The organism is Phyllobacterium sp. SL163 (assembly GCF_049896885.1).
Taxonomy (GTDB): domain Bacteria; phylum Pseudomonadota; class Alphaproteobacteria; order Rhizobiales; family Rhizobiaceae; genus Phyllobacterium; species Phyllobacterium calauticae.
On the sequence record NZ_JAFCVE010000002.1, the window covers coordinates 338217 to 393027 of the forward strand.

Sequence of the window (54811 nt, forward strand, 5' to 3'; positions counted from 1 at the left end):
GAGAAGGTAGAGCGTGGGTACCGAAGACCAGATTTCGATGAAGCGCTGCGCCAGAAGATCGAGCCAGCCGCCGAAATAGCCCTGCATGGCGCCGGCCGTCACCCCGATAACGGCAGACGCTGCCGTCAGGATCAGTCCGAACAGCACGGAAATGCGGAAACCATAGAGCGCCCGGGCAAACACGTCGCGCGCCTGATCATCCGTGCCCAGAATGTTCATGTTGCCGAACGTGCAGTTGGCGTCGTTCACACCCTGCGGATAGCGGGCGCAACGCTGCTCTGCCGAATAGAGCCAGAAGGGTTTTGATGGCGCCGTATCGGGAAGCTCGTTGTTGACGGTGCGGTAGGAATAGCGGATCGGCGGCCAGATGGCCCAGCCATTGGCATTGATCTCGTCCTGGATCACGGGATCGCGATAGTCGGTCACCGCATAAAAGCCGTTGAACTTCTCCTCGGGATAATCGACGAGAACGGGAAAGAGAATCTCGCCCTTGTAGGAAACAAGGATCGGCCGGTCATTGGCAATGAACTCGCCGAACAGCGAGCCAATGAACAGGAACAGGAACAGCCACAGGGCCCACCAGCCGCGGCGGTTGGCCTTGAAGTTCTGCCAGCGCCGGGCATTAAGCGGCGACAGCCGCGGGCGCCGAACGGCAACGGGTGAGGGCTGGGTGCCAATGCTTGTATCGGTCATCAGACGTCCCTCCGCTCGAAGTCGATGCGCGGGTCGATCCATGTATAGAGAAGATCGGACAGGAGACTGACGACGACGCCGACAAGGGCGAAAATATAGACCGTGGCGATCACCACCGGATAGTCGCGGTTGATGATCGATTCATAGCCAAGCAACCCCAGTCCATCCAGCGAGAAAATCGCCTCGATCAGCAACTGACCGGTGAAGAAGATCGAAATGAAGGCGCTGGGAAAACCGGCAATGACGATGAGCATGGCATTGCGGAACACATGTCCATAGAGAATCTTGCGCTCGGTCAGGCCCTTGGCTCGCGCCGTGGTGACATATTGCTTGCGGATTTCATCGAGGAACGAATTCTTGGTCAGAAGGGTTGTCGTGGCGAAGGCCGACAGCAGCATGGCCGTCAGCGGCAGGGCAATGTGCCAGGCATAATCGACGATCTTGCCGAAGAACGAGAGCTCGGCGAAATTGTTGGACGTCAAACCGCGCAGCGGGAACCAGTCGAAGAACGAACCGCCGGCAAAAAACACGATCAGCATGATGCCGAAGAGGAATCCCGGTATCGCATAGCCAACCACGACAACGGCGCTGGTCCACACGTCGAAGGCAGAACCGTCCTTGATGGCCTTGCGAATGCCGAGCGGAATGGAAATGGCATAGGATATCAGTGTCATCCATAGGCCCAGCGATATCGAGACCGGCAGTTTCTCCTTGATGAGTTGCACGACGCTGATATCGCGGAAATAGCTGTTGCCGAAATCGAAGCGCAGGTAGTTCCATACCAGGATACGGAACCGCTCGAGCGGCGGCTTGTCCAGGCCAAACTGCTTTTCGAGGCTGGCTATGAAAGCGGGATCGAGGCCTTGAGCGCCGCGATATTTCGAGTTGGCCGTACCAAGGCCGAGCGATTCATGGCTCTGACCAAAATCAGCACCGCCGCCACCGATGCGGTCAAGCGCGTTGCCGCCCTGTCCGGTGAGCTGGCCGATAATGCGCTGGACCGGACCGCCGGGGACGAACTGTACAATCACGAAGCAGACAAGCAGGACTCCGAACAGGGTCGGTATCATCAGAAGCAAACGCCGTAGAATATAGGCTCCCATTAAGACGGTGCTCCAGGAGATATCATTTTAAATCTTGCCAATTGCCTTTGCCTTTGCTTCGTCAAGCCACCAGAGCGTTTCAACCGGAAAGCCATAATCGGGTTTGGGCTCCTTGAAGCCGAACATATCCCAATAGGCGATGAGGTGATTCGCACTGTACCAATTTGGAATCCAGTCACGCCTTATACGCAAGAGCCGATCCAGAACACGCATAATCGTGACCAGTTCTGCCCGTGACTTCACGTCACCGACTTTCTGGATCAGCGCATCGATCACCGGATCCGCAATGCCTGCAAAATTGGTCGATCCGGGCATGGCAGCCGATTTGGAGCCAAAGATGGACTGCAGGCTCTCCTGTGTCGGCGTGGAACCAAGGGAGTAGGCAGCGCCCATCATATCGAAATCAAAGTCCTGCAGCCTGACCTGATACTGCGCCGGATCGACCAGTCGCAGGGTGGCATTGATGCCGATGGCGTTCAGATTGTTGATGAAAGGTGCCGAGGAGCGCGTGAAGACTTCCGCCTGGATCAACATTTCCAGGTTGAGCGGTCTGCCGCCGGCATCGACGAATTTGCCGTTCTGCCGCGTATAACCCGCTGCGGTGATCAATTCGATCGCGCGGCGCAGATTGTTTCTGTCGCGCCCCGAACCATCCGATACGGGTTGCAGGACCGCATCGCCGAAAATCTCCGGCGGCAGCCTGTCGCGCAGCGGCTCGATAATGGCCAGCTCTTCGGCGGAGGGTTTGCCTTCAGCGCGAAATTCCGATTTCTCAAACAGTGATTGCGAGCGTTTGTAGACATCATAAAACAGGTTCTTGCTGGTCCACTCGAAATCAAAACACAGGGCGATGGCTTCGCGTATCCGAGGATCGCGGAACTGTTGCCGGCGCTGGTTTAGCGCCCAGGCCTGCATCACCGGCCGCTTTTCACTGGAGAATTCGCGTTTGACGACACGCTTCTGCTGAATGGCCGGGAAATTGTATTCGGTCGCCCATGTCTTCGCGACGGATTCGGAGCGCCAGTAAATATCGCCCTTCTTGAAGGATTCGAAATCCGGTTGCCGGTCGCGAAAGAACTCGATGCGGATGCGGTCAAAATGGTTGGAGCCGCGTTGCACCGGCAAATCCTTTGCCCAGTAATCGGCAACGCGCTCGTATTCAATCGTTTGACCGGCAAGGATCATGCCCGCGCGATAGGCTCCCGAGCCGAGAGGCGCTTCCAGCGTCGATGCGCCGAAATCGCGCGTGGCGTACCATGCCTTGGAAAAGACCGGTATCCCTGCTGCAATGTCGAGAATGGCGCGGCCGGAATGCTTGCCGGAAAAGGTCAGCCGCAACGTGTGGTCATCCTCGGCGATAATTTCGGTGAGTTCCGCCATCATCACCACGAGATCGGGATGCCCCTTTGTCTTGAGCGTCTCATAGCTGAACACCGCATCGTGGGCCGTCAGGGGGGAACCGTCATGAAAACGCGCTTGCGGGCGCAACTTGAAAATGAACGTCCGCTTGTCCGGGGAAACCGTAACGCTTTCAGCAACCAGCCCATAAATGGAATCGGGCTCGTCCAGCGCCGATGTCATCAAGGAATCAAAGCACAATTCCACACGTGGCGGTGCATCGCCGCGTGCACCGAAACCATTCAGTGTGTTGAATGTCTGCGTCGACTGGTTGAAATACCATGTCGGCGGCGAGAAGCAGAACGTACCACCCTTCGGCGCATCGGGATTGGTGTATTCGAAATGCGTGAAATCCTTCGGATATTTGAGCTCGCCAAAGGCGGAAAGACCATGCAGCGGAACATCCGTCTTCACATCCGCCAGTGCCAGACGCGGAGTGAGGGCTGACAGAGCCGCCGCACTGGAGTATTTCAGCAGATCGCGGCGATTGAGACGCCCGGCCATCATTGCGCGTGGGCTTTCAGAGCTTGCTCCTTGGCAGGGTCAATCCACCAGGAAAGCGGGTCGACACCGATATAGTCCGGTTGTTTTTCGGGCATGCCGAACTTGTTCCAGTAGGCGATCTTGACCCTGTCGTCGTACCACTGCGGAACAACATAGTAATTCCACAGCAGAACCCGGTCGAGTGCCCGTGTTGCCGCGACGAGTTCCTCGCGATCCTTGGCAAAGATCACCTTGTCTATCAGTTTATCTATGGCCGGATTTTTGATACCCATGTAATTGCGTCCACCAGGCGTATCGGCGGTGCTGGATCCCCAGAATTCGCGCTGCTCGTTCCCCGGCGACAGTGTTTGTCCGATCCCGGCAATCGCCATTACGTCATAATCATAATCATTGACCCTGGCCGCATATTGGGCTGCATCGACAGCACGTATCTGCGCATCTATGCCAAGCTTGCGCAGATTCGTCATGAACGGTCCGATCGTACGTTCGTTGCCCGGATCGTCCGCCAGAAATTCGATGGTTAGGGGTTGGCCAGTCGCTGTATTGACGAGTTTTCCATTTTTCTGATCATAACCGGCCTCCCGCAAAAGCGTGACGGCCTTGCGCAAATTATCGCGTTGCGCCTGTGTCGTGTCAGAAACCGGGTTCTTGAATTCCTCGTTGAAAACCCCTACCGGTACTTCACCTTTAACCGCTTGAAGAATCTCCAGTTCTTTACCTGTCGGGACGCCGCTCGATGCGAGTTCCGTGCCGGAGAAATAACTGTCTATTCGCTTGTATTGACCGAAAAATGCATTCTTGCTCATGGATTCAAAGTCGAAGGCGAAATTCAAGGCTTCGCGTACCCTGATATCCTTGAATTTGTCGCGGCGTGTGTTCAGGAGAAATCCTTGCATGCGACCGGACGACCGCTGTGGATACACGGCCTTGACGACGTCACCCCGGGTGAATGCCGGGAAATCATAGCCACGCATCCAGCGGCCGATGCTCGGCTCGCCGCGGTAATCCTGGAATCCCCCCTTCTTGAAGGCTTCCCACATGGCGTTTGCGTCCCGGAAATACTCATAGCGAATACGATCGAAATTATTGCGCCCGACATTTGTGGGGAGATCTTTACCCCAGTAATCGGCTACCCGGCTCCATACGATAGTCTTGCCGAAGTCGACGCTTTCGATTTTATAGGCGGCTGAACCCAGAGGAATTTCCGTCGTGGGCTTGGTGATGTCGCGCTTCTTGCCGGATTGATCGGTGCCTTCCCACCAGTGCTTTGGCAAGATGGGAAACTCGCCGACAATGCTGGGCAACTCACGGTTCCCGCCGCTCGCAAACGTGAAGGTAACCTCTCGGTCCCCGGTCTTCTCGGCCTTTGTCACATCATGATAATACTTGTTGTAGATCGGGCTTTGCGCTTTCAGCGTGTCGAACGACCAGATGACGTCATCGACGGTGATGGGTTGTCCATCATGCCATTTTGCAGCGGGGTTGAGGCGGAACTTCACCCAGGAAAAATCATCAGGGTAAGCAACTGCTTCTGCGAGAAGACCGTAATTTGTTGCCGGTTCGTCAAGCGCCCGGCTGAGAAGCGTATCGTAGAGATATCCACCCAGGATAGTTCCGCCCGGAAGCCCCGCCGCAGACGTTCCCTGGACGACGAAGGGGTTGAGGCTGTCGAATGAACCTTGAGCAATTTGATTCAAGGTTCCGCCTTTGGGCGCATCGGGATTCACAAAATCGAAATGCTTGAAGTCCGGCCCGTATTTCGGCTTGCCCAGAGCGCTGACCGCCGTCCGCCATTCAGCATCCGCAGCCCGTGCATTGGATAGGGGAATCACGGCTGTCATGGCAAGGAGCGCGAGGCTGGCAACGAGCGGACGGAATTGCAAATCAGATCTCCACGGTTCTCTTTTTTGGTCAGTCTAAGAGAAAATGCGGCGGAGAACAGACCTTCGGCAAAAAAACACGCAGTCTTGATGGGATCAGGCTGACGGATACAAAAAAGCCGGGCACTGGACCCGGCTTTCCCTTGGAATTGACGGCTGACTTATTTTGTCGGTGCCGGTGCAGCGCCTTCTGCAGGCTTTGCAGCATCGGCTGGCTTTTCACCGCCGGCTGGCGCGGCATCGGCAGCAGGAAGCGGCTTTGGACTGTCGGAGAGCGTGCGCAGGTAAGCGATCAGGTCCGCGCGTTCATTGTCCTTCTTGTCACCGGCAAAGCCCATGGCTGTGCCCTTGATATAGCCCTTGGGTGAGGTCAGGAAGTGATTGAGATGGTCGAACGTCCAGAGTTCCTTGCCGCCCTTGGAGAAATCCTTGATGGCGCCGGAATAGCTGAAGCCTTCATGCGTCGCCATGGGACGGTCGACAATGTCCCAGAGATTCGGGCCAACCTTGTTCGCGCCGCCCTTTTCACCGGTATGGCAAGCCTGGCAGCGCTTGAAAATCGCTTCACCGCGCGTCGCGTCCGCCGATGCGAGCAGGGTTGCGATCGGCACGGCCGCAGCTGCTGCGGCTGGCGCGCCGGCTTCACCTTCACCGCCGGCTTCGGCAGCCTGAATGATAAAGCCGGGTTTTTCGGGCGCACGGGAATCAAATAAGAAATCCGAAAGGATGCCCGCTGTCATGACAACGAAAACTGTTGCCAGGAACGCCATGGCATATTTGTTGAATGCGCTCGAATCCATTGTCGATCATTGCTCCTCTTGCGGAGGTTCTCATTATCTGGTCAATGCAGACCGCTGCATAACTTGACGAGAGTCCCCTCGTGATCGCGCGGAAACTAGGTCTTTTGCTCAAGACTTGCAACACATATAAGGGCAGTTCTGCCTGAGACTTTTTGACACCGTAGGGTGCTTATGACGATGAAAATATTGACCCTGATTCCCGCCCGCATGGCCTCCACACGCTTGCCCGGCAAGCCATTGGCCGATATTGCCGGCAAGCCGATGATCGTGCATGTGGCGGAACGTGCCCTGGCGGCCGGTCTTGGCCGTGCCGTTGTTGCCACGGACAGCGCCGAGGTGAAGGCGGCGGTCGAAGCCCACGGGCTTGAAGTGGTCATGACACGCAGCGACCATGAATCGGGTTCGGACCGCATCTATGAAGCCTTGCTGGCGCTCGATCCGGAAGGCACTGTCGATGCCATCGTCAATGTCCAGGGCGACCTGCCGACCATCGATCCGGAATTGGTCAAACGCGCGCTCCTGCCGCTGCGTGAAGGTCCCGCCGATATCGCCACATTGTGTGTTGAGATCACCAGGGAAGATGAAAAGACCAATCCGAATGTGGTGAAGATCGTCGGGTCGGATATCGGCACCGGGAAAATGCGCGCACTCTACTTTACGCGTGCGACGGCTCCCTACGGCAACGGTCCGCTCTACCACCACATCGGTCTGTATGCTTATCGCCGTGCAGCTCTGCAGCGATTCGTCGGTCTTGGCCCGTCGCCGCTCGAACAGCGCGAACGGCTGGAACAGCTGCGCGCGCTGGAAGCCGGCATGCGCATCGATGTCGAGATCGTTGATTCGGTGCCGCTGGGTGTTGATACCCAGGAAGATCTTGAGCGGGCACGTGACATTCTTACTTCAATAAAGGGCAATTGATTATGGCCAAGACCAACCGCATCTCCTTTCAGGGCGAACCGGGTGCCAATTCCGACACCGCATGCCGGAACATGTTTCCGCACATGGAGCCGTTGCCATGCCCGACCTTTGAGGATGCGTTCAACGCGGTTGAAAGTGGTGCGGCTGATCTGGCGATGATCCCGATCGAGAACACGATCGCCGGGCGCGTGGCGGACATCCACCACCTCTTGCCGGAATCACGTCTGCACATTGTGGGCGAGTACTTCCTGCCGATCCATTTTCAGCTGATGGTTCTTCCTGGCACCAAGCGCAGTGAGATCACAACGGTTCACAGCCACATCCACGCGCTGGGTCAATGCCGGAAATATATCCGCAAGAACGGCTGGAAGCCCGTCATTGCCGGGGATACAGCTGGCGCGGCACGCCTTGTGTCTGAAGTGAAGGACAAGACGATGGCGGCACTTTCACCGCGGCTCGCCTCCAGCCTTTATGGTCTCGATATCCTGGAAGAGGATGTCGAGGACACGGAAAACAATGTCACGCGCTTCGTCGTCCTGAACAAGACGAAAAAGTGGGCGCCGCGCACATCCGACGAACTCATGATGACGACCTTCGTCTTTCGCGTGCGCAACGTTCCGGCGGCGCTCTACAAGGCGATGGGCGGCTTTGCCACCAATGGCGTCAACATGACCAAGCTGGAAAGCTATCAGATTGACGGCAAGTTCACCGCCACGCAGTTTTACGCCGATATTGAAGGGCATCCGGACGACAAGAACGTTGCCCATGCCCTGGAAGAGCTGGAATTCTTCTCCAAGGAGGTGCGGATTCTTGGGGTCTATCCGGCTGATACCACGTTTCGCAGCAGCCAGGGCGAGGAAGAGTAGATTGACGGTCTAATCCTCCCAGTTTTCAACGCTAAGTCCCTCTACCCTCTGAAATTCACGAACATTGCGTGTGACGAGGGTCAGAGACCGTGCGAGGGCCTGCCCTGCGACCAAAACATCGTAAGGACCGATGGGACTACCCGCGCGCGCAAGCTTTGCGCGTAGCGCGCCCGCATGTCTGGCGTCGTCCAGATCAAACTCAAGTGCCGGGAATTGCAGGCTTTCAACAAGGCCGACATTCTGAACGGCGCGCTGTGATTTGTAGGCTCCGTAAAATAATTCATGGGCAACGATGGCCGAGATTGCAAAATCCTGCGGCTGATGTCGACGCAGTCGGCTGTGCAGCCGTTCATTGCCTTTCAGCAACGCAATGATGGCGTTGGTATCAAGCAAGAATTTCATTTGAAATAGTCGAGATCAGGTCTTTCCTGCGGTACTGGCTTCTCGCTCGCAGCTTTTACAAAGTCGTCGTCTAACGGGCCTGTAAGGACATCCAGCCAAGTCCAATTTTCCGGCATCGGCTCAAGAATCACGGATTGCCCGTGACGCCGTATGCGAACCTCTGTGGCGTCAAATCGGAACTCTTTTGGAAGACGCACGGCCTGCGAGCGTCCGGACCAGAAGATTTTGGCTTTTTCCATGTCGCACCTCTTTTGAGATATGACAATGATATATACCAATTGGGCAGTATTTTCAATTCAACCTTGGTAGGACTTAAACCCCGCTCTCAACCCAGCTGCGGATCAGATGGGCGGCGATGGCGCCGGGTGGCGGCGTCATCAATCCTTCCGGGTGTGTCCGGTCGAGCATCAGCGCGACTTCATCGCGTGTGAACCAGCGGCCTGCCTCCAGCTCAGCCTTGTCGAGGATGTAATCGTCGGACAATGCTTCCGCATGGCAGCCGATCATCAGCGAATAGGGGAAGGGCCAGGGTTGCGATGCGTGATAGACCACCCGGCCGATAGGCAGGTTGGTTTCTTCCAGCGTCTCGCGCCGTACGGCATTTTCGATGGTTTCCCCTGGTTCAATAAACCCGGCAAGGCAGGAATACATGCCTGGTCCGAAATGGGGTCCACGCGCCAGAAGACATTTATCGCCGCGTACCACCATCATGATGGCAACCGGATCGGTGCGCGGGAAATGCTGGGCGTCGCAATTCGGGCAAGTGCGCCGGTACCCGCCGTCGCGCATCACCGTTTCCGTGCCGCAGCGTCCGCAGAAGCGGTGATTCTCATGCCACGTCAGCAGCGAAACGGCTTGCGCCATGGCGCCCAGCTGATCTTCGGGTATGAGGCCTTGCGTATAGACTGGGCGGTATTCAATGGCCTTGATCGTTTCGGGGAGGTCAGCCAGATCGATACCGCTCACAGCGGCCAGAACCGGCATGTCCTCCTGCATTCCCAGATAGATTGTCCTGTTCGGGTGGGGCAGCAGCGCGGCGGCTTCTTCAAGGCCGAAAAAGGCATTGCCTATGCCGTTACCCATCGACACCAGTATCTGGCCTTGCCCGATCAGCAGCATGCGCGCCTTTGCATCCGCAAGCGCGACCGTCACCACATCATCGCTGCGGTTTTCAGAGTGGCGGTTTATCCTGTTGCCGGCGAAGCCGACGAAACGGCTCGCTTCCGCTTCCGGAACATCATAAAGGCGAAATGACATAAGTGTGGCTCCAGAAGACCGGTCCGGAATGGGACTGCGTAATGATGCTGACTAGATAGCGTTGAGAATGGCGTTCGCAAAGTCCCGTGCGTCTTTTTCGCCGTAGGGTTCGCGCGTGCCATAGCCCCAGACGGGACCGGGCCATGCCGGATCTCCGGTGTTGCGGGCGATAATATGCAGGTGCAACTGCCGGACGATATTGCCGAGAGCACCGGTGTTGATCTTTTCGCAATTCGCGACAGTCTTCAGAGCCTGTGCGGCAATGCCCGATTCAAAGACAAGCATTGTCTGATCGAGGGGGGTAAGGTCGTGAATCTCGCTTATATCAGCCCTTTGCGGCACGAGAATGAGCCAGGGCCAGCGCCGGTCATTCATCAGGCGCAGATCGCAAAGGCCCAGCCTTGCAATGGGAATCGTATCAGCTGCAAGTTTGCTATCGAGTATGAACGTCATGATTTGCAACAATTAGCAGTTTTTTTGTCGTCCCGCTTGCTTTTTGCGCAAAGATTGCCGATATGAGCCTCGGGAGGTTGGTGGTGGACGAGCCACTCGCCAACCGGGTCAGGTCCGGAAGGAAGCAGCCCCAACGAGCCAGGCACGGGTCGCCGTGCCAGCCTCCCACCTTTATCCTCTTTAAAGCCGTCATCCGGCATTGACGCTGCGGTGTGCAGCGGTACAAACTTGCCTGGTGGAACGAATTTGACATCACGCGAGACATGCGAATGTCAGAATCGGACAATTAGCGCCATGAAGAGTAATGCAGGAGCGGAATCAACCGGGATGGACACCAAAACGGCAGATAGCGCCTATCGCGTGCTCGCCCGCAAATATCGCCCGCAGAATTTCGACGATCTGGTCGGTCAGGAGCCGATGGTTCGGACCCTGACCAATGCGTTCGAGACCGGCCGTATTGCGCAGGCGTGGATGCTGACTGGTGTGCGCGGTGTTGGCAAGACCACCACCGCCCGCATCCTGGCCCGTGCCCTCAATTATAAAACAGCTGAAATCGACAAGCCGACGATCGACCTGTCTGTTCCCGGTGAACATTGTCTGGCGATCATGGAAGGCCGCCATGTCGATGTCATCGAGATGGATGCCGCCTCGCATACGGGTATCGATGACATCCGTGAAATCATCGAGCAGGTTCGCTACCGCCCGGTTTCGGCCCGGTACAAAGTCTACATCATCGACGAAGTGCACATGCTGTCCAATCAGGCCTTCAACGGCCTGCTGAAAACATTGGAAGAGCCGCCGCCCCACGTCAAATTCATCTTCGCCACCACCGAAATCCGTAAAGTTCCGATCACGGTGCTGTCGCGCTGCCAGCGCTTTGACCTGCGCCGTATCGATGCAAACATGCTGACGGCGCTGCTGAAGAAGATTGCCGACAAGGAGAGCATCACAGTTGATGCCGCATCCCTGGCGATGATCGCCCGCGCGGGCGAAGGCTCGGCGCGCGATTCCCTGTCGATCTTCGATCAGGCCATTGCCCATGGTGCGGGCAATGTCGACGCCGAGACTGTGCGCTCCATGCTGGGCCTGGCGGATCGCGCCCGGATCATTGATCTTTTCGAGATGCTGATGCGCGGGGATGTGGCGTCCGCCCTGCGCGAGTTTCGCGCGCAGTATGATGTCGGGGCGGATCCCAGTGTTGTTCTTTCCGATCTTGCCGACTTCAACCATCTGGTGACGCGTATTCGCTTCACCCCGGATGTCGCGGACGATATCTCCCTGTCCGAGGATGAACGCCTGCGCGGCCGGGATTATGCCGAAAAGCTCTCCATCCGGGTTCTCTCTCGGACATGGCAGATGCTGCTGAAAGGCATTGCCGAGGTGGATGCGTCCAATCGCCCGGTCCAGGCTGCAGAAATGCTGCTGATCCGGCTGGCGCATGCTGCCGATTTGCCGACGCTGGATGAAGCCCTGAAATCGCTGGAAAATGGGGCGTCTTCCTCCCTGCAGCCGCCGCGAAGCGATGGCCCGCGTCCCGGCAATGGCGGCGGCGAGACCATGAGCCGCGCCGCTCCGGCGGACGCTGTCGCACCCGTACGCGGTTCCGTTGCCTCTGGTGGTGGTGCAACCATGCGGCTGGTTGAACAATCAGCGCAGCCTGTGCCCGTTGTGCCGGTGCAACCGGTTGTCGAAGAACTGGCGCCTGCGGTTCCTGTTACCAGCATCGCCGATATCGTGGCGCTCGCCGACAAGCAGCGTAACATGCAGTTCAAGATACTGGTCAAGAACTGTGTGCGGCTCGTCAGCATCAAGCCAGGACGGCTCGAGATCAATCTGACCGACGACGCCCCAAAAACGCTTTTGACAGACCTGTCGCAGAAACTCAGCGAATGGACCGGTACGCGCTGGATGGTATCCCTGTCGCGGGAGCAGGGCGGCCGGACCATCAATGAAACCGAGACGGCCCGGCGCGATTCCATGCTCAGCGATGCGCGCGCCGATCCGGATGTCGCGGCGATCCTGTCGCGGTTCCCCGGTGCCAAGATTATCAATGTACGGATCGCAACACCTGCCGGGCAGGGAAATGGCGATCTGGATGGCATGGACGGGACCGGTTCCGGCGATGATACGCTGGCCCCCGTCGAAGAAGACGATTGATCAAAAGGAGTTTTTCCCATGCGTGACATTATGGGCATGATGAAACAGGCCAAGGAAATGCAGGGCAAGATGGCCGCCATGCAGGAGGAAATCGCGGCGCTGGAGGCCGAGGGCCATTCCGGTGGCGGTCTCGTCACGGTCAAGCTGTCCGGCAAGGGAGCGCTGACCTCGCTCAAGATTGATCCATCGCTCTTCAAGGAAGACGATGTGGAGATTCTTGAAGACCTGATCATCGCCGCCCATAACGAGGCAAAGGCCAAAGTTGAGGCCATCATGGCGGAAAAAACCCAGGCGCTGACAGCGGGCCTGCCGATACCGCCAGGTTTCAAACTGCCTTTTTGAGAGCGGGCCTACAACCGCGAGGTGGTTGGAAATGGCGCCAGCATAGTGTACACTTCCTCTCGGAGTGGGTGGCAAGTTTTCACTCACCACCCGTACCTTATCTATAAAGATTTACCCGGACGGTCCATGACCAGCTCGTCCGGGTTCTCTTTATAATAAGGGTGATGCTAAACGGAAAAATCCGCATAGTTCACCTCCAAGTTCAAAGGCAAGGCTGTTGCCCCCTGCATGATCCAAAAAATCACTTCAGATTTTTCGAATCATGCAGATTCTAAGTGTTGCAGCGTCTTTTCGCGTGTCTTCGACACGCAGCGCTGCAATGCGGGTAGCCCATTCTCCCGATGCACCGGCTGGCACGGTGCCGCTGCTTCACCTTTGAACCATTGCGCTACAAACGCTTGAGGTGATGATTGCTTCGTTTGTCGCCGGCAACAACGAATGCAGGGTTGTAAAATAACTGCCTCTTTTTCGCTTGGGTTGAGTTCGCCGCGCGTCTCCGATTCCCTATGCGTGAAATTTGCTTTAAACCGGCGATATGTCGAAACGAATCGCCGGTCCCGAAATTGAACGCCTGATCCAGCTTTTGGCCAAAGTGCCGGGGCTCGGGCCGCGTTCCGCCCGCCGTGCCGCGCTGCATCTCATCAAAAAGAAGGAAGCGCTGCTGATCCCGCTGGGTTCAGCCATGCAGGACGCAGCCGATAAGGTGCGTATCTGTTCCACATGCGGCAATGTCGATACGTCTGATCCGTGCATGATCTGTACCGATCCGCGCCGCGAGCGGGCGACGCTGATTGTGGTCGAGGATGTTTCCGATCTTTGGGCGCTCGAGCGGGCCGGCTCAATGAATGTCCGCTATCATGTGCTGGGTGGGCGGCTATCGCCGCTGGACGGTGTCGGTCCAGACGATCTCAACATCGGCAGCCTTGTCAGCCGCGTGGCGGAAGGTGAGATCAAGGAGGTCATCCTCGCCGTCAATGCGACGGTCGAGGGGCAGACGACGGCTCATTACATCACTGACCAGCTTGCGGATTTTGACGTGCGTATCACGCGCTTGGCCCACGGCGTTCCGGTCGGTGGGGAACTCGACTATCTGGACGAGGGCACGCTGGCCGCCGCCCTGCGCGCGCGGACCTCTTTATAGGGAGAAGGCTTTTGATCAGACGTCCGATGCGACTTGCCCTTGCGGCGTTGATTGCGACCGTTCTCTATGCAACAGCCGGGTTAGCCGCGTCAAAACCTGAAGTTGAAGCACAGTTCCGGGCGTGGCTTGTCAACGATCTTTGGCCCGAAGCCAAGACGCAGGGTGTTTCCAAAGCGGTTTTCGATCAGGCTTTTTCCGGCGTCACACTCAATTTCGATCTGCCCGACCTGGTGATGCCGGGCGAAAAACCGCAGACGCCCAAGGAGCAGCGGCAATCCGAGTTCGGCTCTCCCGGCAAGTATTTCAACGACAAGACGGTCAACGCGGTGACATCGGGTGGCACAGCGCGGTCTGGCCAGTTTGCCAAAATCCTCAAAGCGGTTGAAAGCAAATATGGCGTTCCGGGGCCGATCGTTCTTGCCATCTGGGGGCGCGAAAGCGGTTATGGCAGTGTGAAAATCCCCTACAACGCCTTTGCCGTCCTCGGCACAAAAGCCTTTATGGCAACCCGCAAGGACATGTTCCGCAAGGAGCTTTTGGCTGCGCTCCAGATCGTGGAGAAAGGCTATATCGGCGTTGCAAGCATGAAAAGCTCATGGGCAGGTGCACTGGGACAGCCGCAATTCATGCCGACGTCCTATCTCGAACATGCAGTGGATTTTGACGGCGACGGCAAGCGGGACATCTGGAATTCCGTTCCCGATACGCTCGGTTCCATCGGTCATTATCTCGCGCAGTATGGATGGCAGCGCGGCCGCGACTGGGGCTATGAAGTCAGCGTTCCGCAGACTGTCAGCTGCTCCCTGGAAGGTCCGGATCAGGGCAAGCCTTTCGCCGCATGGGCCAAGCTTGGCATCACTCGGGTCAACGGCAAGCCGTTTCCGGCCAGCGAAACCAATCGCGAGGGCTTCCTGTTGATGCCTGCCGGGCGTCACGGTCCGGCTTTTGTGGTCACCAAGAATTTCTACGTGATCAAGGAATACAATATGAGCGATCTCTATGCGCTCTTCATCGGGCATGTGGGTGACCGCATCGCCAATGGCGCGAAGGGTTTTTCCGCCGGTTGGGGGGATGTCGGCGGGCTCTATCGCTCGGACATTGCCGGTTTGCAGAAGGCGCTGGAAAAAAAGGGTTATGACGCCGGCGGAGCCGACGGTTTCCCGGGCTTCAAGACACGGCGCTCCATCGGCGATTGGCAAACGAAACAGGGCCTGCCTGCCACCTGCTTTCCCGACAAGGATATCGTCAAGGCGATCCGTTGAACGCCGAGGCAATATCAATCAGATGTCTGAGCGCCGGCGACGGATCGTCTCGGCGCCAGACAAGCCCGGTCTCGATCCGTGGCGGCGTGCCTGACAGTTTCAGGTAGCGAACGCCGGCACGGCCAAGATTGCGCAGCGATTCCGGCACCAGCGCGATTCCCATCCCCGCGGAGACCAGGCTGATGATTGTCTGCATCTGGATGGCTTCCTGCCCGATGTATGGGACGGCACCATTGCCGGCATAATAGCCGGTGATCAGATCGTGAAAGGCCGGTGCGCTGCGGCGGGGAAAGATAATCAGCGGCTCCGACAGAGCGCCTTTGATGTCGAGTGCTCCGTTGGAGAGAGCCAACCTGCCTGATGCCACCCATTCCTCCGGGACTGCAGCGACAAGTTCCTCCTGAAGCAATGACAGATAGGTGAGAGAAGCGTGGAGGCTGGTCTGCGACGGCGGGATGATCAAGCCGGCGTGAATGTCTCCGTTCAGAAGCGCTTCGATCTGCACGTCACTCGTTGCCTCCTGCAGGCCGATCTGCACGCCGGGGTAACCCGTTTTGTAACGGCCGAGCAGTGCCGGCAGCAGGCTGTAATCGGCTGTGCTGACGAAAGCGAGTTTCAAACTGCCCATGGTGCCGCGCGCGAGCTGCCGGGCAATGCCAGGGAGTGCGCCTGCTGCGTCCAGAACCTTGCGCACATGATCAAGCCATTGGGCACCCGCAGGCGTCAGCGCGACGCTGCGCTTGGTGCGCGTGAACAGTTCGACGCCGATCTCCTCTTCGAGCGCGAGTATGGTTTGGCTGAGCGGTGGTTGGGTCATGTTCAGCCGCGCCGCAGCTCTCCCGAAATGCAGTTCTTCGGCAACAGTGATAAAGTAGCGCAGCTGACGCAGATCCATGCCGCATTTTTAATATAAAATACGACCTAATCAAGTGTGAATTATATATTTCACACGTGTTTGGAAGCGCTCTAAACAAGAGGCAATCTGGTCTTGAACCAAAATATCCCAGTGGAGAAACAGTCATGGCAGTCAATGAACGCTCGAAACACATCACGCAGGGAATAGCGCGCTCGCCCAACCGGGCCATGTATTATGCGCTCGGTTATGAGAAGGCGGATTTTGACAAGCCGATGATCGGCATTGCCAATGGCCATTCCACAATCACGCCTTGCAACGCCGGTTTGCAGCCACTGGCCGATGCAGCGGTTGCTGCGGTGAAGGCAGCGGGCGGCAATCCGCAAATCTTCGGCACGCCGACCATCTCCGATGGAATGGCGATGGGTACGGAGGGCATGAAATACTCGCTGATCTCGCGCGAGGTGATCGCCGATTGCATCGAAACCTGCGTGAACGGTCAATGGATGGACGGCGTTCTGGTGCTGGGCGGCTGCGACAAGAACATGCCCGGCGGCATGATAGCCATTGCCCGGACCAATGTTCCGTCGATCTATGTCTATGGCGGTACGATCAAGCCGGGTAAATGGAAGGGCAAGGATCTTTCCATTGTTTCCTCTTTCGAAGCCGTGGGTTCTTTCATGGCGGGCAAGATGAGCCAGGAAGATTTTGAAGGCATCGAGCGCCACGCCTGTCCTTCCACCGGTTCCTGCGGCGGCATGTACACCGCCAATACCATGAGCTCTTCGTTCGAGGCACTGGGCATGTCGTTGATGTCCTCGTCGACCATGGCCAATCCGGATGCCGAGAAGGCGGACAGCACCGCCGAATCAGCACGCGTTCTGGTCGAAGCTGTGCGCCGGGGTATCCGGCCGCGGGACATCATCACCCGCAATTCCATCGAAAATGCCGTATCGCTGATCATGGCCACCGGCGGATCGACCAATGCTGTGCTGCATTTTCTGGCCATCGCCCATGCTGCGGAAGTCGAATGGACGCTGGATGATTTCGAGCGCGTGCGCCGCAAGGTTCCGGTGATCTGTAATCTTCGGCCGTCAGGCCAATACATGGCTGTGGATCTGCACCAGGTCGGCGGCATCCCACAGGTCCTGAAAATCCTGCTCAATGCCGGGTTGCTGCATGGTGACTGCCTGACGATCACCGGCCGGACCATTGCCGAGGAACTGGCCCACGTTCCCGACGCTCCGCCCGTCGATCAGAACATCATCAGACCCATCGATAAGGCCCTCTACAAGGAGGGACATTTGGCTATCCTCAGGGGAAATCTGGCGATGGGCGGTGCTGTTGCAAAAATCACCGGTCTCAAAAACCCGGTTATCCAGGGTCCCGCACGGGTGTTCGACGACGAGCAGTCGGCGATGGACGCCATCCTCTCGGACAAAATCAGGCCGGGCGATGTGCTGGTCCTGCGTTACCTCGGCCCCAAGGGCGGACCCGGCATGCCGGAAATGCTGGCGCCGACATCGGCAATCATCGGACGCGGTCTGGGTGAAAGCGTCGGGCTCATCACCGACGGACGGTTCTCCGGGGGAACCTGGGGCATGGTGGTCGGCCACGTCACGCCGGAAGCGTTCGAGGGCGGCGCAATTGCCCTCGTCAGGGAGGGCGACACGATTACCATCGATGCCCACAAGCAGCTGCTGCAGCTTGAAGTCAGCGATGCCGAACTGGAAGAGCGCCACAAGGCATGGCAGCAGCCCGCGCCGCGCTATACACGGGGTGTCCTGGCGAAATTTGCCACGCTGACCAAATCCGCCAGTGAAGGAGCAGTCACGGGCTAGGGAGGCGGATTTCTCCATTGTCGCGATGGCAAAAACAGTCTGTCAAGGCATGGGTGGTATGAATGCCACCCATGAAATGCGATCCTGACGCGCAGTCGAATAGTCAGGAAATCAGCACATGCCAGCCTTGGTGAATGGACAATGGATCAAGGGCGACGTCGCCGCCAGTGAAATGAAAGATGGAGCTTTCCACCGCGAGCCGACCCGGTTTCGCAACGGGATCACGGCAGATGGCGTGCTCGACAAGGAGGGAACGCCAACCTTCAAGGCAGAGGCCGGGCGTTATCAGCTCTTCGTTTCATATCTGTGTCCCTGGGCGTCGCGGACGCTGATTTTCCGTCATCTCAAGGGGCTGGAAAACATCATCAGCGTTGCGGTGGCCGAGCCCGCGCTCGGTGAAAACGGCTGGACATTCAACAATCTCGTCGATGCCGGGCAAAAAGCGCCGCCGATCCATTATCTCCACCAGCTCTACACCGCCAGCCTTGCGACCTATACCGGCAAGGTTTCGGTGCCCGTGCTGTGGGACCGCCGCGAGGGACAGATCGTCAACAACGAGTCTGCCGATATTATCCGCATTCTGAACAGCGCTTTTGACGGACTGACCGGCGATAAAAGGGATTTCTATCCCGAAAGCCTGCGGCTGGAGATCGAGCGGTGGAACGGCCTCGTCTATGACAACATCAACAACGGCGTCTACCGCGCCGGCTTTGCAAAATCACAGGCAAGCTATGATGAAGCCGTGCGTGATGTCTTTGCGGCGCTTGATCGCGTGGAAGCGCATCTGGCCGATCATCGCTATCTGGCGGGACAGTACCTGACCGAAGCCGACTGGCGGCTGTTTGTTACGCTCGTCCGGTTTGACGCTGCCTATAATGGCGTCTTCAAATGCAACATCCGGCGGCTCGAGGACTATCATCATCTCTCGCATTATCTGCGAGAGCTCTATCAGTTTGAAAACGTGCGCGAGACGGTGAAAATCGATCACATCAAGGCGGGGTACTATTCGATCGCCTCAGTGAATCCGACGGGTATTGTGCCTGCCGGTCCATTGATTGATTTCGACCGGCCGCATGACCGCGAGCGCCTGATGGGTAAGGGCATTGTCATGCGCTAATGCGTCGAAGGACAAGATTTAGAACAAAGAAGCCCGATGGCCGGATGAAATGTCCGGCCATCGGGCTTTTTGCATTGCGGCACAAATTTCCCTGATTTTTGGCTTGTCAGAAATACCCATATGTGAAAATAATATTTACAAAAGAAGATGGAGGAGGCGAGGACAATGAAACACCCGTTCGATTTCAGGTGTCTGGAACAGCGCGGAACTGTGCGTGAAGACTGCGGCGGGGTGCGGCCGTGACCGGGTTTGCACCGACTGTCGGCGTCTCCTCGACGCATCCGAAGAACATGCCGGCCGATCATGCGGCTTTGCCGGTCTGGAATGCTGAAAACTGGTTTTACGAGGATTGGCCGGTCGGACAGAAAATCCGTTCGCTGCGGCGCACGATTTCCGAAAGCGACAGCCACCTCTTCAACACGCTGGTCACCGATATCCATCCCTATGTGCAGGACCAGATGTTTGCGGAAAACGAAGGCATTTTCGGCAGGCGGCTCGTCGCCGGTGCCTTTGTCTTTTCCGCCGGGCTTGGCCTTGTTGCGACCAACTGCGTCAACGCCTTTTCCTATGGTTATGACAAGTTGCGGTTCATCAAACCCGTGTTCCTGAACGATACGATTTATACGATCAGGACCAATCTCGATAAGCGTCCGCGCTACAAGGATTTGGGGCTGATCCGCGCCAGCTATGAAGTGTTCAAGAACGAAGGCGAGCTCGTCCTCTACTGCGAGCATCTGCAAACGGTGAAATACCAGAATCCCGCCGAATTTATTGGAAAGACCGAGAAGTGATGACCACGGACAATGCTGATCTGCCGCTTGCCGGCCTGCTCGTCGTTGATATGAGCCAATTCCTGTCGGGCCCCTATGCCTCGCTGCGCCTGATGGATCTCGGCGCGCGGGTCATCAAGATCGAGCGCCCCGACGGCGGCGATCTCTCACGCCGGCTTTATCTGAGTGATACCGAAATCGGCGGTGACTCGACGATTTTTCACGCGATCAACCGTGCCAAGGAAAGTCTTGCGATCGACCTGAAAAGTGAGAGCGACCTTGCTTCCCTGCGAAAACTGCTCGGCAAGGCCGATGTCCTCATCCAGAATTTCCGCCCCGGCGTCATCAAACGGCTGGGACTGGATTACGACGCGGTGAAAGCCATCAATCCGCGGCTGGTCTATGCCAGCATCAGCGGCTACGGCGAGGAGGGCCCGTGGGTCGGCCGCCCCGGGCAGGATCTGCTGGCGCAATCGCGCTCCGGCCTGATGTGGCTGAATGGCGATGAAAGCCAGGGACCCGTGCCGTTCGGGCTTGCGGTCGCCGACATGCTGGCGGGTGCCGCCACGGTTCAGGGGGTTCTTGCCGCCTTGGTGCGGCGCGGGATCAGCGGAACCGGCAGCCATATCGAAACAAGCCTGCTGGAATCGCTGATCGATTTCCAGTTCGAAGTGCTGACCACCCATTTGAATGACGGCCGCCGGCTGCCCAAGCGCTCTGATTTCCGCAGTGCGCATGCCTATCTCTCTGCCCCATACGGCGTTTACCCGACCAAGGACAATTATCTGGCTCTTGCCATGACGCCGTTGCCCAAGCTCGCTGATCTTCTCAGCCTGGATGAACTGGCACCCTATCGCGATACGCCCGCCAGCTGGTTTACCGCCCGGGATGAGATCAAACGCATCATCGCCCAAAAACTCGCCACGCAGGAGACTGAGCATTGGCTTTCGATCCTTGAACCCGCTGACATCTGGTGCGCGAAAGTGCTGAACTGGGAAGAACTGATGGCAAGCGAAGGCTTCAAGGTTCTCGATATGCTGCAAAGGGTGGATCGGGCGGACAATGTTTCCATTCTCACGACGCGGTCGCCTATCCGGGTCAACGGCAAACGGGCAAAGTCCGACCGCGCCGCGCCGCGCATTGGCGAGCACAGCGAGGCGATCCGCAAGGAGTTCGGTCTGTGAGCGATATCACGTTGAAAGGCATGACGTGGAGCCATCCGCGCGGCTACGACCCCATGGTTGCCTGCTCCAGGCTCTGGCAGGAGAAGACAGGCGTCACGGTGGAATGGGCCAAGCGTTCGCTGCAGGACTTTGAGTCCTTTCCAGTTCAGGAACTGGCGCGAACCTACGATCTGATCGTCATCGATCATCCGCATGTCGGGCAGATTACGGCAGAGAACTGCCTCGCCCCGCTGGATGTTGCCGGCCGGGAGGCGGAGCGCCGCGCGCTGCTCAAGGGCAGCGTCGGGCAATCCTATCCAAGCTACCACTGGCAGGGACATCAATGGGCATTTCCGATCGATACGGCAACGCAGGTCTGTGCCTGGCGCCCCGATCTCCTGGAGCGGTCACCCGGCAGCTGGGATGAAATGCTGGTTCTCGCCCGCGCAGGCAGGATCCTTCTTCCGCTCCGGCCGCCGCATTCGCTGATGACCTTTTATACTCTGAGCGGCAACATGGGGATGCCCTGCGCCACGACAACCGGAGAGTTGATCGAACGGCAGCATGGGGTTCGTGTGCTGGAAATGATGCGCGAGATCAGTGCCCTCGTCGATCCCGCGTGTTTCGAGATGGATCCGATTGCCGTGCTTGAACGGATGGCCGAGGCCGGATCGGCGGTTGCCTGCGCGCCGCTGATCTATGGTTACGTCAACTACGCTATTGCGGGATTTCGGCCGCATCTTGTGGCCTTTGCCGACATTCCAACCGCGGGCAACAACGGGCCAATGGGCTCTGCCCTCGGCGGAACCGGGATTGCCGTTTCTGCCTTTTCCGAACACCGGCAAGCGGCTGTCGATTTCGCCTACTGGATTGCCAGCGGCGATGTCCAGCGTGGTCCTTATGCGCACACGGGCGGCCAGCCGGGGCACGCGGACGCGTGGGAAGACGAGGAGGTGAATACGGCGACGTCAGATTTCTACACCGCAACGCGCCGGACACTGGAAGCGGCGTGGGTGCGCCCGCGCCACAATGGTTACATGGCCTTTCAGCAATCCGCGTCGGATTGCCTTAACGCGGGTTTGCGCGGGCACAGTGGGGCGGAGACCATTGTTGATGATCTCAACGATCAATTCCGCCGGAGCTTCGATAGGTAATGTCAGCCCGTCTTGCCGGCGCGCATTTGTCCGGAGCGGCCATACTCGCTCGGGCAAATACCGATGCCGCGCTGGCATTCGGGCGGGTTTTTCCCCGTAATCTCGGTTTGTCTTGGTGTCCATGTCGCATAGGTTGAGCCACAGGCAGACAAAGCCAGGCCACAGAGGAGTGTTGCGACGGTGATGAATTTCATTCTAAGACCTCGACCCAAACAATGAAGGTCACATCTGCCGCAAATGGAACAGAATGTCAAAGCGGCAAGGGCGTGTGCCGGGTGGATTGCGTCAGGCGTATCGCTTTTCGGACCGGGTATCTGTTCCGCTGACGTCCGGATGGGCATTGACGGCCGTGATCACCGCAAGAGCAGCGAGTGAGTTTACGCTGCGATTGCCGCGGTTGAATGCGGTCATCACGGTCTCCGCGATAATCCTCGCTTCGTCATCGGTGCTCGACTGCACGAGAAGGGTGGCAGCGGCCCTGTTGTAGGCCGCCAGCATCAGGTCCCAATCATCCTGCGAATAGGCTGGCTCTGGAGGATTTGTGAAAGGCATGGGGAATAGCCCTTTCCTGAATCGAATGAAATCCCGCTTGGGGAAAAAGCTAGCCCTTCAAATGCGGCATGGCAATTCGAAACGATTTGTTGCGGCTGCGGAAGAGCTTACCGCAGTGCAAACAGACGAGCGGCATATCGGAATATGGCAGATGGCATCACGGGTATTGAGCCGGCTTCCACGGCCTGCGGGACGCCGGTCCCAATCCCGCTACATCGTGTTTTCAGCGTCTGTTCTGGCTTGGATGTGCCGCGAAAGCCGGGCCCATCTCTGGCTGAACCAGGGCGTGACAAGTGAAACCTTTTCAAAGTGTTGGCTGGAGAAGGACGGCTTGGTCTCCTCGAACGTCCAGACCTTGAAGTTCGTCAGCTGGTGCGGCCCGAATGTATAGATAAGAGGGATATCAGCGGCGTCCCGCCCACGGGCGACAACAATGCGGCCAATGCGGCGCTTGTTATGGCGCGCGTCGAATGTGTGCCACCTGCCGCCGAGGTAAACTTCGAACCAGGCGTTGAAGTCCATGGGGGCGGGATCGGCGGGAACGCCGATATCGCCCATGTATCCGTTGACGTAACGGGCCGGAATGTTCATGCAGCGGCAGAAGGCCACGGCCAGATGCGCAAAGTCGCGGCATACGCCGACCCGCTCTTCATGCGCTTGCGCGGCGGTCCGCGTGGCACGGGCAAAACCATAGCTGAACGTCAGGCGCTGATTGACGTAATCACAGATCGCCTGAACACGTGTCCAGCCGGGCTCCACCTGACCGAAGAGGTTCCATGCCAGATTGCTGAGCTCGTCCGTTTCGCAGTAGCGGCTTGCCGACAGAAAGGCCAGACACTCGGTCGGCAGCTTGTTGACGGTCAACTCCCGGGCATCACCGTCAACAGGGTCGGGTAAGCCGTCATCCCGCAGCACCGCGTCGTATTTCAACGATAGATTTCCGGCAGGAGCCAGAAGGCGCAGGCAATTATTCCCGAAGAGATCGCGAAAATTCTCCAGCTTCACACCGGGTGTTGCGACGGGGCCGCGTTCACAAACAATGTCGGAAAGCCGGTCCGACTCCAGATTCAGATAGGTCGTCATAGGTGTTGGTTCGTTGCATTGAATAGCAATTTCATATCCGACACGGATCAACATGGCGCATCCTTTTGGGGTTTTGAGGAAAACGCGACAATGACGGTTTGGGTTCCTGTCCGGCGAAATAAAATATCGCACGAGCACATCCATGCAGGGTCCTTCAGCTTTTGTTGACCATAGGCCGGTAAAATCTGAAACGAATGCGCGTGAAGCCCGTTATGCCCAGAGAGCGCCATCGCGGAAAACCGGTGGATATCCGCAGGACAGGCCGCTTTGAGGATTGGGTGCGCATTGGAAGGTGAATGCCAATCTTGCTCCAGAAATGGTTGGGAAGGGCTATGGCAGTAAAACACGGAACATCACATCGACGGGTCGCCGCTGTCGTCCGCGCGCAGATCACGCGGCAGGAGTTCCGCAATGCGGTGCAATCCTCCCAGCCGTCTCAGGCCGACCGGGAACTCCCTTCCCAGTTCGTCGAGTTGCTCAAACGCCTGGAGAAGGCCGAGAAACCCAAACGATAGCATTCCTGTGAAAAGCCCGGGTCAGTTCCGGCTGGCATCCTGCATGACCTTGCCCTGGGAGGCGAGGTGCGGGTAACGGCCATATTTTGCCGTGTGCTGGACAAAGCTGCCAAACGACAAGGCAAACGCCAGGAAGATGAAAAAGACGATGCCAAGACGCTGTGCAAGCATGACGGATACCCCCTGTGTAACTGGCGCGACAATAGGCGGGGCAACCTGAACAGACGTGGAATCCGTCGTTCATCCAGCGTTTCGATTTGTTAAAAGTCTATGAAATTTTCGGTTGTGCCGGGGGCATTCCGGCCTTGCCTGCGGCAGCGGGTTTTCTGACCGACCAGCGGTGATGCAGCCGTGCCAGCATCAGGTAGATGACGGGCGTCGTGTAGAGGGTCAGAACCTGCGAGACGATGAGGCCGCCGACGATGGTGATGCCGAGCGGACGGCGCAGCTCCGTGCCCGGACCAGTGGCAATGATCAGCGGTATGGCGCCCATGATGGCGGCGAGTGTTGTCATCAGGATTGGCCGGAAGCGCTTGAGGCAGGCCTGATAAATGGCCTCTTCGGCCGAGAGACCGGAAACCCGTTCGCCGTGCAGGGCGAAATCCACCATCATGATGCCGTTCTTCTTCACGATGCCGATCAGAAGGATGATGCCGATGAAGGCGATCAGTGTCAGGTCCGTGCCTGTCACCACCAGCGCCAGCAGGGCGCCAAGCCCGGCAGACGGCAAGGTGGATATGATGGTCAGTGGATGGGCGAGACTTTCATAGAGAATGCCCAGCACGATGTAGACCGTCAGCAGGGCTGCCAGGATAAGCAGGGGCTGGCTGCCCGTGGATTGGGTGAGCGATGCCGCGTCGCCGGCAAATTCCGCATGCAGCGAATCTGGAAGATGCATTTCGAGCACAGCCGCCTGCACCGCATTGTTTGCCTCTTCCAGTGACGTTCCCAGAGCCAGATTGTAGGAAATGGTGACGGACGGAAACTGGCCCTGATGGTTGACGACGAGGGGTGCCAGCGCGCGCTCGATCCTGGCCACGCTGCTGAGTGGCACCTGAATTCCACCGGTTCCGGTGACATGCAGATTGGCGATCTGCGCGGGGTCGCGTGCATAGTCATTGTTCGCTTCGATCACCACACGGTACTGGTTGCGTGCGGAATAGATGGTGGAAATCTGCCGTTGCGAAAAGGCATTGTTGAGCGCGCTGTCTATATCGCCGATTGCTACCCCCATCCGGGCTGCGGCAACGCGGTCAATGGTGACATTGGCCTGCAAGCCGTTCGGCTGGCGGTCCGTCGCAACGTCAGTCAACCCCGGTTCCTGCTTCAGGCGGTCGAGTATCTTTGGCGCCCAGGTGACCAGTTCGTTGTAGTTGGCATCCCACAGGGTGAACTGATATTGCGACTGGGTCGAGCGTCCGCCGGCACGGATGTCGCCCGGTGAAAAAAGGAAGGTCGAAAGGCCTGCCACGGATGCAAGCGATTTGCGCATGCGGTCGATGACGACAGCGGTCGGGTCGCGTTCTTTCTCCGGTTTCAGCGAAATCAGCAGTTGTCCGCGATTGACGCCGGAGGAAAAACCGCCGCCGCCCACCGAGGAGCCAACGCCCGCAACCGCCGGGTCCTGGCCCGCGATCTCTGCCGCCTGCCGTTGCAACAGCACCATGGCCGGATAGGAGATGTCGGTGGAGGCCTGCGTGCCGCCCATGATGAAGCCCGTATCGTCCTGCGGAAAGAAGCCCTTGGGAACCTTGATGTAGAGAAAGATCGTGATGGCTACGCAGGCAAAAATCACGAGAACAGCCAGAACCCGGTGATAGAGAACGCTCTTCAGTGTGCGGCCATAGAAACCGATAACCGCATCCAGCGTGCCTTCGACGATACGGCCGAAAATACCCGGGCGTGCGTCGGTGTCATGGGCCTTCAGTCTGTGTCCGCAGATCATGGGCGTGACGGTCAGCGATACCACGGTGGAAACCGCAATCGTGAATGCAAGCGTCAGCGAGAATGTCTGGAAGAAACGGCCGACAATGCCACCCATGAAGAAGAGGGGAATGAAGGCGGCGAGCAATGACAGGCTGATCGAGACAACGGTGAAACCGATCTGCCGCGCGCCTTCGAGTGCTGCGCGCATCGGCTTCATGCCCGCCTCCAGATTGGCATAGATGTTTTCGATCATCACAATGGCATCGTCGACAACGAACCCGACGGACACGGCCAGCGCCATCAGGGAAAGATTGTCGATGGACAGGCCCCAGGCCCACATGGCGGCAAAAGTGCCGGCCAGCGACAAGGGCACCGTGACACCCGCCGCAATGGTCGGTGTCGCGCGCCGCAGGAAAACCATGACGACCGCCATCACCAGGCAAATGGTTGCCAGAAGGGTCCACTGCATATCGTTGACGCTGGCATGGATGGTCGTGGTTCGGTCCGAGAGGACGGCAATGTCGATGCCTGGAGGGATCAGCCGTTTCAGATCGGGCAGCAATGTCTTTACCGCATCGACGGTGGTGATGACATTGGCATTGGCCTGCTTCGTGATGTTGAGAAGCACGGAGGGCTTGCCGTTGTACCATGCATCCGAACGGCTGTTTCTCACGCCCTGGTCGACAGTGGCGATATCGGAAAGGCGCACGGCAGTTCCGTCGCCGCTGCGGATAATGACGCGGCCGTAATCCTCCGGCGTTTTCAGCTGCGCATTGGTGCCGATCGAGAAGGCAAAATCAGCGCCGTCAATGGAGCCGACCGGCTCGGCAACATTGGCGTTGGTGATCGCCGTTCGCACATTGTCGAGTGACATGCCCATGGCGGCCAGCCGGTCTGGGTCGAGGCGGATGCGCACAGCGGGTTGATCAGCGCCGCTGGCCGTCACCTCGCCGACGCCGTCGACTTGCGAAATGCGCTGGACGATAACCGTGTCTGCCGCATCATAGATAGCGCTGGCAGAGATCGTATCCGACGTCAGCGCCAGAATGAGGACCGGTGCGGCTGCCGGGTTGACCTTGCGGAAACTGGGCAGCGTCGGCAGATCGGACGGCAAGTCGGTTGCTGCCGCATTAAGTGCGGCCTGCACATCCTGTGCCGCACCGTCGACATCGCGCGACAGATCGAACTGGACTGTAATGTTGGTCGATCCGAGCGAACTGACCGAGGTCAGTTCGGTAACGCCGGCGATGGAGCCCAGGCGGCGTTCCAGCGGAGCGGCGACGCTGGCGGCCATTGTCGCAGGATCGGCGCCGGGACGGCTGGCCGATACGCGGATCGTGGGCAGGTCGACCGATGGCAGGCTGGCAACCGGCAGAAAGCCATAGGCAACAATCCCGAGCATCAGCAGCCCCAGCGCCAGAAGCGTGGTTCCAACAGGTCTGCGGATGAACGGGTCCGAAATGTTCATAGGGCGCCGTCCGTTTCAGGGGCGGGCGTGCCGGTCGGCCGTCCGACGATACGGCTGCGCAGCCGTTCGAAACCGAGATAGATGACGGGCGTCGTGTACAGCGTCAGAAGCTGGCTGAGGACGAGGCCGCCAATGATGCTGATGCCGAGCGGGATACGCAGTTCCGATCCTGTCCCTTGGGCAAGCGCCAGCGGCAGGGCGCCGAAGAGCGCCGCGAGCGTGGTCATCATGATCGGGCGGAAGCGCAGGATCGACGCTTTGACAATCGCTGCGCGCGGATCCAGCCCTTCGGTTCGTTCCGCCTCGAGGGCAAAGTCGATCATCATGATCGCGTTCTTCTTGACGATACCCATCAAAAGCACGATGCCGATAAGCGCGATGATGGACAGGTCCTGGCCAAACAGCATCAGTGCAACCAATGCGCCGACACCCGCCGAGGGCAGTGTCGACAGGATGGTGATCGGATGGATCGCGCTTTCGTAAAGCACGCCAAGCACGATGTAGATCGTGACGATGGCCGCGAGGATCAGCCATGGCTCACCCGCGAGAGAGCTGGCAAACTCGGCGGCATCGCCGGAATATTGCCCGCGGATGGAGTCGGGCAGGGCGATTGCCTTTTGCGCCGCTTGGATTGCGGTCACTGCGTGGCTGAGCGATGCCCCCGGAGCAAGGTCGAAACTGACCGTAACGGCAGGAAACTGCTCGTCATGGCCGATGACGAGGGGAGCCGTCGTGAACGAGGCAGTGGCAAACGCGCTCAGTTGCACCTGCGTGCCGTTGGCGCCGCTGACGTAAAGCTTCTCCAGCGATTTCGGGTCTGCCTGATATTGCGGCGAGGCCTCGAGGATGATGCGGTATTGGTTGGCCTGTCCGTAAATGGTGCCGATCTGGCGCTGTCCGAAGGCATCATTGAGGGTGTCGCTGACCGCCTGCATCGACACGCCAAGCCGGGACGCGGTTTCCCGGTCGACATTGACGAAGATGCGCCCGCCGCCCATTTCCACTTCCGAAGCGACATTGATAAGAGACGGATCGCGCTGCAGTTCCGTTGCAAGCCGCTGCGCCCAGTTGACGACGGTCGCCGTATCCGTGCCGGTCAACGTATACTGATAGGGTGCACGGCTGGTCCGGGTGCTGATGCGGATATCCTGCACGCTTTGGAACGTGACCTGCACACCGGGAATACCGGTGGTTTCGCTGCGCAGACGATCGATGATCTGTGAAGCGGAATCCGACCGCTGGTCCTGCGGTTTCAGCACAAGGCTGAGCGTGCCCGTGTTGGGCGTGAGATTGGTCGTGCTGGTTCCAACGACGGAAACAACACCGGCGACGTCGGGATCGTGCTGCAGCCTGTCGGTGACGATAGCCTGGGTCCGCTTGATCGCCTCGAACGAGGTTGTCGGCTCGGTTTCGATGATCGCCGTTATCAGCCCCGTATCCTGCGAGGGCAGGAAGCCTTTGGGAATAATGACATAAAGCACAATGGTTGCCGCCAGTGTGATGGCTGTCAGCAGCAGCATGAGCTTGCTGCGGTCCAGCGCCCAGAGAAGGCTGCTGCGGTAACCCGCTATGATCCGGTCCATCCCGCGATCAATGCCATGCAGAATGCCGCGGCGTTCGCCTTCGCCCTTGCCGTGCAGGATACGGGCGCACATCATCGGCGTCAGCGTCAATGAAACCACCGCCGACACGACAACCGCTATCGTCAGCGTCAAAGCAAATTCGCGGAACATGCGCCCGACAATGCCCGTCATGAAGAGCAGCGGAATGAACACGGCGATCAGCGAAACGGTCAGCGATATGATGGTGAAGCCGATCTCGCCCGCGCCCTTGAGTGCTGCATCCAGGGGACCTTCGCCATCTTCTATGTGACGCACGATGTTCTCGATCATCACGATGGCATCGTCGACCACGAAGCCGGTGCCGATGGTGAGAGCCATCAAGGAGAGATTATCAAGACTGAACCCGGCAAACCACATCACGCCGAATGTCGCAACAAGCGACAGCGGCAGGGCAACGCCCGCAATGATGGTGGCCCGGACAGTTCGCAGGAAGATGAAGACGACGAGGATGACGAGCGCGACACTGATGGCGAGGGTCAGCTGCACGTCATGGATCGATGCGCGGATGGTGTTGGTCCGGTCGTTCACCACATCCAGCGTGACACCCGCCGGCAAGGCCTGTTTGAGCCGCGGAATCTGTTGCAGCACGCGCGAAACCGTATCGATGACATTGGCACCCGGCTGCCGCATGACGTCGATGACGACCGCGGGCTGCCCCTGGTACCAGGCGCCGACACGGGCATTTTCCAGCCCTTCAACAACCGTCGCCACGTCCTTGAGCAGGACGGGGGAACCATTCTTGTACGTCACGATGATCGCATTGTAATTCTGCGGATCGACGATCTGGTCATTGGCCGAAATGGTATAGGACTGATGGGTGCCATCAAGCGCGCCCTTGGCACCTGCAACGCTGGCATTGGTGATCGCCGTGCGGATGTCTTCGAGCGATATGCCGTAGGAGGCAAGCCGCGGCAGGTCCGCCTGTATACGCACCGCCGGTCGCACGCCGCCCTGGATATTGACATTGCCGACGCCCGTGACTTCGCTCAGGCGCTGCGCCATCATCGTATCGGCAAAATCGCTAAGGTTGCGGATCGAATAACTCGTCGAGCGCAGGGCAAGGGTGATGATCGGCGTATCGGCGGGATTCACCTTCGCATAGGTCGGCGGGTAGGGCAGGGTTCGCGGCAGCATGGAACCGGCGGCGTTGATCGCGGCCTGTACATCTTGTGCTGCCCCGTCGATATCCCTGTCGAGATCGAACTGGAGGGTCACCTGGCTGATGCCGAAAGCGCTTGATGAAACCATCGACGAAAGGGAAGGAATTTGCCCCAGCTGCCGTTCGAGCGGAGCGGTAACGAGCGAAGCCATGGTGTCGGGATTGGCGCCCGGCAGCTGCGTCGTCACTTGGATCGTCGGAAAGTCCACCTGCGGCAAGGGGGCAACCGGCAGCGCGAGATAGCCGAGGATGCCGCCGAGCAGGACCGCAATCCCCAGCAGCGAGGTTGCGATCGGACGGTGGATGAAGGGGGTGGAAACACTCATTTCGCGGTTCCGTTGTCAGCCTCTTCGCCGTTTGCGCCAGCATTCTTCTGGTTGCGCCGTTTGTGTTGCCGTTCGCCGCTCTTGGGTGCGCCCGCCGGTTGTTTGTCATCGGCCGCCGGGGTGCTGTCCGGTGCAGGCGCAGCCCCCTGATCCCCGGCGCTGGTCACCTGCACCTTGGCGCCATCCTGCAGGCGGGCAAAGCCGGTGGTGACAACGCGGTCGCCGGCTGCCACGCCATCGGTAATGACTGCCTGTACATCGTCTTGCTGTCCCACGGTGACCGGGCGCATGGCAACCGTATCGCCCTGCTGGAGCAGATAGACAAAGGTTCCCGATGGCCCGCGCTGCACCGCTGCGGTGGGGACGACAATCGCGCCGCTCAACGTCTGGACAAGCAGGCGCGCATTGACGAATGCGCCGGGCCAGAGAACGAGTTTGTCATTGGGGAAATTGGCCTTCAGCTTTACCGTTCCCGTTGTCGGATCGACCTGATTATCAATGACGGCAAGCGTGCCGTTGTCGATGACGGTTTTGCCGTCGCCGGAAATGGCTTGCACGGCCAGTGTGCTGGCCGAACTTGCCCGGTTGATCTTGCTCAATTGCTGTTGGGGGATCGCGAATTGCACCGATATCGGCTTGATCTGCGAGAGTGTCACGATGCCCGTCGCATCGGACGTGCTGACGATATTGCCGATATCGACATTGCGGATGCCGGTGCGCCCGTCAATGGGCGCGCGGATGACCGTGTAGTTGAGTGTTGCCTGCGCGCTTTCGATGGCGGCCTCGTCGGATTTGATCTGCGCTTCGTATTGCGCCACCAGCGCGCGCTGCGTGTCTGCCTGCTGCTGGGTGCCGGCATTGGTCTGGGCAAGCTTGGTATACCGTTCGAGGTCAAGCTTGGAATTGGCAAGCAGTGCCTGATCCTGTGCCTTCTTTGCCGTCGCCTGGTCGAGCTGTGCCTTGTAGATCGCATCGTCGATGCGGGCGAGCACGTCACCCGCCTTCACGTCCTGCCCCTCCTGGAATTCGATGGCCGCCAGCTTGCCGCTGACCTGCGAGCGCACCACCACGGAATTGAGAGGCCGCACCGATCCGACGCCATCGATATAGACCGGGACATCGGCGGATTTGGCGTCAGTCACCAGGACAGGTGTGGGGCCGAGGCTCTGTCCGCCACCGCGCCGTGACCCGCCCCGGCGTCCGGTGTCACTCTGGCCGCCGGACGGGGCGGCAGCATTCTGCGCCGCAACGCCCAGACCATTTGTCCACCAGCGATCCCGCGTCACATAAGCGCCTGCACCCAGCGCCGCAATGACCAGGATCGATACCAGGACACGCGATTTCGATACCATTCATTCACCTGTTCTTGTCATCCCTCGAAAGGGCATAAGTTAAACAGGACATTAGCGGGTATTGGGGTTGCTTGGAAATTGCCGCAGCCATTAAATTTTGTCCATATTTGAGCCGCTTTTGCTTGCGTCCATACGCCGTTCAAGGCTAGGAACAATCCGAAACAGATCGCCCTTCTCAAGGTGCCACTTGCTGACTGCCACACGGCTCTATATTGCGTCTTTCGCCCTGACGCTTGTCGCCCTCTTTGCCGTCCTGCAGCTAGGACTGCTTTCGGCTCTGCTATCCGGACTTCTTGTCTACAATCTTGTTCATCTGGCCGCGCCACAGCTGGGTAAACTGGGTGTTTCCAACAGCTTGACGAAGACCCTGGCGCTGGCCCTGCTGGCGATCATTTTCATTCTTCTGATCGTTGCCGCCGTGGTCAGCGGACTCGGACAATTGACCAACGGCACCGAAGGGGTTGTCTCGCTGTTCAAGAAGATGGCTGAGATCATCGATACGGCGCAGGTTCACCTGCCGGACTGGGCGAAGGCGTATTTCCCGGCCAGCCTCGACGAGCTGGAATCCATGGCGGCCAAGTGGCTGCGCGAACATGCCGGCCAGCTGCAGCTTGTCGGGCGCGATTTCGGTGTCCTGATCGTTCGCGTCATCGTCGGCATGGTGATCGGCGGCATGATCGCGCTGAGCACGGTGAATATGTCGCGCGAGCCGGGCCCTCTGGCTGTCGCGCTGGTCGAGCGGGCAAGCCTCCTCAGCGGCGCGTTCCGCAACATCGTTTTCTCGCAGATCCGCATTTCGGCGCTGAACACGTTCCTGACGGCGATCTACCTCGTCGTCATCCTGCCGATCCTTGGCGTGCACCTGCCGCTGGTCAAGACCATGATCGTCGTGACCTTTGTCGCCGGTCTCCTGCCGGTCATCGGCAACCTGATTTCCAATACCATCATCGTCGTTGTGGGTTTGAGCGTGTCGTTCATCGCTGCCGTCGGTTCACTCGCCTTCCTCGTCGTCATTCACAAGCTCGAATATTTCCTGAATGCCCGGATCATCGGCGCCCGGATCAAGTCCCGCTCCTGGGAATTGCTGCTCGCAATGGTAGTGCTGGAAGCGTGGTTCGGCGTGGCCGGTCTCGTCGCCGCCCCTATCTACTACGCCTATCTGAAGGACGAGCTGACGCTGCGCAAGCTCATCTAATCCGCCGGGTCGGTTGGGCTGCGCGCAAACAGCTGTTCGAACCCATCGACATATTTTTCAAAAAGCTTGGAGAAGATTTCGATGTCTTCAGGCGACCAGTCGGCGACCACGCTTTCGACAATGGACTGCTTCAACGCGTGAAGTTCGGCGACCAGCCGTTGTCCGAGCGCCGTCATGACCACGACGATCCGCCGTGCATCGTTCTGCGAGGCCTTGCGGCGCAACACGTTCTTGGCGACCATCTCGGCCACGATGCGGCTGGCGCGCGAGGGGTCGATCCGCAGGGTTTCGGCAATGACGCCGACCGTCACCTCGCCGGCGAGTTCCCCGCGGCGGACCGCATCGAGAACGTCGAGATGGGTCAGTTCGAGACCGGGTGCCAGCTTCTGGATGGCAAGTCGGCCAATCACCCGCCGGCCCGTCATCAGCCGCATGCGGGTCATCACCCGCCCGATGCGCAGGAGATCATCATTCGACCCGGTTTGCGGGGTTTCAATTTTTTGTGTCGTCGTGATTTCTGTCATGATTCCAGCATAACAGATGCCTGTCGGCATTAAAATATGCAAAAGGCATTAAAGTGCGATTGACATATGTATGCTAATAGCACATAAATTGCGCCAATCAAAATCGGATACCCCGCTCCATGAACACGCCCAATACGTTCGAGCCGCTCGTTGCGGACCCGCGCAAGCGGCTGATGCTTTTCTTCTTCCTGATGGCGGCCATGTTCATGGCCGTGCTCGACAATCAGATCGTGTCGACGGCGCTGCCGACCATTGTCGGCGAGTTCGGCGAGCTTGAGCGCTTCGCCTGGATCGGCTCGGCCTATCTGCTTGCCGTCAGTGCGGTGATGCCGGTCTATGGCAAGCTGGGCGACCTGTTCGGGCGCAAATATGTGATGATCGCTGCCATATCCATCTTCACGCTGGGTTCGGCGGTCTGCGGTCTTGCCATTTCCATGAACACGCTGATTGCGGCGCGCGTGCTGCAGGGCCTCGGCGGCGGCGGCGTCATGGTCTCGATTTTTTCTGTGACTGCCGATCTGTTCGAGCCGCGCGAGCGTGCCCGCTACCAGAGCTATATCAGCCTTGTGTTCATGGCGTCCGGTGCCATCGGGCCGGTGCTCGGCGGCACGATGAGCGACCTGTTCGGCTGGCGTTCGATCTTCCTGATCAACCTGCCGATTGGCATTGCCGTCATTGCCGGGCTGGCCTTCATGCTGCCCTACCGCAAACCGGCACGCCGGCCGAAGATCGACTATGCCGGTGCCATCCTGCTCGCCCTGACCACGACCAGCCTTGTTCTGGCCGCCGATGGCGCCCAACTGTTCGGTTCGCTGCTGGCACCCCAGACTGTCTCGCTCGTGGCATTTGCCGTCCTTTGCGCCACGGCATGGATCCTGGTCGAGCGCAAAGCGCCCGAACCGATCATACCGTTGTCGCTGTTCCGCAATTCGACCTTCACCCTGTTCCTGATCATTTCGATCGCCAGCGGTTCGATCGCCATCGGCATGGTCAATTACTTCGCCTTCTTCCTGCAGACCACGACGGGCCTGTCCCCGTCGATGGCAGGGCTGCTGTTCATCCTTCTGACGGGTGGCATTGTCGGCGGCTCGCTTCTGACCGGCCGGCTGATCTCGACCACGGGCCGCTACAAATACCTGTCGGTGGCCAGTCTCACGCTCAGTGCCATTGCCTTCGGCCTGCTCACTCAGGTGCATGCGGGAACGCCTGTGGTCATCATCGGCCTGTTGATGCTCATGCACGGTGCCGGCATCGGCATTGGACAGCAGCTTCCGATCATCGGTGTCCAGAATGCTGCGGGCAGCCGCGATGTCGGCGCGGCGACCGGTTCGGTGTCGCTGGCCCGCATGGCCGGTGCCTCGATCGCCATATCAGCCTATGGCGCGATCATCGCGGCCAACCTGCCGCACGGTGCCGGTGCCATTCCCGGCGTCAGCAATATCGGCGAGCTGACGCCCAAGATGATGGCGGCACTTCCCGAGGCAACGCGCCGGATGCTTGCCGAAAGCTATGCCGCTGCCTTCACGCCGCTGTTTCTGACGGCAGCCTGCATCGCCCTGTTCGGATTGCTGATGGCATTGCTCCTGAAGCCGGTACAATTGCCTGTGGCCGCTGCGGCCAAGAAGCTGGACACGGCCGTGGCCGAGGCGGCGGAATAGGAGAGGTTCCGCCGTCGGTTCAACGTCCCGCCAGCTTTGTGCGCGGTGCGTGGTTCGACAGGCTCACCATGAGGGAGGTGGTTTGGCTGAAATGCCAATCGCAAAGGTTGCAGAATGGTGCTGCCTGCAATCCTCACTCTGCCTCATGGTGAGCTTGTCGAACCACGCACCGGAGGTTTTGCAGTCTTCAATATACAAACCGATACCCTAACCCCTTCCACCCGTTTCACTTTCCCACTATGGTCCGCGATGAGACCGGTCGAAACGGGCCGGTCTTGGGGCTTGATAACCCCTCGAGGGCGGCGTTGTGCTGCCGTAAAATGCACTTCCCGGTCTTATGGTCGGGGAGGCCTTCGCGTATGTTCAGGGGGCAACCCTAAAGGCGAAGGCGCTCTCCCTCGAGAGTTATCAGCTCCCCGGTCACCAGAGGCTAAACCTCGGGTGACCACTTTCCTCGCGAGACAAGGGAGTGCACATGGACAATTACAATTTCTGGCAGGATTTGGTTGATACGTACCAGTCGCTATCCGACTGGCTCAAAATTCTGTGGCTGATCGTCCCGCCCGCCTTCATGCTGGGGCTCGTCGCCTTAACGCTGCGCTTTCGCATCGAGAGCAGGAAAGTGGAAAGGCGTTTTGATGGTGAGCTTGTCTACTCCATTCACCGCGATGCGGGCAACCAGCTGCATGTCGTCAGCCATATCCCGCTTGCCGGAGGCAAGACGCCGCTGCTGCTGCTCGATCCCGCTGAAACCACAGAAGCGGCGCGCGATTTGATCGGCAAATAGGACAGGCATTTCTCCGATAGAAAATCAGGCCGGGTTTGCGCAGTCCATCATCGGAACTGCGGGGCCGAGAGAATGGCGGCCGCTGATTTGGAGGATTGTGCAACAAGCCTGCAGGATTGCGCTACTGCTCCGGCCCGGTCCTGCGGCATAGCTGGTTGCCCTACTCATCTCGTCATCTCAAAAGGAATCATTCATGGCTCTTGCTAAAGGCTATGCGGCAACCGACGCCTCCAAACCGCTCACCCCGTTTGTCTTCGAACGGCGGGAACCCAATGACGATGACGTCGTCATCTCGGTCAAATATTGCGGGGTCTGCCACTCCGATATCCATCAGGCACGCGATGAATGGGGTGGCTCCAAATTCCCCATGGTGCCGGGTCATGAGGTCGCCGGGATCGTGACGGCCGTTGGCGCAAAGGTCACGAAGTTCAAGAAGGGCGACCGCGTTGGTGTTGGCTGTTTCGTCAATTCGTGCACGAAATGCGCGGCGCGCGATGCCGATCTCGAGCAGTACATGCCGGGCATCGTCCTGACCTACAATGACGTTGAAGCCGATGGCGTCACGCCCACGCAGGGCGGCTACTCGGATTCCATCGTGGTTAGGGAAGGTTACGTCCTTTCCATTCCGGACAACCTGCCGCTTGACGCTGCCGCTCCGCTGCTGTGCGCCGGCATCACGCTCTATTCGCCGCTGCGGCACTGGAAGGCGGGGCCGGGCAAGAAAATCGCCATTGTCGGCATGGGCGGACTTGGCCATATGGGCGTCAAGCTGGGTCACGCGATGGGGGCGGAGATCACGGTGCTCAGCCAGACCCTGTCGAAACAGGATGACGGGTTGAAGCTCGGTGCAAGCCACTATTATGCAACCAGCAATCCCGAAACGTTCAAGACTCTTGCGGGAACCTTTGACGTCATCATCTGCACCGCCGGTGTGGCGATTGACTGGAATGCCTATCTCGGCCTGCTGAAGATCGACGGCACCATGGTTCTCGTCGGGGCACCGGAGCACCCGGTTCCCGTCAATGCCTTCTCCGTGATCGCCGGACGCAAGAGCCTTGCCGGATCAGGTATCGGTTCGATCAAGGAAACCCAGGAAATGCTGGATTTCTGCGGCGAGCACAACATCGTTGCCGAAATTGAGACCATCGATATCAAGGATATCAACGAAGCCTATGAGCGCGTGCTCAAGAGCGACGTGCGCTACCGCTTCGTCATCGATATGGCGACCCTCTAACCATCGGGTGGCTTGCCGGAGGGCGGTTGAAACCAGCCCCCTCCGGGAAAATGCGGTGCATCACTGTGCCGGTGTAAACACCGCGCAGGGCACGGCAATGCCGCGCAGCCGGTGCTCGCCGAGCGGGATCAGCGGCTGCGCCGTTTCCGCCGCGAAGGCGCCCGAAAGCAAGACGGTGTGGCCAAGCGGGCGGCACAGGCCCTCCAACCGGCTGACCAGATTGACGGCAGGTCCGATGGCGGTGAAATCCAGCCGGTCGGCCGTGCCGATATTGCCCCACAGCATGTCGCCGAGATGCAGTGCCGTGCCGAACGACAGCGGCGGCACACCCCGCAGGGCGCGGTCGCGGTTGAGGTGGTCCATCCCGGCACGGGCAGCGGCGACCGCACGCAGCGCCGCGCCGCAGGCGCCGGCAGCGTCACGCTCGCCAATCGGAAAAATCGCCAGAACGCCATCGCCGATGAATTTCAGCACCTCGCCGCCAAAGGCATGGACGGCACCGGCGATCCGGTCAAACCAGGCATCGAGGGCGGCGATCACGTCCTTTGCACCCGTCGTTTCCGACAATTCGGTGAAGCCGCGAAGATCGGCGAACAGCAGGGCGGCCCGGATGGTCTCGCCCGGCTCGCGCCGCAAACGCCCGGCCAGGACCTGCGTCGCGCTGCGCCGGCCGAGATAGGTGGTCAGGAGTGCGGTCAGCGTCGAGCGCGCAGCCAGCAATGCCAGAGGCGCAGCGGCAAAGCGGGCGGCCTGCCGCAGCAGGTCCGACTCCTCCCCGGTGAGCGGGCGGTGCGCGGCCCAGCCAAGCACGGCACCATTGGCGAAATCCTCCTGCACGGTATTCGTCCCGAGGCTGGCCAGCCAGTTGCCGGCAAGGTTGGCGTCCTGGGGCTCGGCTGGACCAGCCAGGCCCAGCGCCTCGATCACCTGTCCCGTGTCGGCGCGCCACAGCCAGGTGCGCCGTCCAATGACCGGATGGGGTGCTGCCTGGGTGAGCGTGCCGCCGGCCAGCGGCAGGCCGTCGGCGATGAGCCGGGCCGCAAGCGCCGTCAGAAAGGCATCGCCATCCGGCATACCGGTCGCTTCGTCGACGAGAAAGGAAAGAGCGGACGGCAACTGCATGCCTGCCATCATGCAGCGATGCCGGGTCCCTGTCATCCGCTTTTGTTTCTTGCGCGAAATCCCGATTGGCTTACATTGCGCGATGCCGAAGTGAGTGTGCGTCCTGTTGGGAGGAGATCGCCGATGACCGAGACGCTTCGCAATGAAATCGAGATTGCCGCCCCGCAGGCGACGGTCTTCGCCTTCCTCACCGATCCGGACAAGATCCTGCGCTGGATGGGGACGAAAGCGACAATCGAGCCGCATCCCGGCGGGATTTATCTCCTGAGCATCAACGATGCGCACACCGTTCGCGGTCAGTTCACCGAGGTGATTCCTGTCCACCGCCTCGCCTACAGTTTCGGCTGGGAAGGGCATGAAAACGTGCCGCCGGGTTCGAGCCTGGTCGAGATCGACCTCATCGAGAAGGAGGGAGGCACGCTGGTGCGCTTCACCCATAGCGGGCTGCCCAACGAGACGGAACGCGTCAACCACGAAAAGGGCTGGAACCACTACCTGCGCAGGCTGGTGGTGGCGGCAGCGGGCGGCGACCCGGGACCGGACAAACCGCTCAGTTCCTGATGTTCGCGGACAATTGCGATGGCACACCATGCGGTGCGTGACCATGCAGGGACATGCCCAAGGAAATCCCGTCACAATTGTAACTCCCATGCTTTCGGTATCCGGCCCTAAACTCAGGACCGGTAAGCAACATGTCGCACCGGCAATGACGGACGACAGGCAACCGACAATCGAAGGAGAAGAATGATGACATCTCATATAACTGGAACGCGCGAAGAATGGCTGGCTGCGCGGATCGACCTGCTCAAGGATGAGAAGGATCTGACGCGGCGCAGCGACGCGCTGACACAGCGGCGCCAGGAACTGCCCTGGGTTCGCATCGACAAGGAATACCGGTTCGATACCGATGCGGGAAGCGCCTCGCTGGCGGATCTGTTCAAGGGCCGTTCGCAGCTTCTCGTCTACCACTTCATGTTCGGACCCGACTATACCGCCGGCTGCCCGTCCTGCTCGGCCATCGCCGACGGGTTCAACGGCGTCACCGTCCATCTGGAAAATCATGACGTCGCCTTCTCGGCGATATCGCGTGCACCGCTGGCGAAACTGCAGGGTTTCAAACAACGCATGGGCTGGAGTTTCCCATGGGCTTCGTCGTTCAACAGTGACTTCAATCAGGATTTCAGCGTCTGGTTCACCGAGGAGCAGCAGCGCAACGGCGGTATAGAATACAATTTCCGCCGGGAGACACGGATGCCCCTGCCGCCGACGGGCAAAGTGGCTCCGGAATTGCAGCCGCGCGGCGAGGAAGCGCCGATTGATAAAATTGCGGCCATGACTGGTACCGATGCGGCCACCTTCACCCGTGACCGGCCGGGGCTGAGCGCTTTCGTGCTCGATAAGGGCGTCGTCTACCACACCTATTCCAGCTATGCGCGCGGCCTCGACGGCATCTGGGGTATGTATCAATGGCTGGACCGTGCACCGCTTGGCCGCAATGAGAACGGTGTCTGGTGGCGCCATCACGATAAATACGGTCAGGGTTGAACGTCGATGTTCCGCCCGGATTCCGGCAGCGCTTCCGATCCCGGCCTTGCCGGCTGGCTGCGTCTCGCCGCGGCACCGACATTCGCTGTCATGGCGCTCGTCACAGCCCTCTCCGGCGACGCTGACATGATCTGCTCGGCGATGCAGAATGCATCGCCCTTCAGCGGCATGACCCTCATGTATGTGCTGATGAGCATTTTCCATGGGATGCCTTGGCTCAACCTGTTGGCACGGCTGAGACATGGCGCTGCCCGTCAAGTTTGATCCAGAACGGGCAAACAGCATTAATCCGGCGCGCGGTCGCGCGCGCCGGCCTCGAAAACCGGGATGAAGATCAGGTCAGCGGGATGGCGAGACTCGCCTTGACGCGGTCCATCACCACAACCGTACGGAAGCGTTTGACATTGTGGTTGGCAAAGAACAGCCGCCGGGTCAGGCCTTCATAGGCGGCCATGCTGGCCACGATGATCACAAGCATGAAATCGGCCTCACCGGTGACATAGTAGCATTGCTGCACCTCCGGTGCTGCGGCAAAGCTCTTTTTCGCCGCATCGATCAGATCGATGCGCTCGCTTTCCACCTCCACTTCAACAAGGATCGTGATCGGCTGCCCGAGCCGAGCGGGGTCGAGGACGGCAACATTGGCCTGAATGACGCCGCTTTCCTCCATGCGCTTGATCCGGCGCTGCACCGCCGGAGCGGAAAGGTTAACCGCTTCGCCGATGACCCGTTGCGGCGTTGCATTGTCCTTTTGCAGGATATCAAGGATCGCAAGATCGAAATGGTCGAGCTCGGCTGGCACGGTCAGCAGTGGTTTGGCCATGGGACACCTCATTCATGCAACAAACTTGCGCGAGCCAAGCCAAATAAGAGCGCTTTTCTCGCCTTGAGCGCACTATAAATGCGCAAACGGCAGGAGTGAAAGAGCAATGTTGATCCTTAACCGGCATCCCACCCACAATAAGCCGCTCGACCCGCGGGACGCCGAGACCCTTGGTGTCGACGCGGCGGCGGAAGTGGAACGGTATCTGTCCCACCGGGACAATCACGTGCCGATGCCGCTGCATGCACTGCCCGCGCTGGCCGCTAGTCTCGGCATCGCCGCGCTCCACGTCAAGGATGAGGGCGCGCGCCTCGGTCTCGGCAGCTTCAAGGCGCTGGGCGGCTCCTATGCCGTGATCCGGCTCGTGCTCGAGGAAGCGGAACGGCAATTGGGCCGCGCGGTGGATATTGCGGAACTCCACACACCGCCCGTTCGCGCCATCGCCCGCGGCATGACCTTCGGCTGCGCCACTGATGGCAATCACGGCAAGTCCGTCGCGGCGGGGGCCCGGCTTGTGGGTGCGCAGTCGGCAATCTTCGTGCATGCGGGGGTGAGCGATGAACGGGTGGCAGCCATTGCCCGCTACGGCGCCGAGATGATCCGTGTCGACGGCACCTATGACGATTCCATCCGGGAGTCGGCGCGGGTATGCGCGGCCAATGGCTGGACCGTCGTGTCCGACACTTCCTGGCCGGATTATGAACGCATTCCCGGGCTGGTGATGCAGGGCTACACGGCCATCATCCGCGAAGCCTTGCGTGTACTGCCGCAAACGCCAACCCATGTCTTCGTGCAGGCCGGTGTGGGCGGCGTTGCCGCGGCACTCGCAGCATATCTTTCGCTTGTTCTTGGAAAAGAACGTCCGGCCTTCATCGTGGTCGAACCGGCCCGCGCCGCCTGCATTTTTGCCAGCGCGCAGGCGGGCGAGGTGGTCCAGATCGCCCACGGTGAAGCCACTGTCATGGCGATGCTCGAATGCTATGAACCGTCACCCGTGGCCTGGCGTATCCTCTCCCGCGCTGCCGATGCATTCATGACGGTTGAAGAGGACGGGGCCGTCGCGGCGATGAACCGCCTGGCCCGGCCGCTGGGAAAGGACATGGCTGTCGTTGCGGGGGAAAGCGGCGGCGCCGGTTTGGCTGGCCTGCTCGCTGTTGCTGAAGATCATGAGTTGCGCAAAGCTATCCATCTTGATGCCGGTTCGCGCGTGTTCATTGTCAACACTGAGGGGGCGACGGATCCGGCGCGTTACACGCAGCTCGTGGGCTTGGCGCCGGAGATGGTTTTGCGCGCTGCAAGCTGATCGTGCGTGGTTCGACAGGCTCACCATGAGGGAAGATCGGGGACTGCAGGGAGCCATCTTCTGCAACGGTTCCGATTGGCCTTGTCACCAAATCACTCCCTCATGGTGAGCCTGTCGAACCACGCGGGACGGGAATGCCAGCCATTCAGTAATCGCTGCGGCTTAAGCTAGATACTACCCGGCATCAAAAGCAGATGGGGCGGCACACCAAGAGCTTTTGCCAAACGGTCGATCACCAGAACTGTCGGATTTCTGACGCCTCTTTCGACACCGCTGATATAGGTCCGGTGCAACTCTGTCTCAAAGGCAAGCTGCTCCTGAGATAGGCCCATCTCTTCCCGGATTCTTCTCACATTTCTGCCAACGATCTGCCTTGAGTCCATGGCGGCATGTGGCCGTGCATGTAGCTTTTAAGTCTACACACTATGAGTAACAATAGGTGAAAAGTGCTGGTCAATGCGCTCGCGATATGTATACTATAAGTCACAATTGACGTTGAATTTTTGAGCCATCGATATGGATACCTACAATTTCTGGCAGGATTTTTTTGACACGTACCAATCGCTCTCCGACTGGCTGAAGGTGCTGTGGCTGATCGTTCCGCCCGCCTTCGTGCTGGGGCTGGTGGCGCTGACGCTGCGGTTCCGGCTTGCAGGCAGGCGGATGAACAGCGGGCTTGATGGGGAACTGCTCTATTCCATCCGTCGCGATGCGCAAAACCGGATCCATATCATCAGCCACATGCCGCTTGGCGACAGCAATCCACCGCTGCTCTTGGCTGACCCGGCGGGCGGTGACAAGGCAGAGCACGGCCGCGAGCAGCATATTGCCTGAACTTCTTAAGGGTGGACTGGCTCCGGGCGTGATATGATCCTTCCATTGTCGCGCCCGAAAAGGTATGAGCCGCGTATGTCCAGTTCCATGTCATCACTCGAAAACGCTGCAAAATACCTCTCGCCCGAAGACAAGGCGCAGTTCGTCAAGATCAAGCGCGAGATGGAAAAAGCCGGTGCTTCCAGAAAAAGCATCGAAGAGCGTTTGAACGCTTTCATCTGGGATGTGATCGAGTCCGATGATGACGAGGAAGAGGACGAATAGGCATCCCTCGTTCAAGGCCTCGCGGCGCCGGATTTGATGAAATCCACGAATGCGCGCAGCGGAGCCGGCATGAGCCTGCGGCTCGGATAGTAGAGGAAGGGGCCTGAAAAACTCTGCCACCATTCGGCGAGGACGGGCCGGAAGGCACCGCTTTCGAGGCCCTCCGTCAAAAATTCCTCGAATGTACTGATGATGCCGAGACCTGCCAGCGCCGCACCGAGTTCCAGATCCATGGTGGAGGCGATCAACGGTCCCGTCGGGTTGACCTTCACCAGTTCGCCATTCCGCTCGAACTCCCACGGCGCAATGGCGCCGCTGGCAAAGCGGTGGCGTATGCAGGCATGCTGCAGCAGGTCCTTCGGGTGCTGCGGTTCGCCGTGCTTTTCAAGATAGGCCGGTGTTGCAACGCAGATGAAACGCTGGGTGCGCGGGCCGATGGGCACGGCGATCATGTCTTGCTCGATGCTTTCGTCATAGCGGATACCCGCGTCGAAACCGGCTGCCAGCACGTCGATGAAGGTGTCGTTGGTGGTCACTTCCAGCCTGATCCCCGGATGTGCCGTGAGGAACCGGTTGACAATCGGCGGCAGGATACAGTGGGCGACGATGGTGGGAACATTCAGCTTCAGCGTTCCCGTCGGGCTGTCGCGAAAACTGTTGAGCGCGTCGAGCGCGCCGGTGATCTCGCCGAGTGCTGGCGTCAGCCGTTCGAGCAGGCGTGTGCCTGCCTCCGTGGGCGTAACACTGCGGGTGGTACGATTGAGCAGGCGCACGCCGACCCGTTCTTCCAGCCGGCGGATGGCATCGCTGAGCGACGAGGCCGAGACACCGCGCAGCTTAGCGGCGCCGCGGAAGCTGCGGGCTCGCGCCACGGACACAAGCGCATCAAGATCGCTGAGATTGGGATCGTTCATTGTTCGGTTTTCCGTACAGCCCGTACATAGTATGGCGGATTATCGCACAAATGTCCTTGGTTTATAAAGAGCCAACCTGCCGCAGGAAGTGCGGCGGCAAAAGGAGTTCGACAAGATGCAAATTCGTCCATTGGGTGCAACCGGTCCGCAGGTCTCGGCATTGGGTCTGGGCTGCATGGGCATGTCCGGCATATACGGTCCCGCTGACCGTGCCGAGAGTATCGCGACCATTCACGCGGCGCTGGAAGCGGGCGTCAACCTGCTCGATACCGGCGATTTCTACGGCATGGGCCATAATGAGCTGCTGATCAGCGAAGCGCTCAAGGGCACAAAGCGCGATCAGGCGATCCTCAGCGTCAAGTTCGGGGCGCAGCGCGACCCTGCTGGCGGCTGGATCGGCTTTGACGGACGGCCCGCGGCGGTGAAAACCTCGCTCGCCTATTCCCTGCAAAGGCTGGGTGTCGACTACATCGACGTCTATCGCCCGGCGCGTCTTGATCCGAATGTGCCGATCGAGGAGACGGTCGGTGCCATCGCGGACATGGTGAAGGCCGGGTTTGTCCGGCATATCGGCCTGTCGGAGGTTGGTCCCGAAACCATCCGCCGCGCTGCCGCCGTCCATCCGATTGCCGATCTGCAGATCGAGTATTCGCTGATTTCGCGCGGTATCGAGGACCGTATTCTCGCCACCTGCCGGGAACTGGGCATCGGCATCACCGCCTATGGCGTGCTGTCACGTGGTCTGATCAGTGGCCATTGGCGCAAGGACGCGGCCAGCCCGGCGGATTTCCGCGCCCACAGCCCGCGCTTTCAAGGCGAGAATGTCGACAAGAACCTGCGCCTGGTCGATGCGCTGCAGGGCATTGCCGAAGCCCGAGGTGTCACCGTTGCGCAGATCGCCATCGCCTGGGTTGCTGCACAGGGCGATGACATCATTCCCGTTGTTGGTGCCCGCCGCCGGGATCGCCTGAGCGAAGCACTGGGCGCGCTGGATCTGAGCTTGTCCGGGGATGATCTGGAGCGCATCGAGCAGGCTGTGCCGAAAGGCGCTGCGGCCGGAGAACGCTATGCCGCCGCGCAGATGGCGCATCTCGACAGTGAAACGGGCAGCCACTGATCGGCCTTCGCCGATTGGGCCTGCAAAAATCTAGTGGATGGCCGTGTGCACCCGGCCATCGTCCGGCGGGGCAAATGCGGTGGCGATGCGTGCGCCGATATAGTTCTCGATGTTTTCCACGTGGCTGATCTGCTTGCGGAAATCCGTCAATCGCGCGCCTTCAAGATCGGTTCCGGCAGGCAGCGGTGTTGCGGTCGGGTCGTAATATTTATCGCCGATGCGCAGTTCGTAGTAGAGATGCGGGCCCGTGGAGAGGCCGGTCGAGCCGATATAGGCAATCACCTGCCCCTGGCTGACACGCTGGCCGACTTTCAGCGATGGCGGGGTTCGCGAAATATGCGAATAGGTGGTGAAGAACCCGCCATCATGCTTGATGCGGACATATTTGCCATAGCCGGATTCCGATGAGATCACCACCACCTCGCCATCGCCCGCCGCGAGAATGGGCGAGCCGAACGGCGCAGCGTAGTCGACGCCGTTGTGGTGCTTGCGCACTTTCAGGATCGGGTGCGTGCGCCAGGCAAAGCCATCGCCGAGCCGCCCGTTCGGAACCGGGTTTTTCATCAGGGTCTTGGAGGCCGACTGGCCGTCCTCGTCGAAGAATTCCGCCTTGTTGCCGGGCGCTGCGCGGTAATGGTAAAACCGCTTGGTCTTGTCCTTCGTGTTGAAGGTCACGGCAACAGGTTCGGATTCGCCCTGTTCATTGGTGCGGAACACCAGTTCGACGGATTGGTCGAGCAGGGCCGCATCGGTCAGCTTGATGCCGTTTTCCTTGGCAAGCTGCAGAATTTGTCCCGCCATGTGGGCCGGAACATTCAGCTTTTCCAGCTGCTGCATGGCGGCGGGAAATTCCTTTTCGGCCGCCTGCGCCCGGTCGTCCCTGCGCGTATCGGGGCTGGTCGCATCGGCGCTTGCCATGTGGGCATCATGGGCGAGGCGTTCGAACTGCCGCGGGTTGCTGACACGCCGCAGGATGCCGCCATCGTCGCGCGCCAGATCGGATGGCGGGCTGTCATGCCGGAAAAGCCGCGCCATCAGCAGCCGCTCCGGCGCATCCTTGCGCGGCGCCTTTTCCAGAAGAAGCTCGATCCGCTCCGGCGACGCGCTGCTGCTGGCCGTCAACGCCGTCTGCAGCGCCGCCCGGTCCTCGCTGGTCATGTTGGCTGCGGCCAGAAGACCGCCGATGTCTCCGCCCTGCGTGGGCAGGGCAACCACCTGCTCGACAGCGGGGGCTGGCTGCACCTTGGCCGTGCTGACATTGATCGGCGTTCCGCGCACGAGAATGCGTTCTTCGCCCAAACTCGCCAATGCCACGGGCATGGCCGTGGTTTTGGTCTTCGTGGATTTCTCCGTCAAAATGGACTGGAACGGATCGGTGCTGGCGGGCGGAAACCGCTGGGCGAGTGCGGCGGCGTGGCCCGGGCCGGTCCGCGTCTGCGCCTGCTTGTTCGCGCCGATCTTGACCTGATGATAGGCGAATTTTTCCGTCGAACCGTCCGCCTGGCTTTCCAGCACCTTGGCCACCGGTATCGCCTGCACGATGGCGGGCGGGGGGAGGCGGTCGCCCTTCGGCGCGGCTTCGGGCCGCGTGCGCAGCGGTGCGGCAATGGCGGCGATGGCCACGGGCGGGCGCCGGTTCATGACGGTGAGGACGCCCGCAAACATGGCGGCAGAGGCAATCCCGGCGACCAGAATGGCCGAAAGGAAGCGCGCATGGGTGAAAAGCGAAAAGCGGACAATGCGCGATATCTGGCGGATGGCGCCAAAATTATCGTCGATTGCCTGTTCGATTCTGCTTTTTGCGTTTGATCGCGTCATCAGGTCCCGTACGTCACGCTTCCATTGCGCGCGAGGCTATTGTCTAACATGGCAATATCGAGGCACGCGGAACTTTATCCCCAACAAACCGCACTGCGCCCCCTTATAAGGGCTTGTTCGGCGATTGGCGAGCAATCATTTGCCGATGAATTGTCTGTTCAAAGCTCCTGACATCAGGATGGCAGGAGCCCTGTTGTAGGCTGAAACAGCAGCGCGGGAAATTGGACTTTCGATGAACGAGCCTTGCAATACGGCCGGAATGCCTGAATTTGAAGTCAGCGATCTTCTTGATACGGATGTCGTATCGCTGAAGAATGTCCGCTGCCACGGCCATTGCCGGCATCGCAGCGCCGAGGAATGCACCTCCGCCACCCACCTCGTTTTCCCCTATCGCGGGGTCTATGTCAGGCATGTCGGCAGCGGACAGGCGGTGGCCGATGCCAACCACGTGCTGTTCTTCAATGCGGGCGAGGGCTATCAGGTCAGCCACCCCGTTGACGGCGGTGACTCGAGCCTGTCCATGGCGCTGCCCGAAACGGTTTTGCAGGAGCTGGCGCCGCCGTCCCTGCTGAAAAAGGGCGGTGTGTCCGGGTTTCGCGGCCAGCATCAGCGCATCGACCCGCGCGCGCAGGCGCTGGTGGCTCTCCTCCGGCACCATCTGGAAAACGCCAGCATCGAACCGCTGGAAGCGGAAAGCCTGTTGCTGACGCTGGTGTGTCGCAGCCTTGGTCCGCGCACCTCACACGTGCCGCGCGCCAGCTTTGCCCGTAGCCGTCTGGCCGACCGCGTCAAACTGCTGCTGGCGGGCGATCTCTCCCGCCGCTGGACCCTGGCGGACATTGCCCGGGAGATCGGCGGCTCGCCCGTCTATCTCACCCAGGTGTTCCAGCAGGTCGAAGGCATGCCGCTTTGCCGCTATCACCTGCGCCTGCGCCTTGCCCGCGCGCTCGATCTGCTGCCGCGCTGTGATGATCTGACGGCACTGGCACTTGATCTCGGCTTTTCCAGCCACAGCCATTTCACCGCGGCGTTCAAACAGGCCTATGGCCGTTCGCCAAGCGCCTTTCTCCGGTCGGCGCACCCCGGAAACAGCTAAAGATCTCGATAGCAGCGAAAAGCCCGCAATGGTCTCCTGCACCTGCCCGATAGGCGGGTAAAAGGAGTTGAGATCATGAGCCAGAAAACCTGTGCCGTCTGCGATGACGCGCTGGATGCGACCGTCATCGAAGTCAAGATCGGCGACCAGACTGTGGAAGTCTGCTGTGAGGAATGCGCCGGCAAGCTGCGGGAAGCCGCCCCGAGGAAGCCGTCATGACCGTGCAGCAGTTTCAGGCTGCCCGCAAGCACGTGGATACGCCCTCCGGGCGTATCCATTATGCAGAAGCGGGCACGGGCCCCGTTGCGCTTTTCGTCCATGGCATTCTCGTCAACAGCCATCTCTGGCGGCATCAGCTGGCGGGTCTGTCGGATATCCGCCGCTGCATTGCCATCGACACGCTCGCCCACGGTGCGACGGAGGCGTCCGCGACGCAGGACCTGTCCACCGCCGCGCAGGCGGCAATGCTGGCGGAGTTTCTCGATGCGCTTGGCATCGATGCGGTCGACCTCGTCGGCAATGACGGCGGCGGCGCTGTGTGCCAGATATTTGCGGTCAACCATCCAGGCCGTGTCCGCAGCCTTACCCTGACGGACTGCGACACCCATGACAACTGGCCGCCGCAGGCGTTCCAGGGTTTTGTCGACCTGTGTGCGTCAGGCGGCCTGCGCGATACGCTGGCGGCGATGCTGGACAACAAGGACATCTTCCGTTCGCCTGGCGCGCTCGGCCCCTGCTACGAGGACACGACAAGCGTCAGCGACGCGACGATCGACATCTACCTCAAGCCCTATTTCTCCGCGCCGGATCGCATCCGAGGACTTGAGCGTTTCGTTGCCGCCTTTGACAACAGCCAGACCGTCGCCATCGAGCCGAAACTGCGCATGCTGGATGTGCCGACCCTGATCGTCTGGGCGACCGATGACATCTATTTCGACCGGAAGTGGGCCCATTGGCTGGCCGGGCGCATTCCCGGCACGCGCCGCGTCGTCGAGTTCGAGGGTGCCCGGCTGTTCTTCCCGGAGGAGCGGTCGGAAGCATTCAACCGTGAATTGCGCGCGCATTGGTCCTGACCGGCGCCCGCGATTTCCGTGGCAACGGGATCTCCCCCTTTCCGGGGGGAGACAACGGCCGCACCAACCGGGAAACCAGGAGGATGGAGGCTGAAATGGCCGATTTGATTTCACATGTCATCACCGGGATGAAGCGCCTGTCCGGCCCTCTTGCGCGGCGCTGGCGCAAGGCCCGCACGCACCGGCATATCAACGAGCTTCCCGACCATATTCTTGACGATATCGGCTGGCCGGAGGCTTATATGGACCTGCGGGTCAAGGATGACGCTTCCCCAAGGGCGAAGATTATCTCAAGCAAGCAGTGTCGGAATCCCGCATAGCCAATCGTCTTCAGGACGGAGAAGCGATGGAGAACCGCCATGACGATCACCATTACCGCCTTTGAACGCTCCCCCGACAAGGGACAGGGCCTGGCGCGCGATATGCGCGTGCGCTGGGCGCTGGAAGAAGTCGGCCAGCCCTATACCACCAGACTTGTTTCATTCAGGGCGATGAAGGAGCCCGCGCACCTGGCGCTGCAGCCGTTCGGGCAGATTCCGACCTATGAGGAAGACGGGCTCGCTTTGTTCGAATCCGGGGCTATCCTTTTGCATATCGCAGAGCGCCACCCCGGCCTCTTGCCGGATGATGCCAATGCGCGGGCGCGCGCCATCGCATGGATGTTTGCCGCTGTCGCCACGGTGGAACCGCCGATCCTCGAGCGTCAGGTCGCCCTGTTTGCGGAGGGGGACAGGAACTGGCGCGCGGAGCGCATGCCTCTCGTCGACAACCGCATCCGGGATCGGCTCGGCGAACTTTCCACCCGGCTTGATGATGCCGAATGGCTCGACGGCGCGTTCAGCGCCGGGGACCTGATGATGGTGCACGTGCTCATCCGGCTGCGGGCGTCGGGGATACTGGCGGAATATCCGAGCCTTGCCGCCTATGTCGCGCGCGGCGAAGCGCGCCCCGCCTACCAGCGCGCCTTCTCAGCCCAACGGGCAGTGTTCACCACCGCGCCGGACCGCGATTAGGGAGCGATAACGCCTAGGCAACTGCCTTGCGATAGGCCGTGACGGCAAGCCAGATTGCGGAAAGCAGGAAGTAGAATGCGCCGAACGCCGCATAGGGAGCAATGTCCAGTATGGTCGGCGCAACAGTGCCGATGGATCGGCTGATCATGAAGCCACCGGCGAGGGCCGATTGCCCGCCACTCAGGATCATCGGCCATTGCGCGCCATAGTGACGCCAGCGTTTTATCCCCGTGTTCAGCTGCAGCAGACCTGAAAAGATCGCCCAGACGCCAAACACCGCGAGAACGGTATACATGCTGCTGCTCAACGCTGCGATGACGGCAATCGTCGTTATCGTGCTGACCGCGACATTCAATGCTTGGGACGGGTTGGCTTTGAGCCCGCCATTGACCCTTGCATCAACCAGATTGGCGAGGGCGTCCCATGCCGGGTAGATGACCAGCAGAAGCACGGCGAGAGGGGATTGCGCACTGAAGAGAATGGCGGCGGCAACCCATGCGACGGAGAAAATGGCGCGTGCGAAATAATAGGTTCGCAACCAGCTGGACGGGGTTGAAGATTGGCTTTGCATCGGTAGATTCCTTGTTGCTATCTACCTACCAGTAGGAAGGTAAAGCTTGTGAGTCAATCCGGTGCTCGAACACCTCATTGTGAAAAGCGGGAGCGATGCACAATCTTGACATTCAGCCTACCAGAAGGTAGGCAGCGCTATGAAATCAATGACTTCGACTTCAGAAAAAATTCTTGATATCGCGCAGTCTCTCATCGTCGCGGGAGGCTATAACGGGTTCAGCTATGCCGATATCGCGGCTGCGATCGGCATCCGCAAAGCGAGCATCCATCATCACTTTCCGACGAAGGCGGAACTGGTTGCGGTGCTGGTGGACCGTTACAGGCAGCAGGCCGAGACCGGTTTGCAAGCGCTCCGCGCGCAAGTCGCGAGCCCTGCCGAACAGTTGCAGTTCTACCTGAATTACTGGGACACATGCATTCGCGATGCCTCGCAGCCCTTCTGCGTCTGCGCGATGCTGGCTGGCGAGATACCGATGCTGCCTGAAGAGGTCGCATCCCGTGTCCGTGCGCATTTCCAAAGCCTCGCGGCATGGCTTGCGTCGGTGCTGAGCGCTGGAGCGCAGCAGGACCTGTTCCGGTTGAACGGGCGGCCCGAGGAGGAGGCCCAGATGCTGATGGCCTCGGTTCATGGGGCCATGCTCTCCGCGCGGGCTTTTGTCGATCCCGGATTGTTCATTGCCATCATCAGCACGCAGGTCGACAAGCTGACGAAGTAGCCAGCGCGGACAGCCTCCGAGGCGGCTTGCTTGGCCGCCAATGCCAGCATTGGAGCTGCCTTGTGTGTTGGCGGGAGGCTATGCGGGGGCGAGAATTATGTCCTGCTAGGTTATCGTTCTGTTGTTTTTGATTGATTGGTAAGCAGCGCTGCCGCCGTGGTTCCAAGAACTTCCGCGATCTTGGCGACGATCGTAATGGTTGGATTTCGCGTTTCCCGCTCTATCCCCGAGATATAGGTGCGGTCAATATTTGCTTGGGCTGCGAACTCTTCCTGAGAAAGATGCAGCTGCTGTCTGCCAAGCCTGACATTGCGCGCCAGAATTCCGCGAACGTTTTCCATTCTGCGGATTGATCATGCTGTAGACAATAGTCCAACGGACTATAGTCAACAAAAATGCTTCCGCTTTCAGTCTGTTGACTATATTCTACATACTGTCATGTATCGGAGGACGGCAAATGTTGGATATGATTTTCCAAGGTATAGCCTTGTTTCTGCTGATTTTCTGCGGCGGTCAGGTTGTGATTTTCATTGGCTTCATCCTATGGGTCGTTTGGATAGACGCTATTAAGCCGAGAATGATCCCGAAAGCTGAGACCGACAGCATGGCAGGTGATATTATTGCCAGCTCCGCCGACCCGGAACGTGAGGCTTTCGCCCATCATGAGCGCGCGTGGTATCGCAGCGACGTTGCGGAGCAGACTTATTGGTGGCGTGTGCGGAAGGTAATTAGGAAGCGTCTGGCGCAGTCTTGAAGCCGCTTCCCTGAACCGAACCAAGGATCCCATCATAACCAGTTATATTCTGCAATCATCTCAGACGGTTGGATATTGGCGTGTCAGACACGCGGAATGAATCCTGAATATCACGGACTAAGAGTTCGGGTTGTTCAAGCGCGGCGAAATGGCCGCCCTTCGCCATATTTGTCCATCGCCGCACATCGAATACGCGCTCGACCCATGATCGCGGTGGAATTGGTAGTTCCTTCGGGAAATGTGCGAACGACATCGGCACGCTTACGTTTGAAACATCCGGAAACGAAAAAGGCTGCAGCCGATTTTCCTTGTACATGCGAAGGGACGAGTCGATGGTGTTTCCAAACCAGTAAATCGATACATTCGTCAGTAATGTATCTGCAGATATCACCGTCTCCAGGTCGCTGTCACAGTCAGACCAGCTTGCGAACTTTTCGGCTATCCAGCCCAGCAAACCGACCGGGCTATCCGACAAGGAGAACGAGAGCGTTTGCGGTTTTGTCGCTTGCAGCAGGGAATAAGCACCCTCCAGACTCGCGAACTTTGTTGCCCGGTCCAAGAACTGCTGTTCCTCACTTGTAATGGCCGGATAATCCGCCCCCAATGGCGGCCGAAAACTTCCGGGAATGTAATTTAAGTGAATCCCTTCGACGGAGCCCGGATAGAGAGCACCAAGCCAGGCCGATACGCCCGCTCCGATATCACCACCCTGCGCAAAATATCGCTCGTAGCCAAGTTGAAGCATCAGCTTCTGCCAAAGTCCGGCAACCCGCCGGGCATTAAATCCAGGTTGCCTTGGCGCTGCTGAGAAGCCGAAGCCAGGGAGCGAGGGCACCACAACGTCAAATGCATCGCACGGGTCACCGCCGTGTGAGCCCGGGTCCGTCAACAGTGGTATCACTCGTTCGAACTCTATGAACGACCCCGGCCAACCGTGTGTCAATATAAGGGGCCGCGCATTCGGTCCCACGCCCTTTTTATAAATGAAATGAATGTTTTGCCCATCGATATCAACGGTGAATTGGGGCAACTCGTTCAATTGCGCTTCCCTCGCACGCCAATCAAACGTGTCCGACCAATGTGTTGCAAGTTTTTGAACGAGTGCGAGGCTCACCCCATCCTCGTCCCCGCCCTGAAATATCGAGCCGGGCCAGCGCGTTTGGCGCAGCCGTGTTTTTAGATCCTGGATCTGTTCGTCGGCAATACTGATCTGGAAGGGCTGCATTTAGCGATTCCTCAATAATGTGCTCGGTACTTCCGCATTCCGCTACGTTTCATGCGTACTCGGGCTAGACTTTCAATGAACAAGCTTGAGCGGTATCATGAGCTTCTTTCGATTTGCCATAGATGCCATCTTTTTTGGTAATCACCTAAGAGATCTACGTAGTTGGTCGTGGTGATCAACTTGGCATCAGCCAACCGCTCACATGGACAGTAGGACGCTCTTCTCCTTCTCAAGCACCCGACGAGCTGCCGGCCGCTCAATCAGACGGTCTTTCAGGGCCATGAGATTGGTTAGATCGCTGATCGGCAGCCCAAGATCGCGTCCCCATGAGAAGAACACCAGGGCGTATGGATCAGCGACAGTGAAATGACTACCCATCATCCATGTACGACCTTCCATGATGCGCTCCATTTCCTGGAGGTGGTCCCAATAGTTCTCTTTGCTTTTCGCCTTTACAGCTGCAAACAGGCTCGGGGCCGAAACCACCTGTTCGGGATGGTAAAACTTCGTGAACGTGGGATGGACGGTGCCGGAGAGCCAGGCACAGGTCGCAATTGTCTGCGCCCGTTCAAACGGATCACTGCCGAGGAGTGCTTGATCGGGAAAAGCATTCCCAATCCAGCCGAGGATGGCGGTGGATTCCAACAGAACCTGACCATCGTCGAAGCGAAGTGCCGGAACCTTTGCCCGCGGGTTGATCTCCCGGTACTCAGGTTTGAACTGTTCGCCCGTTAGGATGTTTACCTTCTTCAATTCGAAGGCAGCTCCCGCCTCTTCCAGTGCGACGTGGGAAGCCATCGAGCAGGCATGGGGAAAGTAATAAAGTGTCAACATGTGTAGTAGTCCTTATTTGTAACCGGATGCGGCAATCACTGCATCGCTCTATCTGTGCGGCGGGTAAGCCTCTAGGCTAGAACTCGCTGTGGCTTTTGCCGCCTGCACAATCGTCATGGCGATGGTTTCGGGTTGGGTCATGTAGATCGCATGGCTGCCGCCCACTTCAACGACGCGCGCGCCGGCCGACTCCGCCATCCTGCGTTGAAGACTGGGGTGGACAAGCCTGTCGTCTGTGGCGACCACATACCAGCTGGGTTTCACGCGCCACGCGGCGGCAGTGACCTTGCCCGCCATCGATGCGATGGCCCA

At 59.2% G+C, this 54811-nt stretch carries 58 protein-coding genes and 1 other RNA gene (2 of these 59 only partly in view); 30 read left to right on the plus strand and 29 right to left on the minus strand.

The annotated features are described in order from the left end of the window. The 5 genes from ACP7B1_RS05220 to ACP7B1_RS05240 form a co-directional block, all read right to left on the minus strand. Positions 1 to 693, minus strand: partial view of an ABC transporter permease gene (locus ACP7B1_RS05220; RefSeq protein WP_403169669.1) — the 5' portion only. Its footprint begins 453 nt before the window's first position; the window shows 693 of its 1146 coding nt (coding positions 1-693); the start codon lies at positions 691 to 693; its stop codon lies beyond the left edge, outside the window. Further along, positions 693 to 1796, minus strand: coding sequence for a microcin C ABC transporter permease YejB (locus ACP7B1_RS05225; RefSeq protein ID WP_223612000.1), 1104 nt, complete (start codon positions 1794 to 1796; stop codon positions 693 to 695). The genes ACP7B1_RS05220 and ACP7B1_RS05225 overlap by 1 nt, the downstream gene beginning before the upstream one ends. A 27-nt stretch (positions 1797 to 1823) precedes the next feature. Further along, entirely contained in the window at positions 1824 to 3698 is a 1875-nt protein-coding gene (locus ACP7B1_RS05230) for an extracellular solute-binding protein (protein WP_426136789.1), read from the minus strand. Next, positions 3698 to 5539, minus strand: coding sequence for an extracellular solute-binding protein (locus ACP7B1_RS05235; protein WP_346306265.1), 1842 nt, complete (start codon positions 5537 to 5539; stop codon positions 3698 to 3700). The genes ACP7B1_RS05230 and ACP7B1_RS05235 overlap by 1 nt, the downstream gene beginning before the upstream one ends. Positions 5540 to 5739: 200 nt before the next feature. Beyond that, positions 5740 to 6378, minus strand: a complete 639-nt coding sequence (locus ACP7B1_RS05240) for a cytochrome c family protein (protein ID WP_346306252.1) — start codon at positions 6376 to 6378, stop codon at positions 5740 to 5742. Between the two features lie 165 nt (positions 6379 to 6543). Here ACP7B1_RS05240 and ACP7B1_RS05245 point away from each other — a divergent pair, with 165 nt between their 5' ends. After that, positions 6544 to 7296, plus strand: coding sequence for a 3-deoxy-manno-octulosonate cytidylyltransferase (locus tag ACP7B1_RS05245; protein ID WP_346306251.1), 753 nt, complete (start codon positions 6544 to 6546; stop codon positions 7294 to 7296). Between the two features lie 2 nt (positions 7297 to 7298). Then, positions 7299 to 8162 carry a prephenate dehydratase gene (locus tag ACP7B1_RS05250; RefSeq protein WP_403169674.1) on the plus strand — a complete coding sequence of 288 codons (864 nt, stop codon included), beginning with the start codon at positions 7299 to 7301 and terminating at the stop codon, positions 8160 to 8162. Positions 8163 to 8171: 9 nt separating this feature from the next. Here ACP7B1_RS05250 and ACP7B1_RS05255 read toward each other — a convergent pair whose 3' ends face one another. The 4 genes from ACP7B1_RS05255 to ACP7B1_RS05270 form a co-directional block, all read right to left on the minus strand. Further along, entirely contained in the window at positions 8172 to 8564 is a 393-nt protein-coding gene (locus ACP7B1_RS05255) for a type II toxin-antitoxin system VapC family toxin (RefSeq protein WP_346306249.1), read from the minus strand. Next, positions 8561 to 8803, minus strand: a complete 243-nt coding sequence (locus tag ACP7B1_RS05260) for an antitoxin (RefSeq protein WP_346306248.1) — start codon at positions 8801 to 8803, stop codon at positions 8561 to 8563. The genes ACP7B1_RS05255 and ACP7B1_RS05260 overlap by 4 nt, the downstream gene beginning before the upstream one ends. 73 nt (positions 8804 to 8876) lie before the next feature. Beyond that, positions 8877 to 9821, minus strand: a complete 945-nt coding sequence (nudC, locus tag ACP7B1_RS05265; protein ID WP_346306247.1) for an NAD(+) diphosphatase — start codon at positions 9819 to 9821, stop codon at positions 8877 to 8879. A 51-nt stretch (positions 9822 to 9872) separates the two neighbouring features. Then, positions 9873 to 10277 carry an HIT family protein gene (locus ACP7B1_RS05270; RefSeq protein ID WP_346306264.1) on the minus strand — a complete coding sequence of 135 codons (405 nt, stop codon included), beginning with the start codon at positions 10275 to 10277 and terminating at the stop codon, positions 9873 to 9875. Between the two features lie 69 nt (positions 10278 to 10346). On the opposite strand from ACP7B1_RS05270, the gene ffs reads away from it, so the two are divergent. From ffs to ACP7B1_RS05295, 5 genes are all read left to right on the plus strand, one after another. Continuing rightward, positions 10347 to 10443: signal recognition particle sRNA small type (gene ffs, locus ACP7B1_RS05275), an RNA gene on the plus strand. A gap of 125 nt (positions 10444 to 10568) precedes the next feature. After that, entirely contained in the window at positions 10569 to 12431 is a 1863-nt protein-coding gene (locus ACP7B1_RS05280; RefSeq protein WP_346306246.1) for a DNA polymerase III subunit gamma/tau, read from the plus strand. Between the two features lie 18 nt (positions 12432 to 12449). Next, a complete protein-coding gene (locus tag ACP7B1_RS05285) occupies positions 12450 to 12773 on the plus strand; it encodes a YbaB/EbfC family nucleoid-associated protein (RefSeq protein ID WP_091878585.1) in 324 nt (107 codons plus the stop codon). Between the two features lie 535 nt (positions 12774 to 13308). Further along, positions 13309 to 13914, plus strand: coding sequence for a recombination mediator RecR (gene recR / locus ACP7B1_RS05290; RefSeq protein WP_346306245.1), 606 nt, complete (start codon positions 13309 to 13311; stop codon positions 13912 to 13914). A 26-nt stretch (positions 13915 to 13940) separates the two neighbouring features. Continuing rightward, positions 13941 to 15176, plus strand: coding sequence for a lytic murein transglycosylase (locus ACP7B1_RS05295; RefSeq protein ID WP_426136790.1), 1236 nt, complete (start codon positions 13941 to 13943; stop codon positions 15174 to 15176). Here the strand turns inward: ACP7B1_RS05295 and ACP7B1_RS05300 are convergent. Then, the gene (locus tag ACP7B1_RS05300) at positions 15160 to 16071 is read right to left on the minus strand and encodes a LysR family transcriptional regulator (RefSeq protein ID WP_346306104.1); all 912 of its coding nucleotides are present in this window, start codon (positions 16069 to 16071) and stop codon (positions 15160 to 15162) included. The genes ACP7B1_RS05295 and ACP7B1_RS05300 overlap by 17 nt on opposite strands. A 125-nt stretch (positions 16072 to 16196) precedes the next feature. Here ACP7B1_RS05300 and ilvD point away from each other — a divergent pair, with 125 nt between their 5' ends. From ilvD to ACP7B1_RS05325, 5 genes are all read left to right on the plus strand, one after another. Continuing rightward, the gene (ilvD, locus tag ACP7B1_RS05305; protein ID WP_346306105.1) at positions 16197 to 17870 is read left to right on the plus strand and encodes a dihydroxy-acid dehydratase; all 1674 of its coding nucleotides are present in this window, start codon (positions 16197 to 16199) and stop codon (positions 17868 to 17870) included. Positions 17871 to 17988: 118 nt separating this feature from the next. Continuing rightward, the gene (locus tag ACP7B1_RS05310) at positions 17989 to 18987 is read left to right on the plus strand and encodes a glutathione S-transferase family protein (RefSeq protein WP_346306106.1); all 999 of its coding nucleotides are present in this window, start codon (positions 17989 to 17991) and stop codon (positions 18985 to 18987) included. 239 nt (positions 18988 to 19226) lie between these two features. Next, complete coding sequence (locus ACP7B1_RS05315) at positions 19227 to 19778, plus strand: MaoC family dehydratase (protein WP_346306107.1); 552 nt, start codon at positions 19227 to 19229, stop codon at positions 19776 to 19778. Continuing rightward, on the plus strand, positions 19778 to 20941 hold the full coding sequence (locus tag ACP7B1_RS05320) for a CaiB/BaiF CoA-transferase family protein (RefSeq protein WP_346306108.1): 1164 nt from the start codon (positions 19778 to 19780) through the stop codon (positions 20939 to 20941). Before ACP7B1_RS05315 ends, ACP7B1_RS05320 begins: the two co-directional genes overlap by 1 nt. A gap of 20 nt (positions 20942 to 20961) precedes the next feature. Beyond that, positions 20962 to 22074, plus strand: a complete 1113-nt coding sequence (locus tag ACP7B1_RS05325) for an extracellular solute-binding protein (protein ID WP_346306120.1) — start codon at positions 20962 to 20964, stop codon at positions 22072 to 22074. Between the two features lie 2 nt (positions 22075 to 22076). Here the strand turns inward: ACP7B1_RS05325 and ACP7B1_RS05330 are convergent, their stop codons facing one another. From ACP7B1_RS05330 to ACP7B1_RS05365, 8 genes are all read right to left on the minus strand, one after another. After that, positions 22077 to 22268, minus strand: coding sequence for a hypothetical protein (locus tag ACP7B1_RS05330; protein ID WP_346306109.1), 192 nt, complete (start codon positions 22266 to 22268; stop codon positions 22077 to 22079). A gap of 91 nt (positions 22269 to 22359) precedes the next feature. Continuing rightward, a complete protein-coding gene (locus tag ACP7B1_RS05335) occupies positions 22360 to 22626 on the minus strand; it encodes a hypothetical protein (protein ID WP_346306110.1) in 267 nt (88 codons plus the stop codon). A 210-nt stretch (positions 22627 to 22836) separates the two neighbouring features. Next, positions 22837 to 23763 (minus strand): transglutaminase family protein, encoded by a 927-nt coding sequence (locus tag ACP7B1_RS05340; RefSeq protein ID WP_346306121.1) that lies wholly within the window; start codon positions 23761 to 23763, stop codon positions 22837 to 22839. 299 nt (positions 23764 to 24062) lie between these two features. Next, the gene (locus ACP7B1_RS05345; protein WP_346306111.1) at positions 24063 to 24227 is read right to left on the minus strand and encodes a hypothetical protein; all 165 of its coding nucleotides are present in this window, start codon (positions 24225 to 24227) and stop codon (positions 24063 to 24065) included. Between the two features lie 18 nt (positions 24228 to 24245). Beyond that, the gene (locus ACP7B1_RS05350) at positions 24246 to 24395 is read right to left on the minus strand and encodes a hypothetical protein (RefSeq protein WP_403169704.1); all 150 of its coding nucleotides are present in this window, start codon (positions 24393 to 24395) and stop codon (positions 24246 to 24248) included. A gap of 97 nt (positions 24396 to 24492) precedes the next feature. Beyond that, on the minus strand, positions 24493 to 27618 hold the full coding sequence (locus tag ACP7B1_RS05355; protein WP_346306113.1) for an efflux RND transporter permease subunit: 3126 nt from the start codon (positions 27616 to 27618) through the stop codon (positions 24493 to 24495). Then, complete coding sequence (locus tag ACP7B1_RS05360; protein ID WP_346306114.1) at positions 27615 to 30725, minus strand: efflux RND transporter permease subunit; 3111 nt, start codon at positions 30723 to 30725, stop codon at positions 27615 to 27617. The genes ACP7B1_RS05355 and ACP7B1_RS05360 overlap by 4 nt, the downstream gene beginning before the upstream one ends. Beyond that, complete coding sequence (locus ACP7B1_RS05365; protein ID WP_346306115.1) at positions 30722 to 32077, minus strand: efflux RND transporter periplasmic adaptor subunit; 1356 nt, start codon at positions 32075 to 32077, stop codon at positions 30722 to 30724. Before ACP7B1_RS05365 ends, ACP7B1_RS05360 begins: the two co-directional genes overlap by 4 nt. A gap of 187 nt (positions 32078 to 32264) precedes the next feature. On the opposite strand from ACP7B1_RS05365, the gene ACP7B1_RS05370 reads away from it, so the two are divergent. Beyond that, positions 32265 to 33272 (plus strand): AI-2E family transporter, encoded by a 1008-nt coding sequence (locus ACP7B1_RS05370; protein WP_346306116.1) that lies wholly within the window; start codon positions 32265 to 32267, stop codon positions 33270 to 33272. Here ACP7B1_RS05370 and ACP7B1_RS05375 read toward each other — a convergent pair. Then, positions 33269 to 33796: a MarR family winged helix-turn-helix transcriptional regulator gene (locus ACP7B1_RS05375; RefSeq protein WP_346306117.1), complete on the minus strand. Its 528-nt coding sequence runs from the start codon at positions 33794 to 33796 to the stop codon at positions 33269 to 33271. The genes ACP7B1_RS05370 and ACP7B1_RS05375 overlap by 4 nt on opposite strands. A gap of 119 nt (positions 33797 to 33915) precedes the next feature. Here ACP7B1_RS05375 and ACP7B1_RS05380 point away from each other — a divergent pair, with 119 nt between their 5' ends. From ACP7B1_RS05380 to ACP7B1_RS05390, 3 genes are all read left to right on the plus strand, one after another. Beyond that, a complete protein-coding gene (locus ACP7B1_RS05380) occupies positions 33916 to 35454 on the plus strand; it encodes an MDR family MFS transporter (RefSeq protein WP_346306118.1) in 1539 nt (512 codons plus the stop codon). Between the two features lie 475 nt (positions 35455 to 35929). Beyond that, positions 35930 to 36241 carry a hypothetical protein gene (locus tag ACP7B1_RS05385; protein WP_346306668.1) on the plus strand — a complete coding sequence of 104 codons (312 nt, stop codon included), beginning with the start codon at positions 35930 to 35932 and terminating at the stop codon, positions 36239 to 36241. A 193-nt stretch (positions 36242 to 36434) separates the two neighbouring features. Then, positions 36435 to 37475, plus strand: a complete 1041-nt coding sequence (locus ACP7B1_RS05390) for an NAD(P)-dependent alcohol dehydrogenase (protein ID WP_346306667.1) — start codon at positions 36435 to 36437, stop codon at positions 37473 to 37475. A 60-nt stretch (positions 37476 to 37535) separates the two neighbouring features. On the opposite strand, the gene ACP7B1_RS05395 is transcribed toward ACP7B1_RS05390, so the two are convergent. Continuing rightward, on the minus strand, positions 37536 to 38597 hold the full coding sequence (locus ACP7B1_RS05395; protein ID WP_346306666.1) for an adenylate/guanylate cyclase domain-containing protein: 1062 nt from the start codon (positions 38595 to 38597) through the stop codon (positions 37536 to 37538). A 123-nt stretch (positions 38598 to 38720) separates the two neighbouring features. Between ACP7B1_RS05395 and ACP7B1_RS05400 the strand changes: the two genes are divergently transcribed. The 3 genes from ACP7B1_RS05400 to ACP7B1_RS05410 all read left to right on the plus strand — a co-directional run bounded on the left by ACP7B1_RS05400 (position 38721) and on the right by ACP7B1_RS05410 (position 40406). Further along, a complete protein-coding gene (locus ACP7B1_RS05400; RefSeq protein WP_346306665.1) occupies positions 38721 to 39158 on the plus strand; it encodes an SRPBCC domain-containing protein in 438 nt (145 codons plus the stop codon). A 186-nt stretch (positions 39159 to 39344) separates the two neighbouring features. Next, positions 39345 to 40142, plus strand: coding sequence for a thioredoxin family protein (locus ACP7B1_RS05405; protein ID WP_346306664.1), 798 nt, complete (start codon positions 39345 to 39347; stop codon positions 40140 to 40142). A gap of 6 nt (positions 40143 to 40148) precedes the next feature. Further along, the gene (locus ACP7B1_RS05410) at positions 40149 to 40406 is read left to right on the plus strand and encodes a hypothetical protein (RefSeq protein ID WP_346306663.1); all 258 of its coding nucleotides are present in this window, start codon (positions 40149 to 40151) and stop codon (positions 40404 to 40406) included. 70 nt (positions 40407 to 40476) lie between these two features. Here ACP7B1_RS05410 and ACP7B1_RS05415 read toward each other — a convergent pair whose 3' ends face one another. After that, entirely contained in the window at positions 40477 to 40965 is a 489-nt protein-coding gene (locus ACP7B1_RS05415; RefSeq protein ID WP_346306662.1) for an Lrp/AsnC family transcriptional regulator, read from the minus strand. Positions 40966 to 41071: 106 nt separating this feature from the next. Between ACP7B1_RS05415 and ACP7B1_RS05420 the strand changes: the two genes are divergently transcribed. After that, complete coding sequence (locus ACP7B1_RS05420) at positions 41072 to 42268, plus strand: diaminopropionate ammonia-lyase (RefSeq protein WP_426136674.1); 1197 nt, start codon at positions 41072 to 41074, stop codon at positions 42266 to 42268. Between the two features lie 167 nt (positions 42269 to 42435). Here the strand turns inward: ACP7B1_RS05420 and ACP7B1_RS05425 are convergent, their stop codons facing one another. Next, a complete protein-coding gene (locus tag ACP7B1_RS05425) occupies positions 42436 to 42651 on the minus strand; it encodes a helix-turn-helix transcriptional regulator (protein ID WP_346305587.1) in 216 nt (71 codons plus the stop codon). 133 nt (positions 42652 to 42784) lie between these two features. On the opposite strand from ACP7B1_RS05425, the gene ACP7B1_RS05430 reads away from it, so the two are divergent. Next, the gene (locus ACP7B1_RS05430) at positions 42785 to 43102 is read left to right on the plus strand and encodes a hypothetical protein (RefSeq protein WP_346305588.1); all 318 of its coding nucleotides are present in this window, start codon (positions 42785 to 42787) and stop codon (positions 43100 to 43102) included. Between the two features lie 75 nt (positions 43103 to 43177). Continuing rightward, the gene (locus tag ACP7B1_RS05435; protein ID WP_130268630.1) at positions 43178 to 43366 is read left to right on the plus strand and encodes a hypothetical protein; all 189 of its coding nucleotides are present in this window, start codon (positions 43178 to 43180) and stop codon (positions 43364 to 43366) included. 11 nt (positions 43367 to 43377) lie between these two features. On the opposite strand, the gene ACP7B1_RS05440 is transcribed toward ACP7B1_RS05435, so the two are convergent. Continuing rightward, positions 43378 to 44280, minus strand: coding sequence for a LysR family transcriptional regulator (locus tag ACP7B1_RS05440; protein ID WP_346305589.1), 903 nt, complete (start codon positions 44278 to 44280; stop codon positions 43378 to 43380). Positions 44281 to 44395: 115 nt separating this feature from the next. Between ACP7B1_RS05440 and ACP7B1_RS05445 the strand changes: the two genes are divergently transcribed. Further along, positions 44396 to 45397, plus strand: coding sequence for an aldo/keto reductase (locus ACP7B1_RS05445; protein WP_346305590.1), 1002 nt, complete (start codon positions 44396 to 44398; stop codon positions 45395 to 45397). 30 nt (positions 45398 to 45427) lie between these two features. On the opposite strand, the gene ACP7B1_RS05450 is transcribed toward ACP7B1_RS05445, so the two are convergent. After that, complete coding sequence (locus tag ACP7B1_RS05450) at positions 45428 to 47215, minus strand: M23 family metallopeptidase (RefSeq protein WP_346305591.1); 1788 nt, start codon at positions 47213 to 47215, stop codon at positions 45428 to 45430. Between the two features lie 259 nt (positions 47216 to 47474). On the opposite strand from ACP7B1_RS05450, the gene ACP7B1_RS05455 reads away from it, so the two are divergent. The 5 genes from ACP7B1_RS05455 to ACP7B1_RS05475 all read left to right on the plus strand — a co-directional run bounded on the left by ACP7B1_RS05455 (position 47475) and on the right by ACP7B1_RS05475 (position 50397). Beyond that, positions 47475 to 48311 carry an AraC family transcriptional regulator gene (locus ACP7B1_RS05455; protein ID WP_346305592.1) on the plus strand — a complete coding sequence of 279 codons (837 nt, stop codon included), beginning with the start codon at positions 47475 to 47477 and terminating at the stop codon, positions 48309 to 48311. 75 nt (positions 48312 to 48386) lie between these two features. After that, the gene (locus tag ACP7B1_RS05460) at positions 48387 to 48530 is read left to right on the plus strand and encodes a hypothetical protein (RefSeq protein ID WP_204351110.1); all 144 of its coding nucleotides are present in this window, start codon (positions 48387 to 48389) and stop codon (positions 48528 to 48530) included. Next, positions 48527 to 49384 (plus strand): alpha/beta hydrolase, encoded by an 858-nt coding sequence (locus tag ACP7B1_RS05465; RefSeq protein WP_346305593.1) that lies wholly within the window; start codon positions 48527 to 48529, stop codon positions 49382 to 49384. Before ACP7B1_RS05460 ends, ACP7B1_RS05465 begins: the two co-directional genes overlap by 4 nt. A 95-nt stretch (positions 49385 to 49479) precedes the next feature. Then, positions 49480 to 49704 carry a DUF1127 domain-containing protein gene (locus ACP7B1_RS05470; protein WP_346305594.1) on the plus strand — a complete coding sequence of 75 codons (225 nt, stop codon included), beginning with the start codon at positions 49480 to 49482 and terminating at the stop codon, positions 49702 to 49704. Between the two features lie 39 nt (positions 49705 to 49743). Further along, positions 49744 to 50397: a glutathione S-transferase family protein gene (locus ACP7B1_RS05475; protein ID WP_346305595.1), complete on the plus strand. Its 654-nt coding sequence runs from the start codon at positions 49744 to 49746 to the stop codon at positions 50395 to 50397. Positions 50398 to 50410: 13 nt separating this feature from the next. On the opposite strand, the gene ACP7B1_RS05480 is transcribed toward ACP7B1_RS05475, so the two are convergent. Then, complete coding sequence (locus ACP7B1_RS05480) at positions 50411 to 50968, minus strand: DUF308 domain-containing protein (protein ID WP_346305596.1); 558 nt, start codon at positions 50966 to 50968, stop codon at positions 50411 to 50413. Positions 50969 to 51107: 139 nt separating this feature from the next. On the opposite strand from ACP7B1_RS05480, the gene ACP7B1_RS05485 reads away from it, so the two are divergent. Then, the gene (locus ACP7B1_RS05485; protein WP_346305597.1) at positions 51108 to 51686 is read left to right on the plus strand and encodes a TetR/AcrR family transcriptional regulator; all 579 of its coding nucleotides are present in this window, start codon (positions 51108 to 51110) and stop codon (positions 51684 to 51686) included. A 110-nt stretch (positions 51687 to 51796) separates the two neighbouring features. On the opposite strand, the gene ACP7B1_RS05490 is transcribed toward ACP7B1_RS05485, so the two are convergent. Beyond that, the gene (locus ACP7B1_RS05490; protein WP_346305598.1) at positions 51797 to 52027 is read right to left on the minus strand and encodes a helix-turn-helix transcriptional regulator; all 231 of its coding nucleotides are present in this window, start codon (positions 52025 to 52027) and stop codon (positions 51797 to 51799) included. Between the two features lie 116 nt (positions 52028 to 52143). Between ACP7B1_RS05490 and ACP7B1_RS05495 the strand changes: the two genes are divergently transcribed. Further along, a complete protein-coding gene (locus tag ACP7B1_RS05495) occupies positions 52144 to 52440 on the plus strand; it encodes a hypothetical protein (RefSeq protein WP_346305599.1) in 297 nt (98 codons plus the stop codon). A 55-nt stretch (positions 52441 to 52495) separates the two neighbouring features. Here ACP7B1_RS05495 and ACP7B1_RS05500 read toward each other — a convergent pair whose 3' ends face one another. The 3 genes from ACP7B1_RS05500 to ACP7B1_RS05510 all read right to left on the minus strand — a co-directional run. Continuing rightward, the gene (locus ACP7B1_RS05500) at positions 52496 to 53665 is read right to left on the minus strand and encodes an epoxide hydrolase family protein (RefSeq protein WP_346305600.1); all 1170 of its coding nucleotides are present in this window, start codon (positions 53663 to 53665) and stop codon (positions 52496 to 52498) included. Between the two features lie 198 nt (positions 53666 to 53863). After that, positions 53864 to 54499 carry a glutathione S-transferase family protein gene (locus ACP7B1_RS05505; protein ID WP_346305601.1) on the minus strand — a complete coding sequence of 212 codons (636 nt, stop codon included), beginning with the start codon at positions 54497 to 54499 and terminating at the stop codon, positions 53864 to 53866. Positions 54500 to 54547: 48 nt separating this feature from the next. Then, a protein-coding gene (locus ACP7B1_RS05510) for an alpha/beta fold hydrolase (RefSeq protein WP_426136792.1) crosses the window boundary here: on the minus strand, positions 54548 to 54811 show its end. 480 nt of this gene lie beyond the right edge of the window; only the last 264 of its 744 coding nucleotides appear in the window; its start codon lies beyond the right edge, outside the window; it ends in the stop codon at positions 54548 to 54550.

What these genes read in the sequence shown, in the direction of transcription:
- ACP7B1_RS05225 (WP_223612000.1), bottom strand. Translation starts at nt 1,796, where the DNA reads ATGGGAGCCTATATTCTACGGCGTTTGCTTCTGATGATACCGACCCTG.
- ACP7B1_RS05230 (WP_426136789.1), bottom strand. Translation starts at nt 3,698, where the DNA reads ATGGCCGGGCGTCTCAATCGCCGCGATCTGCTGAAATACTCCAGTGCG.
- ACP7B1_RS05235 (WP_346306265.1), bottom strand. Translation starts at nt 5,539, where the DNA reads ATGACAGCCGTGATTCCCCTATCCAATGCACGGGCTGCGGATGCTGAA.
- ACP7B1_RS05240 (WP_346306252.1), bottom strand. Translation starts at nt 6,378, where the DNA reads ATGGATTCGAGCGCATTCAACAAATATGCCATGGCGTTCCTGGCAACA.
- ACP7B1_RS05250 (WP_403169674.1), top strand. Translation starts at nt 7,299, where the DNA reads ATGGCCAAGACCAACCGCATCTCCTTTCAGGGCGAACCGGGTGCCAAT.
- ACP7B1_RS05255 (WP_346306249.1), bottom strand. Translation starts at nt 8,564, where the DNA reads ATGAAATTCTTGCTTGATACCAACGCCATCATTGCGTTGCTGAAAGGC.
- ACP7B1_RS05260 (WP_346306248.1), bottom strand. Translation starts at nt 8,803, where the DNA reads ATGGAAAAAGCCAAAATCTTCTGGTCCGGACGCTCGCAGGCCGTGCGT.
- nudC (WP_346306247.1), bottom strand. Translation starts at nt 9,821, where the DNA reads ATGTCATTTCGCCTTTATGATGTTCCGGAAGCGGAAGCGAGCCGTTTC.
- ACP7B1_RS05280 (WP_346306246.1), top strand. Translation starts at nt 10,569, where the DNA reads ATGAAGAGTAATGCAGGAGCGGAATCAACCGGGATGGACACCAAAACG.
- ACP7B1_RS05285 (WP_091878585.1), top strand. Translation starts at nt 12,450, where the DNA reads ATGCGTGACATTATGGGCATGATGAAACAGGCCAAGGAAATGCAGGGC.
- recR (WP_346306245.1), top strand. Translation starts at nt 13,309, where the DNA reads ATGTCGAAACGAATCGCCGGTCCCGAAATTGAACGCCTGATCCAGCTT.
- ACP7B1_RS05295 (WP_426136790.1), top strand. Translation starts at nt 13,941, where the DNA reads ATGCGACTTGCCCTTGCGGCGTTGATTGCGACCGTTCTCTATGCAACA.
- ACP7B1_RS05300 (WP_346306104.1), bottom strand. Translation starts at nt 16,071, where the DNA reads ATGGATCTGCGTCAGCTGCGCTACTTTATCACTGTTGCCGAAGAACTG.
- ilvD (WP_346306105.1), top strand. Translation starts at nt 16,197, where the DNA reads ATGGCAGTCAATGAACGCTCGAAACACATCACGCAGGGAATAGCGCGC.
- ACP7B1_RS05310 (WP_346306106.1), top strand. Translation starts at nt 17,989, where the DNA reads ATGCCAGCCTTGGTGAATGGACAATGGATCAAGGGCGACGTCGCCGCC.
- ACP7B1_RS05320 (WP_346306108.1), top strand. Translation starts at nt 19,778, where the DNA reads ATGACCACGGACAATGCTGATCTGCCGCTTGCCGGCCTGCTCGTCGTT.
- ACP7B1_RS05325 (WP_346306120.1), top strand. Translation starts at nt 20,962, where the DNA reads ATGACGTGGAGCCATCCGCGCGGCTACGACCCCATGGTTGCCTGCTCC.
- ACP7B1_RS05330 (WP_346306109.1), bottom strand. Translation starts at nt 22,268, where the DNA reads ATGAAATTCATCACCGTCGCAACACTCCTCTGTGGCCTGGCTTTGTCT.
- ACP7B1_RS05335 (WP_346306110.1), bottom strand. Translation starts at nt 22,626, where the DNA reads ATGCCTTTCACAAATCCTCCAGAGCCAGCCTATTCGCAGGATGATTGG.
- ACP7B1_RS05340 (WP_346306121.1), bottom strand. Translation starts at nt 23,763, where the DNA reads ATGTTGATCCGTGTCGGATATGAAATTGCTATTCAATGCAACGAACCA.
- ACP7B1_RS05345 (WP_346306111.1), bottom strand. Translation starts at nt 24,227, where the DNA reads ATGCTATCGTTTGGGTTTCTCGGCCTTCTCCAGGCGTTTGAGCAACTC.
- ACP7B1_RS05350 (WP_403169704.1), bottom strand. Translation starts at nt 24,395, where the DNA reads ATGCTTGCACAGCGTCTTGGCATCGTCTTTTTCATCTTCCTGGCGTTT.
- ACP7B1_RS05355 (WP_346306113.1), bottom strand. Translation starts at nt 27,618, where the DNA reads ATGAACATTTCGGACCCGTTCATCCGCAGACCTGTTGGAACCACGCTT.
- ACP7B1_RS05360 (WP_346306114.1), bottom strand. Translation starts at nt 30,725, where the DNA reads ATGAGTGTTTCCACCCCCTTCATCCACCGTCCGATCGCAACCTCGCTG.
- ACP7B1_RS05365 (WP_346306115.1), bottom strand. Translation starts at nt 32,077, where the DNA reads ATGGTATCGAAATCGCGTGTCCTGGTATCGATCCTGGTCATTGCGGCG.
- ACP7B1_RS05375 (WP_346306117.1), bottom strand. Translation starts at nt 33,796, where the DNA reads ATGACAGAAATCACGACGACACAAAAAATTGAAACCCCGCAAACCGGG.
- ACP7B1_RS05380 (WP_346306118.1), top strand. Translation starts at nt 33,916, where the DNA reads ATGAACACGCCCAATACGTTCGAGCCGCTCGTTGCGGACCCGCGCAAG.
- ACP7B1_RS05385 (WP_346306668.1), top strand. Translation starts at nt 35,930, where the DNA reads ATGGACAATTACAATTTCTGGCAGGATTTGGTTGATACGTACCAGTCG.
- ACP7B1_RS05390 (WP_346306667.1), top strand. Translation starts at nt 36,435, where the DNA reads ATGGCTCTTGCTAAAGGCTATGCGGCAACCGACGCCTCCAAACCGCTC.
- ACP7B1_RS05395 (WP_346306666.1), bottom strand. Translation starts at nt 38,597, where the DNA reads ATGCAGTTGCCGTCCGCTCTTTCCTTTCTCGTCGACGAAGCGACCGGT.
- ACP7B1_RS05400 (WP_346306665.1), top strand. Translation starts at nt 38,721, where the DNA reads ATGACCGAGACGCTTCGCAATGAAATCGAGATTGCCGCCCCGCAGGCG.
- ACP7B1_RS05405 (WP_346306664.1), top strand. Translation starts at nt 39,345, where the DNA reads ATGACATCTCATATAACTGGAACGCGCGAAGAATGGCTGGCTGCGCGG.
- ACP7B1_RS05410 (WP_346306663.1), top strand. Translation starts at nt 40,149, where the DNA reads ATGTTCCGCCCGGATTCCGGCAGCGCTTCCGATCCCGGCCTTGCCGGC.
- ACP7B1_RS05415 (WP_346306662.1), bottom strand. Translation starts at nt 40,965, where the DNA reads ATGGCCAAACCACTGCTGACCGTGCCAGCCGAGCTCGACCATTTCGAT.
- ACP7B1_RS05420 (WP_426136674.1), top strand. Translation starts at nt 41,072, where the DNA reads ATGTTGATCCTTAACCGGCATCCCACCCACAATAAGCCGCTCGACCCG.
- ACP7B1_RS05425 (WP_346305587.1), bottom strand. Translation starts at nt 42,651, where the DNA reads ATGGACTCAAGGCAGATCGTTGGCAGAAATGTGAGAAGAATCCGGGAA.
- ACP7B1_RS05430 (WP_346305588.1), top strand. Translation starts at nt 42,785, where the DNA reads ATGGATACCTACAATTTCTGGCAGGATTTTTTTGACACGTACCAATCG.
- ACP7B1_RS05435 (WP_130268630.1), top strand. Translation starts at nt 43,178, where the DNA reads ATGTCCAGTTCCATGTCATCACTCGAAAACGCTGCAAAATACCTCTCG.
- ACP7B1_RS05440 (WP_346305589.1), bottom strand. Translation starts at nt 44,280, where the DNA reads ATGAACGATCCCAATCTCAGCGATCTTGATGCGCTTGTGTCCGTGGCG.
- ACP7B1_RS05445 (WP_346305590.1), top strand. Translation starts at nt 44,396, where the DNA reads ATGCAAATTCGTCCATTGGGTGCAACCGGTCCGCAGGTCTCGGCATTG.
- ACP7B1_RS05450 (WP_346305591.1), bottom strand. Translation starts at nt 47,215, where the DNA reads ATGACGCGATCAAACGCAAAAAGCAGAATCGAACAGGCAATCGACGAT.
- ACP7B1_RS05455 (WP_346305592.1), top strand. Translation starts at nt 47,475, where the DNA reads ATGCCTGAATTTGAAGTCAGCGATCTTCTTGATACGGATGTCGTATCG.
- ACP7B1_RS05460 (WP_204351110.1), top strand. Translation starts at nt 48,387, where the DNA reads ATGAGCCAGAAAACCTGTGCCGTCTGCGATGACGCGCTGGATGCGACC.
- ACP7B1_RS05465 (WP_346305593.1), top strand. Translation starts at nt 48,527, where the DNA reads ATGACCGTGCAGCAGTTTCAGGCTGCCCGCAAGCACGTGGATACGCCC.
- ACP7B1_RS05470 (WP_346305594.1), top strand. Translation starts at nt 49,480, where the DNA reads ATGGCCGATTTGATTTCACATGTCATCACCGGGATGAAGCGCCTGTCC.
- ACP7B1_RS05475 (WP_346305595.1), top strand. Translation starts at nt 49,744, where the DNA reads ATGACGATCACCATTACCGCCTTTGAACGCTCCCCCGACAAGGGACAG.
- ACP7B1_RS05480 (WP_346305596.1), bottom strand. Translation starts at nt 50,968, where the DNA reads ATGCAAAGCCAATCTTCAACCCCGTCCAGCTGGTTGCGAACCTATTAT.
- ACP7B1_RS05485 (WP_346305597.1), top strand. Translation starts at nt 51,108, where the DNA reads ATGAAATCAATGACTTCGACTTCAGAAAAAATTCTTGATATCGCGCAG.
- ACP7B1_RS05490 (WP_346305598.1), bottom strand. Translation starts at nt 52,027, where the DNA reads ATGGAAAACGTTCGCGGAATTCTGGCGCGCAATGTCAGGCTTGGCAGA.
- ACP7B1_RS05495 (WP_346305599.1), top strand. Translation starts at nt 52,144, where the DNA reads ATGTTGGATATGATTTTCCAAGGTATAGCCTTGTTTCTGCTGATTTTC.
- ACP7B1_RS05500 (WP_346305600.1), bottom strand. Translation starts at nt 53,665, where the DNA reads ATGCAGCCCTTCCAGATCAGTATTGCCGACGAACAGATCCAGGATCTA.
- ACP7B1_RS05505 (WP_346305601.1), bottom strand. Translation starts at nt 54,499, where the DNA reads ATGTTGACACTTTATTACTTTCCCCATGCCTGCTCGATGGCTTCCCAC.